This window comes from Pseudomonas sp. PB101 (assembly GCF_009764265.1).
Lineage (GTDB): Bacteria > Pseudomonadota > Gammaproteobacteria > Pseudomonadales > Pseudomonadaceae > Aquipseudomonas.
This window is the reverse complement of record NZ_RWIR01000076.1, coordinates 1-57,671: the sequence shown is the minus strand read 5'-3', so window position 1 is coordinate 57,671 and position 57,671 is coordinate 1. Positions and strand designations below refer to the sequence as shown.

The following is a 57,671-nucleotide window of genomic DNA, read 5'->3' as shown; positions in this document are numbered from 1 at the left end:
CCGGGCTACACCAGCATGGTCCGTCGCGATCCTATCGGAGTAGTCGCGTCGATTGCGCCGTGGAACTACCCGATCATGATGGCCGCGTGGAAAATCGCCCCGGCCCTCGCCGCCGGCAACACCCTGGTGTTCAAGCCCTCGGAGCACACGCCGCTGTCGATCCTGGCCCTGGCCCCGGCACTTGCCGAAATCCTGCCACGGGGTGTGATCAACATCGTTTGCGGTGGCGGCGAAGGCGTCGGCAGCCATTTGGTCAGCCATCCAAAGATCCGCATGGTGTCGCTGACCGGCGACATCGTCACCGGTCAGAAAATCCTCCAGGCCGCAGCGAAAACCCTCAAGCGCACCCACCTCGAGCTCGGCGGCAAGGCCCCGGTGATCGTCTGCAACGATGCCGACATCCAGGCGGTGGTCGAAGGCGTGCGCACTTACGGGTATTACAACGCCGGCCAGGATTGCACCGCCGCCTGCCGCATTTATGCCCAGGCCGGAATTCACGACCGTCTGGTGGCCGAACTCGGCGCCGCCGTCAGCAGCCTGCGCTTTGCCGGCAAACGCGACGCCGACAACGAAATCGGCCCGCTGATCAGCACCCGCCAGCGTGATCGCGTGGCCAGTTTTGTCGAACGCGCCCTTGGCCAGCCGCACATCGAGCGGGTCACCGGCGCGGCGGTGCATTCCGGCGCAGGCTTCTATTACCAGCCGACCCTGCTGGCCGGCTGCAAGCAAAGTGACGAGATCGTCCAGCGCGAAGTGTTCGGGCCGGTGGTCACCGTGACCCGTTTCGACGAACTGGCACAAGCGGTGGACTGGGCCAACGATTCGGAATACGGCCTGGCTTCGTCGGTCTGGACCCAGAACCTGGACAAGGCGATGCAGGTCGCGGCGCGTTTGCAGTACGGCTGCACCTGGATCAACAGCCACTTCATGCTGGTCAGCGAAATGCCCCATGGCGGTCTGAAGCGTTCGGGCTACGGCAAAGACCTGTCCAGCGACTCACTCCAGGACTACAGCGTGGTGCGGCACATCATGGCCCGCCATGGCGAGCATCTCTGACTACGCTAATAACAAGCCATCAACGGCATGCTTCACCACGTTCAAAACACTGCCCCGACCATAATTAAAGAAGAGGGAATTCCCATGTTCGTGCACAAGACCGCACTGATCAGTGCAATCACCACCGCGCTGCTGGCCAGCGCCGCTGTCCAGGCCGCCGAGCCGCTCACAGCTGTCGGGGCGGGCGAAGGCCAACTGGACATTGTGGCCTGGCCCGGCTACATCGAACGTGGCGAAAGCGACAAGGCCTATGACTGGGTGAGCGGTTTCGAGAAGGAAACCGGCTGCAAGGTCAACGTCAAGACGGCGGCCACCTCCGATGAAATGGTCAGCCTGATGGCCAAGGGCGGTTATGACCTGGTGACCGCATCCGGCGACGCCTCGCTGCGCCTGATCGTCGGCAAGCGTGTGCAACCGATCAACACCGCGTTGATCCCGAACTGGAAAAACATCGACCCGCGCCTCAAGGATGCCCCCTGGTACGTGGTCAACAAGCAAACCTACGGCACCCCGTATCAGTGGGGTCCGAACGTGTTGATGTACAACACCAACGTCTTCAAGACCGCGCCGACCACCTGGGGCGTGCTGTTCAATGCGCAAAACCTGCCCGACGGCAAGCCGAACAAAGGCCGCGTGCAGGCCTATGACGGCCCGATCTACATCGCCGACGCGGCGCTGTACCTGAAGTCCACCAAGCCGGAACTGGGCATCCAGAACCCCTACGAACTGACTGAAGCCCAGTACAAGGCCGTGCTCGACCTGCTGCGCGCCCAGCAGCCGTTGATTCATCGCTACTGGCATGACACCACCGTGCAAATGAGCGACTTCAAGAACGAAGGCGTGGTCGCCTCCGGCGCGTGGCCGTATCAGGTCAACGGCCTGATGAACGAGAAACAGCCAATCGCCTCGACCATCCCGAAAGAAGGCGCCACCGGTTGGGCCGACACCACCATGCTGCACACCGAGGCCAAGCACCCGAACTGCGCCTACAAGTGGATGGACTGGTCGCTGCAACCGAAAGTCCAGGGTGACGTAGCGGCGTGGTTCGGCTCGCTGCCAGCGGTTCCGGCGGCGTGCCAGGGCAGTGAACTGCTCGGCGCCGAAGGCTGCAAGACCAACGGTTTCGACCAGTTCGACAAGATCGCCTTCTGGAAAACCCCGCAGGCTGAAGGCGGCAAGTTCGTGCCGTACAGCCGCTGGACCCAGGATTACATCGCGATCATGGGCGGCCGTTAACCCTTGAAGTGAAACAGATCCCTGTGGGAGCGGGCTTGCCCGCGATAGCGGAGTGTCAGGCAACACAGTAGTGACTGTGCTGACGCCATCGCTGGCAAGCCAGCTCCCACAGTGTCACCGCCGCTGCCGCTACCGCGCTCGGCCAGCAGATAAAAGTTTTTGTTTTTTCAGAAGTCCAGGCAGGGCCGCTGCGACGGCCTTCGCCTTTTTGGAGCACCGCACCATGACGCTTGCAGTCCAGTTCACCAACGTTTCCCGTCAATTCGGCGAAGTGAAAGCCGTAGACCGGGTTTCCATCGACATCCAGGACGGCGAGTTCTTCTCCATGCTGGGGCCTTCCGGCTCGGGCAAGACCACCTGTTTGCGCCTGATCGCCGGTTTTGAACAACCGAGTGCAGGTTCCATCCGAATTCATGGCGAAGAGGCCGCCGGCCTGCCGCCGTACCAGCGCGACGTGAACACCGTGTTCCAGGATTACGCGCTGTTCCCGCACATGAACGTTCGTGACAACGTCGCCTACGGCTTGAAGGTCAAAGGCATCGGCAAGGCCGAGCGCCTCAAGCGTGCCGAAGAATCCCTGGAAATGGTTGCCCTCGGCGGCTATGGCGAGCGCAAGCCGGTGCAGCTCTCCGGTGGTCAGCGCCAGCGTGTGGCCCTGGCCCGTGCGCTGGTCAACCGTCCACGGGTGCTGCTGCTCGACGAACCCCTCGGCGCGCTGGACCTGAAGCTGCGCGAGCAAATGCAGAGCGAATTGAAGAAGCTGCAACGCCAGCTCGGCATCACCTTCATCTTCGTCACCCACGACCAGACCGAAGCGCTGTCGATGTCCGACCGCGTGGCGGTGTTCAACAAGGGCCGCATCGAACAGGTCGACAGCCCGCGCAACCTGTACATGAAACCGGCCACCACTTTCGTCGCGGAATTCGTCGGCACCTCCAACGTGATTCGCGGCGACCTGGCAAAACAGCTCAGCGGCAATCCGCAGCCGTTCTCGATTCGCCCGGAACACGTGCGTTTCGCCGAAGGCCCGCTGGCCAGCCACGAGATCGAAGTCAGCGGTTTGCTGCACGACATCCAGTACCAGGGCAGCGCCACCCGCTACGAGCTGAAACTGGAAAACGGCCAGACCCTGAACATCAGCAAGGCCAACAACCAATGGCTGGACACCAGCGCACAACACCAGACCGGCCAGCGCATCAGCGCACGCTGGGCGCGCGAAGCCATGATCCCGTTGCACGACACCGTTGCGGGCGGGGTGTGACATGAACACCTTGGCTATCTCTCAAAACCCGTCGGGCGGCTCGCCGTTGCGCCGGTTCTCCAACCTGCTGTATCGCCGGCCGAACCTGTACCTGTCGATGCTGCTGGTGCCACCGCTGATCTGGTTCGGCGCGATCTACCTCGGTTCGCTGCTGACCCTGCTGTGGCAAGGTTTCTACACCTTCGATGACTTCACCATGGCGGTCACTCCTGACCTGACCCTGGCCAACTTCGCGGCGCTGTTCCAGCCCTCGAACTTCGACATCATCCTGCGCACCCTGGGCATGGCGATCGTCGTGTCGATCGCCAGCGCCATCGTCGCATTCCCGATTGCCTACTACATGGCGCGCTACACCACGGGCAAGACCAAGGCGTTTTTCTACATCGCGGTGATGATGCCGATGTGGGCCAGCTACATCGTCAAGGCCTACGCCTGGACGCTGCTGCTGGCCAAGGGTGGCGTGGCGCAGTGGTTCGTGCAGCACCTGGGGCTGGAGCCGGTCCTGCAGTTCGTGCTGGGCATTCCGGGGGTGGGCGGCAGCACCTTGTCGACCTCGCACCTGGGGCGCTTCATGGTGTTCGTCTACATCTGGCTGCCATTCATGATCCTGCCGATCCAGGCCTCGCTGGAACGCCTGCCGCCGTCGCTGCTGCAAGCCTCCGCCGACCTCGGGGCGAAGCCGCGCCAGACCTTCATGCAAGTGATCCTGCCGCTGTCGATCCCGGGCATTGCCGCAGGTTCGATCTTCACGTTTTCGCTGACCCTGGGCGACTTCATCGTGCCGCAACTGGTGGGCCCGCCCGGCTACTTCGTCGGCAGCATGGTGTATGCCCAGCAGGGCGCGATCGGCAATATGCCGATGGCCGCCGCCTTCACCCTGGTGCCGATCGTGCTGATCGCCATCTACCTGTCCATCGTCAAACGTCTGGGGGCCTTCGATGCACTCTGAAAAAGCTTCCCTGGGCCTGCGCATTGCCGCCTGGGGCGGGTTGGTGTTCCTGCACTTCCCGATCCTGATCATCTTCCTGTACGCCTTCAACACCGAAGACGCAGCGTTCAGCTTTCCGCCCAAGGGCTTCACTTGGAAGTGGATCGGCGTGGCGTTCTCGCGGCCGGACGTGCTCGAAGCCATCAAGCTGTCGTTGCAGATCGCCTCGATTGCCACGTTGATCGCCATGGTCCTCGGCACATTGGCTTCGGCCGCGTTGTATCGCCGGGACTTCTTCGGCAAGCAGGGCATCTCGCTGATGCTGATCCTGCCGATTGCCCTGCCGGGGATCATCACCGGGATCGCGTTGCTGGCTACCTTCAAGACGCTGGGCATCGAACCTGGGATGTTCACCATCATCGTCGGCCACGCGACCTTCTGCGTGGTGATCGTCTACAACAACGTCATCGCCCGCTTGCGTCGCACTTCCCACAGTTTGATCGAAGCGTCGATGGACCTCGGTGCCGACGGTTGGCAGACCTTCCGCTACATCATCCTGCCGAACCTCGGCTCGGCGTTGCTGGCCGGCGGCATGTTGGCGTTCGCGCTGTCGTTCGACGAAATCATCGTCACCACCTTCACCGCCGGCCATGAACGCACCCTGCCGCTGTGGCTGCTCAACCAGCTCAGCCGCCCACGGGACGTGCCGGTGACCAACGTCGTGGCGATGCTGGTGATGATCGTGACCATGCTGCCGATTCTTGGTGCCTATTACCTGACCCGTGGCGGCGAAAGCGTTGCGGGTAGCGGTGGGAAATAACTGACGACCAACATCTCCTGTAGGAGCGAGCCTGCTCGCGAAAAACGTTAACGATGACGAGGGCTGCCTGGATGAACGCGGCGCTCTGACGTTCTTCGCGAGCAGGCTCGCTCCTACAGTGATCCGGTTTCTACAGAACAATAAAAGCGCCAAAGAGGACATGAACATGCAAACCAAATTACTGATCAACGGCCAACTGCAAGACGGCGAAGGCCCCGCCCAACCTGTATTCAACCCGGCGCTCGGCCGTGTGCTGGTGGAAATCAACGAAGCCAGCGAAGCCCAGGTCGATGCCGCCGTGCGCGCTGCCGATGCCGCGTTCGATAGCTGGTCGCAGACCCCGCCGAAAGAACGTTCGCTGCTGCTGCTCAAACTCGCCGACGCCATCGAGGCCCACGGCGAAGAACTGGCCAAGCTGGAATCGGACAACTGCGGCAAACCCTACAGCGCCGCACTGAACGACGAGATCCCGGCGATTGCCGACGTGTTCCGCTTCTTTGCCGGCGCCAGCCGTTGCATGAGCGGTTCGGCCGGTGGCGAGTACCTGCCGGGGCATACCTCGATGATCCGCCGCGACCCGGTGGGCGTGATCGCCTCCATCGCGCCGTGGAACTACCCGTTGATGATGGTCGCCTGGAAAATCGCCCCGGCCCTGGCCGCCGGCAATACCGTGGTGCTCAAGCCGTCGGAACAAACCCCGCTGACCGCCCTGCGCCTGGCCGAACTGGCGTCGGAAATCTTCCCCGCGGGCGTGCTCAACCTGGTGTTCGGCCGTGGTCCTAGTGTCGGCAGCCCGCTGGTCACTCACCCGAAAGTGCGCATGGTGTCGCTGACCGGGTCGATCGCCACCGGCTCGAACATCATTTCCAGCACCGCCGACAGCGTCAAACGCATGCACATGGAACTGGGCGGCAAGGCCCCGGTGATCATCTTCGACGACGCCGACATCGATGCCGCCGTCGAAGGCATCCGCACCTTCGGTTTCTACAACGCAGGGCAAGACTGCACCGCCGCCTGCCGCATCTATGCCCAGGCAGGCATCTACGACAAGTTCGTGGAGAAACTCGGCGCCGCCGTCAGCAGCATCAAGTACGGCCTGCAGGATGACCCGTCGACCGAACTCGGCCCGCTGATCACCGCGCAACACCGCGACCGCGTTGCCGGTTTCGTCGAGCGCGCCATCGCCCAGCCGCACATTCGCTTGATCACTGGCGGCAAGGCGGTCGAAGGCAACGGCTTCTTCTTCGAACCGACCGTGTTGGCCGATGCACAACAGGACGACGAAATCGTCCGTCGCGAGGTGTTCGGGCCGGTGGTGTCGGTGACCCAGTTCAGCGATGAAGCGCAAGTGCTGGGCTGGGCCAACGACTCGGACTACGGCCTGGCGTCCTCGGTGTGGACCGCCGACGTCGGCCGCGCCCATCGCCTGTCGGCGCGCTTGCAGTACGGCTGCACCTGGGTGAATACGCACTTCATGCTGGTCAGCGAAATGCCTCATGGTGGTCAGAAACTGTCCGGGTATGGCAAGGACATGTCCATGTACGGGCTCGAGGACTACACAGTCGTTCGGCATGTGATGTTCAAGCATTAAAAACCTTTCAGGCAAACCCGATCCCTGTGGGAGCGGGCTTGCCCGCGATTGGGTCACCCCGGTTTCAAGGCAGAAACCGGCAATACGCACCACCAGGCTCCACCCCAAAGAAGACAAAACAATAACCACTGATCCGGGCGGCGCTCCCAAGGCCCCGCCACGGTTTCGGACATCCGAAATCTGCCGATTTTCCGGAGCAAACACACATGAGTGCATCACCCGATCTCTCTGCAGTCGTTGCCGACAGCGATGCCGAGCAACTACGCAAACTGGGTTACACCTCCAACTTCAATCGCAGCATGAGCCTGTGGGAAAACTTCGCCCTGGGCTTCACCTACCTGTCCCCGGTCGTCGGCGTTTATACCCTGTTCGGCCTGTGCCTGGCCGCAGGCGGGCCACCGATGTTCTGGGCTTACCTGCTGGTCGGTTGCGGCCAGTTGCTGGTGTGCCTGATCTTCGGCGAAGTGGTTTCGCAGTTCCCGATTTCCGGCGGTGTGTACCCATGGGCCCGTCGCCTGGTGGGCAAGCGCTGGGCGTGGATGGTTGGCTGGATCTACTCCATCGCCCTGTGCGTGACCATCGCGGCGGTTGCCGTGGGTGCCGGTCCGTACCTCGCCGCCATGATGGGCTTTGAGCCGAGCAACAACACCAACATCATCATCGCCCTGTTTCTGACGCTGTTCGCCACCCTGGTCAACCTCAGCGGCACCAAAGTGCTGGCGCGCATTGCCATGTTCGGCTTCCTCTGCGAATTGGTCGGCGCGGTGATCGTTGGCGTGTACCTGCTGATCTTCGAGCGTCATCAACCGCTCAGCGTGTTGTTCAACACCTTCGACATCAGCGTCGACGGCTCGTACCTGCCGGCGTTCCTCACCGCTTCGCTGGCGGGGATGTTCCTGTATTACGGCTTCGAGGCCTGCGGCGATGTGGCCGAAGAAACCCCGAACCCGAGCAAGCAAATCCCGATTGCCATGCGCATGACCATCTACATCGGCGGCGTCGCGGCGATGTTCGCCTGCCTGGCGCTGATCCTCGCGGTGCCGGACATGCAAGCGGTGATCAACGGCACCGACAAGGACCCGGTAACCACCATCCTCAACAACGCATTCGGGCCAGTGGGTTCGAAAGTCGTGATGGGTGTGGTGATGATTTCCTTCATCTCCTGCGTGATCAGCCTGCAAGCAGCGGCCAGTCGTCTGCTGTATTCCTACGCCCGTGACGAAATGGTCATCGGCAGCCGACTGCTGAAGAAGATTTCTCCTACGACTCAGGTTCCGGTTGCCGCGCTGTTCGTCTCTGGCGTCCTGCCGGCGCTCATCATCATCCTCGGCTTCTTCCTGCAGGACGCGGTCGCCACCATCGTCAGCTTCGCGGCGATCGGTATCTACCTCGCGTTCCAGATGATCGTGCTGGCGGCCCTGTATGCGCGCATGAAGGGCTGGAAACCGAGCGGCAAATTCACCCTCGGCGCCTGGGGCTGGGCGGTGAACATCGGCGCGCTGGTCTATGGTGTCGGGGCAATCATCAACATGGCCTGGCCACGTACGCCGGACGCTGCGTGGTACATCAACTACGCGATGGTGCTCAGTACCGCCATCGTCATTGGCCTGGGCCTGCTCTACATGTGGATTGCCAAGCCGTATGACCACGGCAAGGCACCTGCGGGCGATGCCTGGAAAGTCAGCCGGTAACGGCATTCGCCCCGGTGCCGACATGGCGCCGGGGCGATCTAAAAACACCAACAAGGAAGAAATATGGATATCACCCGCCGCGACTTTCTCAACGGCGTCGCTGTCACCATCGCTGCCGGCATGACTCCTATGCAACTTCTCCAGGCCGCCCCCGACGGGCGCTACTACCCACCGGCCCTCACCGGCCTGCGGGGCAGCCACGTCGGCTCGTTCGAAATTGCCCACCAGATGGGCTGGGAGAAAAAGGTCTTCGACACCGACAAGCTGCCGATCACCGAAGAATATGACCTGGTGGTGGTAGGAGGCGGCCTCAGCGGTCTGTCCGCTGCGTGGTTCTACCGTGAGAAACATCCGAAAGCGCGCATCCTGATTCTGGAAAACCACGACGACTTCGGCGGTCACGCCAAGCGCAACGAATTCTCCGCCGGTGGTCGCATGATCATCGGCTACGGCGGCAGTGAAGCCTTCCAGTCGCCGAACCATCTGTACAGCAAGGAAGTGAACGGCCTGCTGAAGAAACTCGGCGTGAACATCAAGCGCTTCGAGACAGCCTTTGATCGCCAGTTCTACCCTGGCCTGGGCCTGTCCCGCGGGGTGTTCTTCGACAAGGAAAACTTCGGCGAAGACAAACTGGTGACCGGCGACCCGACGCCGATGGTGGCCGACGACATCGCCCCCGACCAGTTGCACGCCCGCGCCATCCCGGACTTCATCAACGACTTCCCGTTGCCGGAAGCCGACCGCCAGGCGTTGATCGCCTTGCACATGACACCCAAGGATTACTTGGCCGGCAAAACCACCGAGGAAAAAACCGCCCACCTGGAAGCCACCAGCTATCAGGACTTCCTGCTCAAGGACGTAGGACTGTCGGCACAAGCGGTGAAGTACTTCCAGAGCCGTACCAACGACTTCATGGCCCTGAGCATCGACGCGGTCGCCGCGTCCGACGCCTACTCGGTCGGTTTCCCAGGTTTCAGCGCGATGAATCTGGAGCCGATCAGCGAAGAAGCCCAGGCGGAAATGGAAGAGCCCTACATCTACCACTTCCCCGACGGCAACGCCTCGCTGGCGCGCTTGCTGGTGCGCAGCCTGATTCCGGCCGTGGCGCCAGGCCACACCATGGACGACATCGTCCTGGCCCCGTTCGACTACGCCAGACTCGATCAGGCCAAAGCCCCGGTACGCATTCGCCTGAACAGTACAGCGGTGAGCGTACGCAACGTCGGCAGCGGCGTGAACGTCGGCTACAGCCGTGGCGGCCAGCTCAGCCAGGTGCGCGGCAAACACTGCATCATGGCCTGCTACAACATGATCATCCCGTACCTGCTGCGCGACTTGCCGCCTGAGCAATCCCATGCCCTGAGCCAGAACGTGAAGTTCCCGCTGGTCTACACCAAGGTGGTGATCCGCAACTGGCAGTCGTTCCAGAAGCTCGGCGTGCATGAAATCTATGCGGCGACCCAACCCTACAGCCGCATCAAACTCGACTACCCGGTGAGCATGGGCGGTTACGACCACCCGAAAGACCCGACACAGCCGATCGGCCTGCACATGGTCTACGTGCCCACCAGCCCCAACAGCGGCATGAACGCCCGCGACCAGGCCCGCGCCGGCCGTGGCCGTTTGTACGGCCAGAGCTTCGAACAACTGGAAGCGCAACTGCGCGACCAACTGCAACGCATGCTCGGCCCTGGCGGCTTCAACCACGAAACCGACATCCTCGCCATCACCGTCAACCGCTGGTCACACGGCTACGCGTACTTCTCCAACAGCCTGTACGACGACGCCGACGAGAGCGAGAAACTGATGGAACTGGCACGTCAGCCAGTAGGACGGGTGAGCATCGCCAACTCGGACGCGGCTTGGAGCGCTTATGCCCATGCGGCGATCGATGAGGCGTATCGGGCGGTGGGGGAAGTCGGCTAACCGCATTCCGATGCATTAGCATCCGGCAACACATCCCTCTCTCCCGTTGGTGTTTACCACACTAGAGTTTCGTACAGCCCATGCACGCCTGCGGTTGACGAAAATCCCGACTCGGCCTAGGGTGTTTACGTCGTTTACAGCGTATACACCTTAGGAGAGCCATCATGGCCTCACCCGTTTTGTCTTTTCGCGTCGAAGAACAATTGGCTCAGCAGCTGGATTTATTGGCTGCGGCGACCGACAGAGATCGTCAGTACCATCTCAAGCGTGCACTGGTTCGATATGTGGAAGCCGAGTCCTGGCATCTGCAAGCCATCAGTGACGGCATCGCCGATGCCAACGCGGGGAAACTCACCGATCTGGATGCCGTGAAGGCTAAGTGGGCAAAACGTGCCGAGCGTAGTACTGACTGAAAAAGCCGAAAGCGATCTCGAAGCCATCAACGAGCACTACCGAAAGGTAGTTGGCACAAAAGCCGCTCTCGAAATCATTTCCACGATGTTGCAATCCCTTGAACTGTTGGAACAGTTTCCCGGCTCGGGCAGGCCTTCAGGCATGCCCGATGTCCGAGAGTTGGTACTTGGCCGTTTTCCCTTTATCGCCCCTTACCGATTTTCCCAAGGCCAGGTACAAGTGCTGCGCGTATTGCATCAGCGATCCGAGCGCTCTGAGGATTGGTAGATGAGGGCATCCAGCCAGGACGGGATGCCCCCCTTTCTTCAAAACCTCGAAACACTCCTCATCGCATCCACCAGATACCTCATCGCAATCCTGTCGTTCTCTGACAACTCCCGATAGCGCTCCACCAACTTCATTTCCTCGTTATTGAGCCGACGCCTGCGTCGCCCCATGGCCAGGCACGGAAAGATTCCCAACATTTCGGTAATGCCTTGTACTTTCGACATGGACGATGTCCTTCTCTATACGTCAAAGAAAACTGCAAAAAAACCGCATCGCCCTAACCCTTTTTCAGCAGCGACTCGTGCCAACTGAACCGCACCGGCCCGAAGGGCATAAACCGGTCATGTGCACAGAATAGAAATATTCCGGGCGCTGAAAAGCAGTTTTTAGAGTAATTAGTCGAAAAAAGCAGAAATGCCCTCTAAATCAGAAACCACTGTCGGAATTGTTTCCCGACATGTCTTGTTTCATTGCCGAGCCAGCGCAATGCCATCAATCAATTTTGCTCTGCAATCGAACGGTTTAAGCTATCGGGCATCTGTTAAAAAGTCCGTTGCGTTTGGCCGAAGGCATGTCCGAACCGATATTTCTGATCCAGCACGTGCCAGGAACGGCGCGGGATTGCTCACGACAGGTTGTATTTATGCACCGCAGGAACTTGCTCAAAGCCTCCATGGCTATCGCGGCCTACACCGGCTTGTCCGCCACGGGCCTGTTGGCCACCCAAGCCTGGGCCGCCAGCGGCACCGCTGACGGCGAGGCCAGCGCGTTCGATTTCGAGGCGCTGAAGCTCCAGGCCAAACAGCTCGCCAGCAATCGCTACCAGGACACCAAGCAACAGTTGCCGCCGACCCTGGCGAGCATGACGCCGCAGAACTTCAATGCGATCCGCTACGACGGCGACCATTCGCTATGGAAAGAGAACAAGGGCCAGCTGGACGTGCAGTTCTTCCACGTCGGCATGGGGTTCAAGCAGCCGGTGCGCATGTACAGCGTCGACCCGAAAACCCGGATGGCCCGCGAGGTGCATTTCCGCCCGTCCTTGTTCAACTATGAAAACACCACGGTCGACACCGCACAGCTCAAGGGCGACCTGGGTTTCTCCGGTTTCAAGCTGTTCAAGGCCCCTGAACTGGACAAGCACGATGTGGTGTCCTTCCTCGGCGCCAGCTATTTCCGCGCAGTGGATGCCACTGGCCAATATGGCCTGTCGGCTCGTGGCCTGGCCATCGACACCTACGCCAAAAAGCGTGAAGAATTCCCCGACTTCACCAAGTTCTGGTTCGAGACGCCGGACAAGAACAGCACCCGCTTCGTGGTCTACGCCCTGCTCGACTCGCCGAGCGCCACCGGTGCCTACCGCTTTGATATCGATTGCCAGGCCGAGCGCGTGGTGATGGAGGTCGACGCCCACGTCAACGCACGCACCGCCATCGACCAGCTTGGCATCGCGCCGATGACCAGCATGTTCAGCTGCGGCACCCACGAACGGCGGATGTGCGACACCATTCACCCGCAAATCCACGACTCCGATCGCCTGGCCATGTGGCGCGGCAACGGCGAGTGGATCTGCCGCCCGCTGAACAACCCGGCGACCCTGCAATTCAACGCTTTCGCCGACACGGACCCGAAGGGTTTCGGCCTGGTGCAGACCGACCACGAGTTCGCCAGCTATCAGGACACCGTCGACTGGTACAGCCGCCGCCCGAGCCTGTGGGTCGAACCGACCACGGCCTGGGGCGAAGGCTCGGTGGATTTGCTGGAGATCCCCACCACCGGCGAAACCATGGACAACATCGTCGCCTTCTGGACACCCAAGAAACCGGTGGCTGCAGGCGACTCGCTGAACTACGGCTACAAGCTCTACTGGAGCGCATTGCCACCGGTCGGCACACCGCTGGCGCGAGTCAACGCCACCCGCTCCGGGATGGGCGGCTTCACCGAAGGCTGGGCGCCGGGCGAGCACTACCCGCCCGTCTGGGCCCGTCGCTTCGCCGTGGACTTCACCGGCGGCGGCCTGGACCGCTTGCCCGAGGGCGCGGGCATCGAGCCGGTCGTCACTTGTTCGAACGGCGAAGTCAAGGATTTCAGCATCCTGAAACTCGATGACATCAAAGGTTACCGTGTCCTGTTTGACTGGTACCCCACCAATGACAGCGTGGAGCCCGTCGAACTGCGCCTGTTCATCCGCACCAACGATCGCACACTGAGCGAGACCTGGTTGTACCAGTACTTCCCGCCGGCCCCCGACAAGCGCAAATATCCCTGACATACATCCCTGTAGCCGGCTTGCTGCGGGCGGCGTTCCGGCGATGGCGATCTGGAGACCGCTATCACCGGCAAGCCGGCTCCTACGAACAGCCCCGCCATTCGGTTTTCCGAACGCGACCTGCGGGTCGGTTCGGTTAACCGGACCACAGGGCTTCAATATTCGCGCAAAAAAATATTTTATTTCCTTATAAATCAATATCTTGATGTATCAGCACTGGTCTGGCACGAGTCATGCTCTACACTTCTTCGACGAATGTCCTTTGCGCGTACTCATCATCGCGCTCAGGTGTTTTGCAGCACAAAAGGGCCGATGAACTGGCTCCATAAAAAAAACAAAGTCGAGGAAAATTTGATGCGCATCGTTCCCCATATCCTGGGCGCAGCCATTGCTGCCGCTCTGATCAGCACTCCGGTTTTCGCCGCCGAACTCACCGGCACCCTGAAGAAGATCAAAGAGTCCGGCACCATCACCCTGGGCCATCGCGACGCTTCCATTCCGTTTTCCTACATTGCGGACGCTACCGGCAAACCGGTCGGCTACTCCCACGACATCCAGTTGAAAGTCGTCGAAGCGCTGAAAAAAGACCTCGACTTGCCGAACCTCCAGGTCAAGTACAACCTGGTGACTTCGCAAACCCGTATCCCGCTGGTGCAGAACGGCACCGTGGACCTCGAGTGCGGCTCCACCACCAACAACGTCGAGCGTCAGCAGCAAGTCGACTTCTCCGTCGGCATCTTCGAAATCGGTACCCGCCTGCTGTCCAAGGCAGACTCCAAGTACAAGGATTTCCCTGACCTGGCCGGCAAGAACGTCGTGACCACCGCCGGCACCACGTCCGAGCGTCTGCTCAAGGCAATGAACGCCGACAAGCAGATGGGCATGAACGTCATCTCTGCCAAAGACCACGGCGAGTCCTTCCAGATGCTGGAAACCGGCCGCGCAGTGGCCTTCATGATGGACGACGCCCTGCTGGCCGGTGAAGCGGCCAAGGCCAAGAAGGCCAGCGACTGGGCCGTGACCGGCACTCCACAGTCCTACGAAATCTACGGCTGCATGGTGCGCAAAGGCGACGAGCCGTTCAAAAAGGCTGTGGATGACGCCATCAAGGCCACCTACGCATCGGGCGAGATCAACAAGATCTACGAAAAATGGTTCATGCAGCCAATCCCGCCAAAAGGCCTGAACCTGAACTTCCCGATGAGCGACGAACTCAAGGCCCTGATCGCCAATCCGACCGACAAAGCGGCTGACGACAAGAAGTCCTGATTTCTGACTAACCTTATCTCCTGAAAGGGCCCTCGCCCTTTCAGGAGGTGGTCACTTCCTGCTGGCATTTTTTGGAAACACTCGGACCGGTGGCTGTCGAGCCGATCGCGTGTGCCTGACTCTCCAGTCGGGCGGGAACGGAGCTTCCCCCAAGCGGGCACTTGTACATCGATCGAACTGAGGGGAGACCCTAATGAATTACAACTGGGACTGGGGCGTGTTCTTCAAGTCCACCGGCGTGGGCAGCGAGACCTATCTCGACTGGTACGTGACCGGTCTGGGCTGGACCATCGCCATCGCCATCGCGGCCTGGATCATCGCCCTGACACTGGGCTCGATCCTGGGCGTCATGCGTACCGTGCCGAACCGCATCGTATCGGGCATCGCCACCTGCTACGTCGAACTCTTCCGTAACGTGCCGCTGCTGGTTCAGCTGTTCATCTGGTACTTCCTGGTACCCGACCTGCTGCCGGCGGACCTGCAAGAGTGGTACAAGCAGGACCTGAACCCGACCACCTCGGCGTTCCTCAGCGTCGTCGTGTGCCTGGGCCTGTTCACCACCGCCCGCGTTTGCGAACAGGTACGCACCGGTATCCAGGCCCTGCCAAAAGGCCAGGAATCCGCGGCCCGCGCCATGGGTTTCAAGCTGCCGCAGATCTACTGGAACGTGCTGCTGCCCCAAGCCTACCGGATCATCATTCCGCCGCTTACCTCGGAATTCTTGAACGTGTTCAAGAATACTTCCGTGGCCTCGCTGATCGGCTTGATGGAATTGCTCGCGCAGACCAAACAGACCGCCGAGTTCTCCGCCAACCTGTTCGAAGCCTTTACCCTGGCCACGCTGATCTACTTCACCCTGAACATGAGCCTGATGTTGCTGATGCGCCTGGTCGAGAAGAAAGTCGCCGTACCGGGCCTGATCTCCGTAGGGGGTAAATGATGGAATTCGACTTCTCGGGCATCATCCCGTCCCTGCCAGGCCTGTGGAACGGCATGGTCATGACCCTCAAGCTGATGGCCATGGGCGTGGTCGGCGGGATCATTCTCGGCACCCTCCTGGCGCTGTGCCGTCTGTCGCACAACAAACTGCTGTCGAACCTGGCCGGCGCCTACGTCAACTACTTCCGTTCGATCCCGTTGCTGCTGGTGATCACCTGGTTCTACCTGGCGGTGCCGTTCGTGCTGCGCTGGATCACCGGCGAAGACACCCCGATCGGCGCGTTCGCCTCGTGCATCGTGGCCTTCATGATGTTCGAAGCGGCGTACTTCTGCGAAATCGTCCGCGCCGGTGTGCAGTCGATTCCAAAAGGTCAAATGGGCGCCGCCCAGGCCCTTGGCATGAGCTACGGCCAGATGATGCGCCTGATCATCCTGCCGCAAGCGTTCCGCAAGATGACACCGCTGCTGCTGCAGCAGAGCATCATCCTGTTTCAGGACACCTCGCTGGTCTACGCGGTCGGCCTGGTGGACTTCCTCAATGCTTCGCGCGCCAGTGGCGACATCATTGGCCGCTCCAATGAGTTCCTGATTTTCGCGGGTCTCGTGTACTTCATCATCAGCTTTGCCGCCTCGCAGCTGGTCAAGCGTCTGCAAAAAAGGTTCGCCGTATGATCTCTATCAAAAGCATCAACAAGTGGTATGGGGACTTCCAGGTACTGACTGATTGCAGCACCGAGGTCAAAAAAGGCGAAGTGATCGTGGTGTGCGGGCCATCCGGTTCCGGCAAATCGACCCTGATCAAGTGCGTCAACGCGCTGGAACCGTTCCAGAAAGGCGACATCGTGGTCGACGGCACCTCCATCGCCGACCCGAAGACCAACCTGCCGAAACTGCGTTCGCGCGTGGGCATGGTGTTCCAGCACTTCGAGCTGTTCCCGCACCTGACCATCACCGAAAACCTGACCATCGCGCAGATCAAGGTGTTGGGTCGCAGCAAGGAAGAGGCGACCAAGAAAGGCCTGCAACTGCTCGAGCGTGTAGGCCTGTCGGCTCATGCGCACAAGCACCCGGGCCAACTGTCCGGTGGTCAGCAGCAGCGTGTGGCGATTGCCCGTGCGCTGGCGATGGACCCCATCGTCATGCTGTTCGATGAACCGACCTCGGCGCTCGACCCGGAAATGGTCAACGAAGTGCTCGACGTGATGGTGCAACTGGCCCACGAAGGCATGACCATGATGTGCGTGACCCACGAAATGGGCTTCGCCCGTAAAGTGGCCGACCGCGTGATCTTCATGGACCAGGGCAAGATCATCGAAGACTGCAAGAAAGAAGAGTTCTTCGGCGACATCAGCCACCGTGCCGAGCGTACACAGCACTTCCTCAACAAGATTCTGCAGCACTAAGAGCTCGAAGCCTCACCAATCCCCTGTGGGAGCGAGCTTGCTCGCGATAGCGGACTGACATTCAACATCAATGTTGACTGTGATGAAGTCATCGCGAGCAAGCTCGCTCCCACAGGGGGCGGCGGTGGCTTGCAGATTTGTGTTGTGGTTGACCCAAGGCATCTGTGATGAAATGCGACCCCAATCTTTATCGCGCAACGTCGCCATCACTCGCCGTGAAACCCCGCCTGGTTCGTCATTTGTTCCTGCCGCCGCTGATCATCGCCATGATGATCGGCCTGGGTTATATCGGCTTCTGGATCAGTGAGCACTACGGCATCCGCAGCCTCGGCGAGAACGGCCAGCGCCAGCTGGAACTGCACGCCCGCGCCGTCGAAAGCGAAATCAGCAAATACACCTACCTGCCCAGCCTGCTGGAACTCGAAACCAGTGTTTCGCAGCTGCTGGCCGACCCGACCCCGGAACACCGGCAAGCGGTCAACGATTACCTCGAAGGCCTGAACCGGCGCAGCCGCAGTCGGGCCATCTACGTGATGGACACCACCGGCCGCGTCATGGCCACCAGCAACTGGCGCGATGTCGACAGTTACCTGGGTGAAGACCTGTCCTTTCGCGCCTATTTCCAGAACGCCGTGCGCGGTCAGCCCGGGCGTTTCTATGGCATCGGCAGTACCAACGGCGAACCCGGTTACTACCTGGCCCATGGCCTGGAAGAACACGGCAAGATCATCGGCGTCGCGGTGGTCAAGGTCCGCCTCGAAGCCATGGAAGAACGCTGGCAACGGGCACGCCTGGAAGCCTTCGTCAGCGACGAAAACGGCATCATCATTCTGTCCAGCGATCCGGCCCGGCGTTTGAAATCGGTGCTGCCGCTTAGCGAAGAAACCAAGGAAAAACTCGCCCGCAGCCTGCAGTACTACTGGTTTCCGCTCAACGAACTGCAACCGCTGGCCCGGGAAACCCTGTCCGAAGGCGTGGAAAAACTCACCTTCCCGGCCAACAGCGAGCTGGTGGCCGACGATGAAAACATCAGCTACCTGTCGCAAACCCGGCCCTTGAGCGATACGCCGTGGAACTTCACCCTGCTCACGCCGCTCCAGGACTTGCGCCGCGAAGCGATCAACCAGGGGATTCTGGTGGCGGTGGCCTTTGCCCTCTGCGCCTTTCTGCTGATCGCCTGGAACGAGCGGCGCAAGGTGATCGCCACCCGTCTCGCGGCCCGGGAAGCCTTGCAGGAAGCCAACAATCAGCTGGAGCGTCGGATTACCGAACGCACCACCGACCTGCGCGCCAGCAACGAACGGCTCAAGGGCCAGATCCGCGAACGCCGGCACGCCGAAGAGACCTTGCGCCGTGCCCAGGATGAACTGGTACAGGCCGGAAAACTCGCGGCCATCGGCCAGATGTCCACCAGCATCGCCCACGAACTGAACCAGCCGCTGGCGGCGCTGCGCACCTTGTCCGGCAATACCGTGCGCTTCCTCGAACGCGGCCAGCTCGACGTCGCCAGCACCAACCTCAAGACCATCAACGAACTGATCGACCGCATGGGCCGGATCACCGCCAGCCTGCGCTCGTTCGCCCGGCGCGGTGACGACAAGGGCCAGGCCTGCCTCGGCAAAGGCGTGGACGCGGCGTTGCAGTTGCTCGATGGACGAATGAAAAACACGCAGCTGCACCGCCATTTCGACGCTGTGCAGGTGCAGATCGACCAGACCCGCCTGGAGCAGATCCTGGTCAACCTGATCGGCAACGCCCTCGACGCCATGCAAGCGCAGCCGCTACCCGAACTGTGGCTCGAAGGCGAAGCGTTCGATGGCAAATACCGCCTGCGGGTGCGCGACAATGGCCACGGCATCGACGCCGAAGCCCGCAAGCACCTGTTCGAACCCTTCTTCACCACCAAACCCGGCGAACAGGGCCTGGGCCTTGGCCTGACCCTTTCCGCCAGCCTGGCCGCCGCCACCGGCGGTCACCTGGGTGTCGAGCACCCGGCCAGCGGTGGTACCGCATTCGTCCTCAGTTTACCGTTGGTAAGCCCCACTCCCGCCGAGCCAATATGAACAACGACCTTAGTGTACTGATCGTCGAAGACGACCCTCATGTGCTGCTCGGCTGCCAACAGGCGCTGACCCTGGAAGACATTCCGTGCATTGGCGTGGGCAGCGCCGAAGAAGCCCTGGAGCGGGTCGGCGACGACTTCGCCGGCATCGTCGTCAGCGACATTCGCCTGCCGGGCATCGATGGCCTGGAATTGCTGACCCGCCTCAAGGCCCGCGACCGCAGCCTGCCGGTGGTGCTGATCACCGGGCACGGCGACATCTCCATGGCCGTTGGCGCGATGCAGAAAGGCGCCTACGACTTCATGGAAAAACCTTTCTCCCCGGAGCGTTTGGTGGACGTGGCCCGCCGCGCGCTGGAGCAACGCAGCCTGGCGCGGGAGGTGTCGTCGCTGCGCCGGCAACTGGCCGAGCGCGACTCCCTCGAAGGGCGGATCATCGGCCGCTCGCCAGCCATGCAAAACCTGCGGGAACTGATCGCCAACGTCGCCGACACCTCGGCCAACGTATTGATCGAAGGTGAGACCGGCACCGGCAAGGAACTGGTTGCGCGCTGCCTGCATGATTTCAGTCGGCGGCACACCAAGCAGTTCGTCGCCCTGAACTGCGGCGGTCTGCCGGAAAACCTCTTCGAAAGCGAAATCTTCGGTCACGAGGCCAACGCCTTTACGGGTGCGGGCAAACGCCGGATCGGCAAGATCGAACACGCCGACGGCGGCACGCTGTTCCTCGACGAAGTGGAAAGCATGCCCCTGCCCTTGCAGATCAAACTGCTGCGGGTATTGCAGGAACGCACCCTCGAACGCCTCGGTTCGAACCAGAGCGTGGCGGTGGATTGCCGCGTCATCGCAGCGACCAAATCCGACCTCGTCGAGTCGAGCAAGGCCGGAGAATTCCGCAGCGACCTGTACTACCGCCTCAACGTGGTGACCCTGGAACTGCCACCCCTGCGCGAGCGCCGCGAAGACATCCTGCAACTGTTCGAACACTTCTTGCAGCAGTCATCCCTGCGCTTCGACCGCATCGCGCCGGAGCTGGACAACCAGACCGTATCGAACCTGATGAGCCACGACTGGCCGGGCAACGTGCGTGAACTGCGCAACGTCGCCGAGCGCTTTGCCCTCGGCCTGCCTGCGTTCAAGAAAACCGGTGCCGGCAGCAGCAACCAGGGCCTGGCCTTTGCCGAAGCGGTGGAAGCGTTCGAGCGCAACCTGCTCAGCGATGCCTTGCTACGCAGCGGCGGCAACCTGACCCAGGCCAGCCAGGAACTGGGCATGGCCAAGACCACGTTGTTCGACAAAGTGAAAAAGTACGGCCTGAGCCATTAACAGGTGACCGGGGATCAGAGGAGATTGTGATCGGCCACAGGCTCGATCTGTGCCCAGTGCGAAGTGTCCTCACGGTGCTCGCGCAAGTACGGCAATACCGCCGCCAGCAACGGCGCCTTGAACGCCTCCTGGAAGCGATGGGCCAGGCCCGGAATCAGGATCAACTGACTGCCGCGCAGATGCGCCGCCAGATGCACCCCGTGCATCACCGGCAGCAGCGGGTCGGCCGTGCCATGCACCACCAGCGCCGGCACCCGCAACTGATTGAGCAGCGCCACCCGACTCGGCTCGGCGAGAATGGCCATGATCTGGCGCTTCACGCCTTCGGGATTGAACGCCCGGTCATAGGACTGCGCCGCCTGATGCAGCAGCGCCTGGCGATCGTCGGTGACCATCGGACTGCCCAGCGCCGCCAGCAGGTCGGCCTGTTGTTCCAGGGCCACCTCGCGGTTCGGTGCACCACGCCGCGCCAGTAGTTGCACCAGCGCCGCACTCGGCGCCGGCAAGCCTTCGGCGCCGGAGCTGGTCATGATCAGGGTCAGGCTCTCGACCCGCTGCGGTGCCATGGCCGCCATGTGCTGGGCGATCATCCCGCCCATGCTGGCGCCCAGCACGTGGAATTGATCGATGTGCAAGGCGTCCATCAGGCCCAGGCCATCGTCAGCCATGTCGGTCAGCGAGTATGGCGCCGACACCGGCAAGCCGAGTTTGTAGCGCAGCACTTCGAAGGTCAGGTTGGCTTCGGCCGGAGCTTGCCGCCAGGTCGACAGGCCGACATCGCGATTGTCATAGCGGATCACCCGGAAACCCTGCTGGCACAGAGCGACCACCACCTCGTCCGGCCAGTGAATCAACTGCCCGCCCAGGCCCATCACCAGCAGCAAGGCCGGGTCCGACGCACGACCGATGCTCTGGTACGCCAAGCTTACCTGGGCCAGATCCACCCGTTCGGTCGGAACATTGACATCACAACGCGAAGCCGCCAGGGAAGGCAGGCCGAACAACAGCGCGGCCAGAAATACGATTCGTGAAAAGAATGCAGCACCCATGAAAAAACACCAAAACGCAGAACCCCAGTAGAGCGCGAGTCTGATGAAGTTTGTTCAAGCGCGCTGCCACAGTTCCATGACAGTTTGATGAAGAGTGCCGAGCGGTCATCCCGCCCTCACAATAACTATGTACCACCCGACCTCCAGTCGACCGCGGCCTAATGCCCGTACCGCCGGCCCAGCCCGGCTCTCTGGAGACTCATCGTCATGGTTGACGAAACCACCCCCCTTGCGGCCGATTTCGGCCTCACCTTCCCTTTGCCCGTGAACCCGGATCAAGGCCTGAGCCTGAGCGCCTCGGCGCGCTGGGAAGAATGCCGCGAACAGTGGCTCACCCTGATGGCGCAGAGCCCGCAAGCCTCTCTCGATAGCGATTGGTGGAGCGCACGCGCGCTGGGCACCGATCGTTCGCGCCGGGCACAAGCCATCCGCCTGTACCGCCAGCATTTCGAGACGTCGAGCCAATGGGCCTTCGCCCAGGGAATTCTCGATGCCAGGCAGATCGGAACGTTACTGACCATCATCGACCCGGAACAGGCGCCCCCGGACGAACAACACCCTGTTTATGTCGAACAGCTGATTCTCAAGAATGACAAAGATCTCTCAAACCTGCTGTCAGGGGCGCTGGTCATCACCCAGGATACCGATCAGCCGGTCGCTCAACTGTTGTATCTGCCTTCGCATTCATCCGCCTGGATGACATTCAAATCCCGCAATGAACTGGAACGCTGGTTGATCGATCAGCCCCAGCTGTCTGCGGCCCCGGCCAAGTTCGAGTACACCGTCCTCGACAAGACGGTGCTGCACACCAGCGCAGAAAGCCTGTTATCCCGCTTGTCCGTGGCCCCCGTCGACCGGCCCGGCAATGCTGCTGCACTGGCCGCGCCCCCCGAGCTGCCGCTGGTGGAGGTAAATGACAGCGCAGCCCTGTTCGGCCAGCTAAGCCCCGATATCCCTTTGGGTGTGCGTCACCGTGCACTGGCACAACAACGGGCGGCACTGGAGGCGTTGCTCGGTGATGATTTTACCGGTGCCGCCGACGATCCCCGCCTACAACGCCTGCACCAGCAACTCGACGCCCTCAGCGCTGCTGAGCAGGCCAGCAACACTGCCGCGACGGCGCTGCTGGACATAGCCGATGCACTCAAATGGCTGGAGCTGCGCCACCAGCCAGGCCCGCATTACACCGCCCTGCACCAGGTACGCCAGGACGGCTTGCGCGCCGAAGCCGAATTGCAATTGAGCCTGAATCAGATCAACAGTGAAGAACACCAGTGGCTCATCAGCGTGCTGGATGCCCCCGATCAGCCCCGGGCAGCCGACCTGGTGGTCGCGCGACTGGAACTGTCGGCAACGGACACCGAAGGCGATACACCCCGCACGCAAACCGAAGAACTGGACGGCGTTCTGCTGTTTGCCAAACCTTCGGCGTTGCTGGCGCATTCGACCGACAGCCTGTTGCTCTACTGGCCCGGACGCTTCGGTGGACTGCAACGCTTTGCCTCCAGGCAGCAGCTGGAACAGTCACTGTTCAAACGCCCGGCCAATGACCCTGCCCTGGCACTGCACGTCTTGCCGCTCAATGGCCCGCCGTTTGAATACGCCTTGCAGACCCAGCTTCACAGCTGTGAACAACAGGCGGCCCGGATCATCGCGGCCAATCCTGTGCCGTCGCGTGCCAGCGAACGTGCGGCCGAACTGGAAAAACTGCGCGAACAGACCCTCGCCCGCATGACCGTGCCCCATTCGGCCGCCCGGGATTTGGTGTACGCACACATCGTCAAACAAACCCGCAGCAGTGCGCTGGCCGCTCAATTGCCATCATGGCATCGCGAACTGTCCAGCGTGCAGCGTGAGCGCCTCAAGACGCTGTTCAAGTCCTGTATCGCCGCGATGCGACGCTCTCACCAGTGGTTCGAACGCGAGCTGCCGCCCCGGGAAGCCTTCGCCATCAAGGCTATCGACGCCCGGCTGCGCCAAGACTTCAACCTCAGCCAGCAAGTGGAGGTGCTGCTCGACGTTCCGGATTCAACCATCTGGCGCAAAGTCGTGATGGAAGGCGCCGCACCCGGCACCCCTCAACAAAACATGCTGATCGCCAGCGAACAGCGCAGCAAACTGCCCCTCGGTGAGCTGACGCTGAGCAACATCGATCAGGAAATGTGGTGGCGACTGTCGTTCATGAAGGTTGAGGTCAGCGGTGCCGACGCCGCACAACAGCAGAAACTGAAAAGCACCATAAATGCGTCCTGGCTGCGCAAGCTGGTCACCGAGCTGGATCTGGCCGGGAAGTATGAAACGCTGATCCGCGAGACCTTCCTCGGCCCCTCGACGGCCTCGGCGTTCAGTCATGAATATCGGCACGAATGCCTGAGCGAACCCTGGCGCCTGATGCTTCGCCTGCAAGGCGAATTCGCCGTGCTGGCAAAGGACATCGATGCCAACGGCCAGCGCGTGCTGGAAATCGCCATCGACGCCACCAGCCGTGAAGCCTTTGCCAGCGACGGCAAGCGCATCGAATTGTTGCCGGCACACCTGACGGTGGGCGGCAAGGACACCCACGCCCAGGGACCGAGCACGTTGTCCGGCGTCACCTTTATCGTCGAGCACATCAGCGGCCTGACCCTGCTGTATCTGCCCGACAGCCCCGACGGCGTTTTTCTGCGCCAGTTCGACAGCCTCGAGCAGGCACGGATGCGCCTGTTCAACGACTGCCTGCGCAACCCGATGGTCAACTGCCTGGCCGGCCGTGCCTTGAAGGGGGATTTCGCCCATCACGTCAGCCGGATCAACCAGGCCCGGGTGAAAAATTTCGACGGCTTGATCGGCGTCGGTACGCCCTGGCCAGCCAGCACCTCCCTGGCAGCGCATTTGCTGAATGCGCACATGGGCCGTTTGCTGGAAGCCCATCGGGCAACTTCGCGCTCCAATGATGCGTTGTACCTGGAACAGGTCGCCTTGAAGTCCGGCGCCATGTTCAACTACCTGAAAATGGCCGTGGGCATGTTGCCCTTCATCGGTACGGCCATCGCCCTGTACGACGCCTGGAACAGCGCCAACCTGGCGGTGGCGGCCTTTCTGCGCGGTGATGTCGGCCATGGCCTGGCCGAGGTGGAAGCGGTGCTGTTGTCGCTGATCGACGCCGCCATGGACATTCTCCCCGGCACCACGGCTACCCCTGCTGTCGCCCGCGCCGCCACGCGCAATCGTCAGTGGCGGGCACTGGGCAAAAGCCCGCGGGCCTTGCAGGTATCGACGCCACGCCACGCCCGACTGTCCCTGGAACGCTTCAAGGGTTATGAATATGAAAAGCCGATTTCCCTCGCGGGCCTGCAACCGGGCACCGAAGGCATTTATCGCAACGTCTATCGACACGCCGACGGCAACTTCATGCTCAGCCAGGGCCGTATCTACCGCATCGAACTGGCGGACAATCCACCGCGCTGGCGCTTGAGCGGCACGTCTACGCGGACCTACAAACAACCGATCGCCCTCGATGAGGCCGGCCAGTGGAACACTCACTATCGGGTGTACGGCACCGTGATCGAAGGCGGCGGCGTGGGCGGCGGAGCCGTGCTCGGGCACCTGGCCGAAGGGCTCGACCCGCTCTGGCCCGCCGCCATTCGCCGCTGGCTGCCGCGCTGGTGGACGGATCGGGCCCTGCGCCGGCAATTGACCCTGACCCATACCGCCGACGCCTACACCCGACAACTCGATACGCTCACCCGCAGCAGCAACATCACGCTGGAGCACTACTTTGGCCTCAAACTCGATCAGCGCCCGGCCTTTCGCGCCCGTACCGATGCTGCCTGCGCGGCCGATATCGACATCGCCCAGGCTCACTACCTGAATCTCGATGAGCTGATGCTGTACAGCCATGGCCGCAAACGTGCACAAATCGAAGACATTCAAAGCCGTTGCGCCTGGGTCATCGTCGACCGCTCGGTGCGACGGATCGGTCTGCTCAAGGAACGGCTGCTGGAGCACCTCGACCGTATCGAACAATTGGTCAACCGCTCGGACACTACGCCGGGCACCGATACCGTCGCCCATTTGCAGCTCATGGCACAACGCAAGGAGGCCCGCAAAGACTTTCTCAATGACTTCGATCAAGTCTATGTGACAGTAGAGGAAGCCAATCGCTGGAACCGCCGGATCACTAACCGGGCGCAAAAATCGAAGATGGCACACGACATGGCGATCGTGAATGAGAAATTCAGCGACGCCAATCACTTCTATCTGAAAACCGCGCACACCCTCGAAATCATCACCCACTATGACGCGGTGACCGACCTGTCCTGGACGTACTTCCACTTGCAGTTGAAAACGGCCCGCAACAAGCTCGGGCGCGCGTTGCTGACCCAACACCAGCTACCCCACGTGAGCGCAAGCGTCAGTCAGCGCAACAAAGTTCTCGAAGACTGCCTGACCACTTATGCCGAGTTCCGTCGCCAGTTGGGCGCCTGGACACTCGGCTATCCACAGCACCTGGACCTGGAGCACGTCACGGTGTTCCTGGACAACCTGGACAAGGTTGAAGACTTTGCACGCCAAGCCATCAAGACGCGCCCTTCGGTGGTGCCCAAGGAAGGCCGGCCCGGACAGCAATTGTTCGAGACCGAAGACAACCAGTTGCTGATCGGTATCGCCAGCACCGACGCCGTCACCCGGCAAAAGCGCTTCACCGTCGAAGGGGTCGGTGGCCACACGGAAACCTGGCTGCCACGCTCCAATGGCAAATATCACCTCAGCGAGCCAACGGGTTCCGTGCAGCCGGAACTGCCGACGGATGTCGGGCCATTGCTGGCAGAAGCCAGGAAAAGGCTGGAGGCGGCAAACGCCTACACCCGCAAAGTCGAAGGCTACGCGCGGCAAAACATGCTGCCGGTCGACCTCGAGCACATGATGGGCAGCGAGGCCACCGAGCTGACCATGCGCGCCCGAGCCATCGAACGCTTGTCCCCCACCGATGCCGTAGCGCTACAACTGCGCAATCGCGCGAAGGAGATGCTGCGCACCGGGCGCACCCTGCGCATCGAACAAAGCCTGAACAGCAAGACTCCGACCGAAGGTTATCTGGACTATCTGCGTGAACAGCAGGTGGTGGACATTCGCAAGGAAGGAAGCCTGCGCGATCTGGGCAAACGCGCCGACGGACGACGGGATTTCCTTCAGGAGTACGAGGTGCGCGACCTGCGCAGCGAACCGGCGCAAACCCTGTGGTACGCCCACTTTCACTACACCTCGGTCAAACCGCAATTCAGCGACTTCGTCAAAGGCCATCTGAAATTGCCGTCACAACGCAACCTCGGCCTGCAATGGCAGAAGGACGTGGCCGCCGGTGGCGGTACGGTCGAGGCGATCTGGCGCGGTGACATTGGCAAACCGCTGGGCAACAAACACTTTTCCACGCTGTAAAGCAGCAACGGCGGAGCACGCAACGTGCTCCGCCGTGCTGATGGTCGACAGCGGCAGCAACATTAGACAAACTCAACCTTTTCGACTTGTCGACAAGTTTTCCTCATGGAGCCCCCGGTGCTTGAAATCCGTCACCTCAAGACCCTGCACGCCTTGCGCGAAGCCGACAGCCTGGTGGATGCGGCCGACCGCCTGCACCTGACCCAATCGGCCCTTTCCCATCAGTTCAAGGAGCTGGAGGAGCGCATGGGCATGCCACTGTTCGTGCGCAAGACCAAACCGGTGCGCTTCACCAGCGCCGGTTTGCGCCTGCTGCAACTGGCCGACGCCACCTTGCCGCTGTTGCGCGCCGCCGAGCGCGACATCAGTCGCCTGGCCGGTGGCACCGCCGGGCGTTTGCACATGGCCATCGAATGCCACAGCTGCTTCCAGTGGCTGATGCCGACCATCGACCAGTTCCGCGATGCCTGGCCGGAAGTCGAACTGGACCTGGCCTCGGGCTTCTCCTTCGCCCCTCTGCCGGCCCTGGCCCGTGGTGATCTGGACCTGGTGGTGACCTCCGATCCGTTGGACCTGGCCGGGATCACCTATGTACCGCTGTTCACCTATGAAGCGATGCTCGCGGTGGCCAACCAACACCGCCTGGCCAGCAAGGCCTATATCGTCCCTGAAGACCTGCTCCCGGAAACCCTGATCACCTACCCGGTGGAGCGAGACCGGCTGGACATCTTCACCCGCTTCCTCGAACCCGCCGACATCGAACCGGCCCAGGTCCGCACCTCGGAACTGACGGTGATGATGATGCAACTGGTGGCCAGCGGTCGCGGCGTGTGCGGCATGCCCCACTGGGCCCTGCATGAATACAGTTCGCGGGGTTATGTGAAAGCCAAGCGGCTGGGTGACAAAGGCTTGTTCGCCACGCTGTACGCGGCGGTGCGCACCGACATGCTCGATGCGCCGTATATGCGTGATTTCTTGCTGACGGCCAAGGACACCTCGTTTTCGACGCTGGATGGGGTTAGCGCAGTTCGTTAAATCGATACAGACCTGTAGGAGCCGGCTTGCTGGCGATGAGGGTGTATCAGGCGACACTATTGTTGAACGGTCCGCCGCCATCGCCAGCAAGCCGGCTCCTACAGGGGGATTGCGCTGGTTTCAGAGTTCGCGCCACATATGCAGCTTGTCGAAGTAATCCTCCCCCACCCGCACCGCCATCGGCTCCAGGCCGTACTGGACGAAACCGCAGCGCTGGTAGAGGTTGAACGCGGCAGCGTTGCCGGCGGTGACGGTCAACTGGATCAGGCGCACACCCGCATGGTCCTGCGCTTCGGCCAATGCGGCCTGAACCAGTTTATAGCCGAGCCCGCGCTGACGGACCCTGGCGGTCACGTACATGCCAAACAGCGTCACCTTGTGCCGGGCTTTTTCCCTGGGCTCGAACGCGAGGCCGACAATGCCGGCCAACCGGCCTTCCTCGAATGCTCCGAGCACCACGTCCAGCTTGCCGGTCAGGCGCGACTCCCACCAGCCCAGCGGCATCGCCGCCCGCTCGCGCACACTCGAAGTGAAGGCCTGTGGGTGCAGGTCGTAGGCCTCAAGCATCAGTGCCCGATAGTCCAGGGCATGGCTGGCATCCAGTCGCTCGATCCACATGTTCAGGCCATCCGTTTTTGCTCAAGCATCAGCCGCACCGCCAGGGCCGACAACACGAAGCCCATGAAATAGCGCTGCATCGCCAGCCAGGTCGGATTGTTGACGAACCACGAGGCGATGCCCGCGGCAAACATGGCGATCATCAGGTTGACGCAAAAACTGACGCTGATCTGGGTCAGGCCGAGGATGATGCTCTGGCTGAACACCGAGCCGTGCTCCGGCGTGATGAACTGCGGAAACACCGACAGATAGAACACCGCGATTTTCGGGTTCAGGGCACTGGTCAGAAAGCCCATGGTGATCAGCTTGCGTGACGAATCCGGGGGCAACTGCTGCGCCTCGAACGGCGAGCGCGCGCCAGGTTTGACCGCCTGCCAGGCCAGCCACAACAGGTACAGCGCACCGGCCCACTTCAGCACCTCATAGGCCACCGGCACCGCGAGGAACACCGCAGTCAGACCGGCGGCGGCAGCGAACAGGTGCACGAGAAAACCGGCGACCACCCCAAGCAACGAAATCACCCCGGCCTTGCGCCCCTGGCAGATCGAACGGGAGATCAGGTAGATCATGTTCGGCCCCGGCGTCAGCACCATCAGCAATGCGGCAGCCGCAAAAATCAGCAGGTCTTGAAGCGGGATCATGGGCGAAGTCCTTTGCGGGATGATCAGGCGATAGCAGTCAACGATGCTCGATAAAACGGCAGGATCAGGTCCCGTGTCAATGGCGCCAACGGGACACTGCCGTCGGTGAGCGGGTCAATCCAGATCACTTCTTCGATCTCCGCCGCTGGCATCACGTCGACATCGATGTGCAGCAAAAAAATCTCGGCGTGGACGACAAAACCCGGCTCGTTGGCGGCCGGCGCCGAGAAGTGACCGAGGTAGACGGCCTGCTCCGGGTCGATGTCCAGCCCCAGCTCTTCTTCCAGCTCCCGGGCCAGGGCATGAACCGGCAGCTCATGGGGCTCGATCTTGCCACCCGGCTGCATGAACGCCGTGGTCCCGCGCTTGCGCACCAGCAACGTGCGACCGTCGGGGCCGATCAACAGGGCGGCGGCGATGCGGATGAGCCCGGAATGATTGGGCGAAATATCAGTAGAAGGAGACATCGGTGACCACAGGTCCATGTTGAGGGGCGCACAGAATCCCACGCCTTCAAACCTGGGCCAAGGGCGATCCGGAACTATCTGCCAACCACCCCGGAAATTTCCTACTCGCGACCTTGATAGCGTGTCCTGCCGATTTTCATCGATTGATCCCCCCCATCCTGCCGCCACTGGAGCACTCTACATGTCCGACATTTCAACGCTGAAAGATAAAATCAACACCCGAACGTTTCCTCTCTTTCTACTGGGAATATTAACTGGCGGGCTCTACCTGAATGTCTGGATGTACAAAACCTTCACGGCACTTGAAGAGGTCACTCACATCAAGACGATAAGCCCGGCTTTATTTGTCTTCTACCTGATCAGCATCAGTTCTATCGGATATCTCGGCTTGGTACCTCACTACTATGCACTCGACCTTATAGGTGTTCTGCTCATACTATGTTTTCTGTTGTCCATTCTCTGGTGTTTCCGTGTACGAAGGGTGTTAAGGGCATATGCCTTGGCTGAACACAACTTCGAACTGCGCATGAACCTAGTCTATATCGTGCTTTTCACCTTCTATTACGTCAACTACTGCATCAATGCCCTTCCCCGTGACAAGCAAAAACACGAAGAAAAAAAGCGGCTAACAGGACAAGCCACTTACGTTTGAGACAGGTACACCACACCAATCTGTAAGCCGTGTCGTTGTCACGGCCTGCCAATTGGGCAAGTTCGACCTTCATGGGTATTCCTTGTCATAGACCGTGCGGCAGAAAGATTGCCCGACCGGTGTCTGTGCGCCAGTATGCGCAGCAGGCAACCGGGCGGGCATCACGCTGCGGGGAAACACGAAAGGGATAGAGGCATGGCACTCTCGTTGGACGACATCGCCTGGCATCGTTCGGTGGGGCAACTGATCGACGCCTTGGACAAGCCCAATTTCTGGACCCAGCTTGTACGACTGCTGGATCAGTACGTGCCCTTCGACAGCTGGGTGGCCCTGCTTTTCAGTGCCGATCAGCGCCCGCAGGTGTTCGCCGAATGCCCCGGCGAGGACGGCAGCCCCGACCCGTTGTTCCAGGATTACCTGCGCGGGCTGTACCTGCTCGACCCCTTCTACATCGCCTGCCGCGAACAATCGCGCAGCGGCCTGTTTCGCCTGTCGGAAGTGGCGCCGGAGCACTTTGAGCTGACGGAGTACTACCAGCGTTACTTTCGTCTGAATGTGGTGGCCGACGAAATCCAGTTCAATTGCCAGCTCGACGGCGACCGTACGCTGTGCCTGTCACTGGGCAGCACCCAGCGCTTCAGCGGCCAGCAGATTGCTTTGCTGTCGTTGATCCAGCCGTGGGTGCTCGGCCTGATGCGCCAGCGTCTACCCTATGAAATCAACGAAGTCGTGGCCCTGGTCCCCGCTCCACCGCAAGTCGATTGGCGGGTACGACTGGAGGCTTCGGTGCGCCAGCTCAAAGGCGCTCAGTTGACATCCCGGGAACTGGATGTCGGGCGTTTGATGCTCAGCGGTTGCTCCAGCAAGGAAATCGCCCGTAAGCTGGAAATCTCTGTCGAAACCGTGAAAGTCCATAAGAAACACATGTACAGCAAGCTGGGGATCAAATCCCAGTCCGAGCTGTTTTCGATTTTTCTGCAGGCACAAAATGCCTGATTGGCCTGTGGAACACTTTGCTTTTATGTGGGAGCGAGCTTGCTCGCGATTGCGATATTTCATTCAACATTGATGTCGACTGAACCGCCGCCATCGCGAGCAAGCTCGCTCCCACAGTGTTTTGTGTTTAGCCAAATTTATTGAGTCCGAACCCAAGGAACCCGTATGAGCCTGTCACTCCTGAGCCGCTACGCCTTCTTTGCCGTCTGCGTGATCTTTACCCTCGCCAGCCTGCCGTTTCTTCAATATGACTGGCTCTGGCCAATCACTGCCGTCACCGCTGTCCTCAGCCTGATCGGCCTGTTCGACTTGCTGCAAAGCCCGCACGCCGTGCGGCGCAACTACCCGATCCTGGGCAACATCCGTTATCTGGTCGAAGGCATCCGCCCGGAAATCCGCCAGTACCTGCTCGAATCCGACAGCGACGCCCTGCCCTTCTCCCGGGCCCAGCGCTCGCTGGTCTACTCCCGAGCCAAGAATGAAAGCGCCGACAAACCCTTCGGCACGCTGATCGACGTGTACCAGTCGGGTTTCGAATTCATCGGCCACTCCATGCGCCCGGCACCCTTGAGCGACCCGAGCGGTTTCCGCGTCACCGTCGGCGGCCCGCAGTGCACGCAGCCGTATTCGGCGTCGGTGTTCAACATCTCGGCCATGAGTTTCGGCTCCCTCAGCGCCAACGCCATCCGCGCGCTGAACCAGGGCGCCAAGCTGGGCAATTTCGCCCATGACACCGGCGAAGGCAGCATCAGCCCCTATCACCGGGAAAACGGCGGCGACCTGACCTGGGAACTCGGCAGCGGCTACTTCGGCTGCCGCACCAGCGACGGCCGCTTCGACCCGGAACGCTTTGCCGCGCAAGCCCGCACGCCACAGGTGCGGATGATCGAAATCAAGATGAGCCAGGGCGCCAAGCCCGGCCACGGCGGCATCCTGCCCAAGCACAAGGTCACCAAGGAAATCGCCGAGACCCGCGGCATCCTGATGGGCGAAGACTGCGTGTCACCGTCGCGCCACAGCGCGTTTTCCACGCCGATCGAAATGATGCATTTCATCGCGCAACTGCGTGAGCTGTCTGGCGGCAAGCCGGTGGGCTTCAAGTTCTGCCTCGGCCATCCGTGGGAGTTCATGGGCATCGCCAAGGCCATGCTGGAGACGGGCATCCTCCCGGACTTCATCGTCGTCGACGGCAAGGAAGGCGGCACTGGCGCGGCGCCCGTGGAGTTCACCGACCACATCGGCGTGCCGATGCGCGAGGGCCTGCTGTTCGTGCACAACACCCTGGTCGGCCTGAACCTGCGGGACAAGATCAAGCTCGGCGCCAGCGGCAAGATCGTCAGCGCCTTCGACATCGCCAGCGTGCTCGCCATCGGCGCCGACTGGGCCAACTCGGCGCGTGGCTTCATGTTCGCCATCGGTTGCATCCAGTCGCAGAGCTGCCACACCAACAAATGCCCGACCGGCGTCGCCACCCAGGACACCCTGCGCCAGCGCGCGCTGGTGGTGCCGGACAAGGCCCAGCGTGTATTCAACTTCCACCGCAACACCCTCAAGGCCCTGGCGGAAATGCTCGCCGCCGCCGGCCTCGAACATCCGTCGCAGTTGTCCGCCAAGCATCTGGTGCGACGCATGTCGGCGACCGAGATCAAGCTGTTCTCGCAGCTGCACGTTTTCCTCAAACCGGGGGAGTTGCTGACCGGCGAAGTGAACGGCGAGTTCTACTCGCGGATGTGGCAGATGGCCCGGGCGGATAGCTTCGAGCCCAATGAGATGGAGGCGGCATAGAAATCAACGTTTCGGCACTGAAGGTCTGAAATGACTTCAGGGCCGACCCTCCAGAATAAACAGCCGTGCCTGGACTTCATCCCCTTGGACAGTGAGCGTTTGCTTCCAGTCCTTGGGGAAGGTCACCACATCCTCCGGCCTGGGATTGCCGGTCACCCACCAGACTCTTTTTGCGGCGGGTTTCAATGCCGAGACGTCGCTGAAAAAAATCCAGTCCAGACGTTGCGGGACAAGACTCCAGCCACCGTAGTCATACGGTCCATTCGGCTCCCCGCCTGGCAGTCGGGAAATGTAGAGCCTGGGCTGGATGCCTGTGGTGTTGTAGTAACTGAATGGCAGATACCAGAACAAACCGTCGATGACAATCTCATCGCCCACCTGCGCCTGACGATTGATGCCCTGCGCCACCCTGTCCAGCCTGGCCAGCTTGCGAACGTCGGTGCCATTCAATCCGTCGTCCTGCGCGTACACCTTCAGCACGCCGTGCACTTGTGCCACGACAAACAGACTCAAACACAGGTAAGCAACAAGCGGCCGCCGCGCCGCCAACCGATCCAGCGCCACCGCAGCCATCAGGGGCAAACCGACGGCGGCGAAGACCAGATACCGGGTGACGAAGACCGGCACGATCCAGGAAACCAAAAACACAGTGATGGCCGGCACAAAAAAATAGCTGATCAGCAAGAGCGTTGAGCGGCGGTCCTGTCGATCATTCAACAGCGCGATCACACAACACGCGATCATCGAAGCAGAGATCGCCATCGCCCACCACAACCCGCTACCGTCCGCAGAAATCATCGCGATGCAACGTGAAACAACGCCCGGCAGCATCTCCCACGTGGTGGGCGCAACCCACTCGAGCCCATTCATGCGCCTTAGCTGATCAAAGAGATGAGGCAACCACGGCACATACAGCACGACAATCGCGACATTGGCCATGAACCACTTTCCAACGGGCAGCGCCACGGGTTTGCCAGCGCCCAAACCCGACCAGTACAGCCAATGCACCAGCACACAGAACGCGGCGAAGTAGTGGGTGTAGAACGCGGCTGACATCAGCAACACGTAGAGGACCGCGTAGCGCCTCGCTTGCGGTTTCCGGTTCCAGCAAACCAGGGCAATCGTGGCCGCCATCAGCCAAAAGCCGAGCAAGCTGTACATACGCACTTCCTGGCTGTAGCGAACCGAGATCGGCAACAACACCAGCATCAGTCCGGCAAAACAGGTCGCTCTGCGCGTAGCGACAAGGCTCATCAGCTTGAGACAAAGCACCAGCGTGCCGACATCCGCCAGCGCGCTCAGACCGCGCAAGGAAATCACACTGTTCCCAAACAGCAACATCCAATAATGAACAATGACGTAATAGAGCGGAGGGTGAACATCCCGCGCCGTTGTGGACCAGATCAGTCCTGGCGCTCGCTCACTCAGCAGCACGCTAAAGGCCTCGTCATACCAGATGACCGGTATTGAAATGGCGTGGAATCGAACGATCACCGCCAGCATGACCAGCACGATCAGCCCCGCGCGGTAAAGAGACTGCCTGCCCTGACTCACTCGAACATCCGCCACGCCCTCCATTGCGTTCAGGCGCTCTTCGTCATTGAGGGGTTTTCTGTCGACTGGTGAGTCGTTTTGATGATGTCTTTGATGACATACCGGGGCCGATGCTTGGCCTCGATGTAAATCCGGCCGACGTATTCACCGAGGATGCCGATGCCGATCAACTGCACGCCACCGAGGAACAGGATCGCGGTCATCAACGATGGATAACCGGGCACGCTGTTGCCGAAGAAAACCTTGTCCAGCACCATGTACACCGCGTACAGCACGGCAAAGATCGACACGGCGCCCCCCACATAAGTCCATAACCTCAAGGGCACGGTACTGAATGAGGTCACGCCTTCCAGCGCCAGGTTCCACAGTTTCCAGCCGTTGAATTTGCTGTTGCCCGCCACGCGAGGGGCGCGCTCGTATTCGACAAGCACGGTATTGAACCCGGCCCAGGACAGTACGCCTTTCATGAACAACTGATGCTCGGGCAGTGCGCGAATCACATCGACCACCTTGCGATCCATGAGGCGGAAGTCGCCGACGTTTTCTTCGATGCGGGTGTAGGAAATACGATTCAACAGGTGATAGAACAACGCCGCACTGTGGCGCTTCAAATAGCTGTCGGAATGACGGTCCCGGCGTTTCGCCAGTACCACATCCGCGCCTTTCTGCCATTGTTCGATCAACAACGGGATCACACTGATCGGGTCCTGCAGGTCAACATCCATCGGTATCACTGCGTCGCCGGTGGCATGTTCCAGGCCGGCAAACAGCGCCGGTTCCTTGCCGAAGTTGCGGGAAAAATTGATCAGCATGACCTGATTGTCCGCTCGTGCCAGAACGGCGGCCTTTTCGGCCGTGCGGTCGGTGCTGCCGTCGTTGACAAACACGATCTCCACCTCGGCGTCGAGCTTCAACTCACGCCGCACAGCCTGGTAGAAAAGCTCGATCGCCTGCTCTTCGTTGAACACTGGAACGATCAGCGAGATTTTCATGCGTCACGCTCGCGAAACACCACGTACTTGGAAAACAGGAAGCCAAACACCAGGCTCAACGCCGAAAACAGCGCCACAGTGAGCAAGCCATGCAAGCGGTACAGATCACCGACATGACCGACGCCATAGCTCAGCGCGCCCATCGCCGACATGAACAGCAGATAGCCACCCACCGATGCCTTGCTGTCAAAAGTGTAGAGCGCGTTCATGTAGAAGGAAAACGAGGCGGCAACGCAAAACGCTGCCAGGTTACTGACAGCCTGGCTGAATCCGGCCGCCACACTCAGCAGGAAGAAAATTTGCCAATGAATAAGCGTATTGGCGACCCCGATCACCGTGTAGCTGGACAACCCTTTCCACAAGCGCCTCATGCCGTCAGCCCTTTATTGGAACCTGATAGCCCCATACGTATTGGAGCTTGTCTGCTGTCAGAAATCGCAGGTCCAGGCACTTTTCAGACCAGTGGCCATGACCTCAGGCATAGCCAGGAGACATTCCGAAATACCCCGACTTTGCAATTGAGGACGAATCAGTCCACCCTGCGCGCCGCCGCTTGGGCGCGCGACCTTCTGCTTGCGCGGCCAACCCCATTTTCACTCGCAGTTACGGGCCTGCTGTCATGACGTTAACGCGCGATCACCGGATCGACTTTTTTCGTGGTCTGGCACTGATCTTCATTTTCTGGGATCACGTGCCTCACAATCCTTTGGGGCAAATCACCCTGCGCAACTTCGGCTTCAGCGATGCGGCCGAGGTTTTCGTGTTTCTGGCCGGTTTCGCGGCCGTGCTGGCGTACGGCAAAGTCCTGGCGCGCGAAGGCTTTCTGATCGCCTGCGTGAAAATCCTGCGCCGGGCGTGGGTGCTCTACGTGGTGCATATCTTCTTGCTGGCGATGCTGATGGGCATTGTGTTTTTCGCCAACAGCCATGTGGAAACACGGGATCTGGTGGAGGAAATGGGCATGCATCATTTCATCAGCAACCCGCAGCAGGCCCTGATCGATGAACTGCTGTTGCGCTTCAAGCCGAACCTGATGGACCCGTTGCCACTGTATATCGTGCTGTTGGCGGGCTTGCCGCTGGTGCTGCCGTTGCTGATGCGCAAGGCCTGGGTGGTGGTCGCGATGTCATTGGCGCTGTATCTGATGGTGCCACTGGCGGGCTGGAACCTGGCGGCCATCAAGGACGGCGTGTGGTACTTCAACCCTGTCGCCTGGCAGTTGCTGTTCGTGCTGGGCGGTGCGGCGGCGATTCACAGTCAGCGCCCGCGCTTGCCCGAAACCCGCCCCTTGCTGCGCCAGCCATTGTTTGTCATTGCAGCGCTGTATGCCGTGGTCGCGGCTGTGTTGACCGTCCTGTGGCGTTGGCCGGAGCTGCACGATGCCGTGGTGCCGGCGAGCCTGCAGAACGCCTTGTACCCCATCAGCAAGACCAACCTGTCTCCCGCGCGCCTGTTGCACTTCCTCGCACTGGCCTACGTCACGGCGAAACTGATTCCCGACGGCCCGTGGACGCAGAACTGGCTGGCGCAGCAAAGTTGCCGCATGGGCCGATTCTCGCTGGAGATTTTCTGCCTGGGCGTACTGCTGGCGCCGTTGGCGGACATGGTCAATGCCTTGACCGACGATGCGTTTGCCATGCAGATCTTCACGGCGCTGGTGGGGGCCGGGTTGATGGCGTTGCTGGGAGCGTGGCTGGAGTTCAACAAGCGTTTGAACCGCTCAACGCAAATCGCCCCCGCCTGAAATTGCAAAAAACCCCGGCCAATCGACCGGGGTTTTTGTCGTTCAGGCATTACAACTTACGAAGCCGAACGCGCCGAACCTTGCGAAACATTCGTCGGTTGCAGCTTGAACACGTAGAACAACACCGTCAGCAGCACCAGGAACGCAGGTCCCACATACAGCGCCACGCGGGTGTCCGGGAAGTAAGCCATCAGGCCGACCACCAGCACCAGGAACGCCAGCGCCAGGTACGAACTGACCGGATACAGCCACATGCGGTATTTCAGGCCGGCCGCTTCGCTGGTGCTCAGGCCTTTGCGGAACTTGAGCTGGGCCAGCAGGATCATCACCCAGGTCCAGATCGCGCCGAAGGTGGCAATCGCCGTCACCCAGACAAACACCTTTTCCGGCACCAGATAGTTGAGCAACACGCCCAGCAGCAAGGCGCCAATCGACAGCAGCAAGGCGCGACGCGGCACGCCGTTGCTCGACGTTTTGGCGAATCCCGCCGGCGCCTGGCCGTTCTGCGCCAGGCTGTAGAGCATGCGCCCGGTACTGAAAATACCGCCGTTGCAGGACGACAACGCGGCGGTGATCACCACGAAGTTGATGATGCCAGCAGCGGTCTTGATGCCCAGACGCTCGAAGGTCATCACGAACGGACTGCCCTGGGTACCGATTTCGTTCCACGGGTAGATCGACAGGATCACGAACAACGCACCGACGTAAAACAGCAGAATCCGCCAGAACACCGAGCCGATGGCGTCGGGAATGGTCTTTTGCGGGTTCTTCGCCTCACCGGCGGTCAGGCCGATCATCTCCACGCCGAGGTAGGCGAACATCACCATTTGCAGCGACATCAACACGCCTTGCACGCCGTTGGGCATGAAGCCGCCGTGCGTCCACAGGTTGGAAATCCCCAACGCCACGCCGTCGTTGCCGAAACCGAAGGCGATGATACCGATGCCGCCGAACACCATCGCCACGATGGTGACGATCTTGATCAGGGCGAACCAGAACTCGAACTCACCGAAGGCCTTGACCGCGATCAGGTTGATCGAACCCATGCTGATCAACGCAGCGAGCGCCCAGATCCAGCGCGGCACATCGGGGAACCAGATGCCCATGTAGACCGCCACGGCAGTGATTTCCGCGACGCAGGTCACCAGCCACAGGAACCAGTAGTTCCAGCCGGTCAGGAAGCCCGCCAGCGGGCCCAGGTAGTCTTGGGCGTAACGGCTGAACGAGCCGGCGACCGGGTTGTGCACGGCCATCTCGCCGAGGGCGCGCATGATCACCAGGATCGCCAGACCGCCGATGATGTAAGACAGCATGATGGCCGGGCCGGCCATTTCGATAGCCTTGGCCGAGCCCAGGAACAGGCCGACGCCGATACAGGCACCGAGTGCCATCAGGCGAATATGTCGCTCGCCGAGTTCACGTTTAAGCGGACCGCCCTGAGCGGTCTCGCCCTGGGGCAGGTGATTGCCTACGGGCATGGGGGACAACCTCGTCTTGTTATTGGATATGACCACCAAGTGGCGAAGCGCTGACCGATAAGCCCCCGCTTCCCGAACCGGCCCTGCCTCGTGGGCAGCGTCGTCTTGTAGGAAAAACCCGCAAGATCAGTGGGAAAAACGGCGCCGAGTATTGCACAACAATGGTGCATCGTCATGCCCCTGCCAAAGTCGTACTTACCCAATAAAAGGCTCTAGTTCGGCCATTACAGACCGCCACCACGCTTCAGCCGCAGCAGCACCTGTGGCGAGGGGGCTTGCCCCCCTTCGGCTGCGTAGCAGACGCAAAACCGGTAACTGCGGTGTGTCAGACGCGACAGGAGGGGCCTGCTTCGCAGTCCAACGGGGGCAAGCCCCCTCACCACAAGTGCTTCAATTCACTGATTATCGCTGCGTCCGTGCATCATTCTGCCCTGCACATTTTTTTCACCCGCGCCAACCACCGTCTAAGCTTCAGTCAAGTCCGATCAATCTGCGTGAATGGATCAGTCGACTATGGGCGCTTTATGGCAAACCGATTCGAGTAAAACCGTGGTCCCGACTGATAGTGTGGATGAAGCGCCTATACCTGAAAAACCCCGTCGTTCCAGGCACGGATGGGGAGCGTTCTGGCTATTGCTGTTGATTATCGCGATCGTCGTGGGGCTGGCGGCTGCGAGGGAGATGCGCACCTCGAAGTTCCAGGCCCGGGAAGTCAGCAAATACGCCGCGTCACTGAATTACGAGCTCAAGCCCGGCCCCAGCGATGCGATTCGCTATCCGGGCGACGGTCCGTTCGATCGACGCCTGGGCTACAGCTCGCTGGATGAATTCCTGCCGCGCCTGATCAAGCGCGATTTCGTCGTCGAGGCGCAAACGCGCTTTTCTCCAGAGCTGTTGAAGTACACCGACAAGGGCCTGTTCGTGCCTTATGCGGAGAAAATCCAGGCCGGCCTGTCGATCACCGATTGCCGTGCAGCGCCGCTGTACCGGTACAACTACCCGCAACAGCTTTACTCAACCTTCGCCTCGATCCCGCCGGTGGTGGTCAGCAGCCTGCTGTTCATCGAGAACCGCTTCCTGCTCGACCCCAGGCAACCGCTGGCCAACCCGGCGGTGGACTGGCCGCGGTTCGGCATGGCGGCGTGGTCCCAGGTGGCCAAGATTTTGCACGTCCCCGGCCAGTCCGCCGGTGGCAGTACCCTGGCCACTCAGCTGGAGAAGTACCGGCATTCCCCCGATGGCTTGACGGTCAATGGCGCGGAAAAGATTCGCCAGATGATTTCCGCCACCGTACGCGCCTATCAGGCCGGGCCACAGACCCTCGAAGCCCGGCAAAACGTGGTTCGCGACTACCTCAACAGCGTGCCGCTGTCGGCCGTACCGGGCCATGGCGAAGTGCATGGCATGGCCGAGGGCTTGCGCGTGTGGTACGGCTCCGACTTCAACCAGGCCAACGCAGCGCTGTCCAGCACCGCGACGGATCCAAAGACCATGGCGGAAAAGGGCCTGGCCCTGCGTGAGATGCTGTCGTTGATGATCGCCCAGCGCCGTCCGTCGCATTACCTGACCAAGGGCCATGATGAACTGGCCGACCTCACCGACAGCCATATTCGCCTGCTGGCGCAAAACCATGTGATCGACGCCGAATTCGCCGCTGCCGCCCTGGCCAGCAAAGTCACCTACCGCGACTGGGCCACCCAACCGACCATTCAACCGATCGAAACCAACAAGGGCATCAGTGTCGCGCGCAGCCGTCTGGCCGGCATGCTCAATCGCCCGCTGTATGACCTCGACCGCCTCGACCTCTCCGCCACCAGCACCCTGCAAGGCGAGTTGCAGAGCCAGGCCACCGACTACCTGAAAAAACTCGCCGACCCCGCCTTTGCCACGCAGATCGGCCTGATCGGCGAGCGCCTTCTGACCACGACCAGCACCACCCAGGTGCGCTACAGCTTCACCTTGTTCGAACTGACCCCGGACGGCTCGCGGGTTCGGGTGCAGACCGACAGCACCGACCAGCCATTCGACATCAACGAAGGCAGCAAACTGGAACTGGGCTCCACCGCAAAAATGCGCGTGCTGACCACCTACCTGCAAATCATCGCCGAGCTGCACGACAAATACGCCGGCATGGCCGTCCCGGACCTGAAGAAAGTCGAGGTGCCGGACCAGGACCGCCTGAGCCGCTGGGCAGTCGACTACCTGATCGAAAACAAGGACCGCGACCTGCAAAAAATGCTCGGCGCAGCCCTGGACCGCAAATACTCCGCCAGCCCCGGCGAGGCGTTTTTCACCGGGGGCGGCCTGCATGTGTTCCACAACTTCCGCAAGGAAGACAACGGCCGGATACCTCCCCTGCGCGACGCCCTGCGCGAGTCGATCAACCTGCCGTTCATTCGTCTGATGCGTGACCTGGTGCGCTACACCATCTACTCCGGCCCCAACAGCAGTGCCGAACTGCTCAAGGACGACCGCGACCCTCGGCGCCAGGAATACCTGGCCGAATTCGCCGACCGCGAGGGCACTTCGTTCCTGCTCAAGTTCTGGAAGAAGTACAAGAACAAGGACACCCAGGAACGCCTCGAAACCTTCCTCGACAGCATGCGCCCTACGCCGATCCGCATGGCCGCGGTACATCGCTACCTGCTGCCACATGCCAGCCAGGAAAGCTTCAACGCCTTCGTGCGCTCGCACCTGACCGGGGCCAAGCTCACGGAAAAACTCACTGACGAGCGTCTCGTGCGGCTTTACGAAGCCTACGGTCCCGGTGCCTATGATTTGCCGGACCAGGGCTTCATCGCCAAGGTTCACCCGCTGGACCTGTGGATGATGGGCTACCTGCTCAACCACCCCGACGCCAAGTGGGGCGACGTCGTCAACGCCAGCAAATTCGAGCGCCAGGAAGTCTACAGCTGGCTGTTCAAAAGCCGGCACAAGGGCGCCCGCGACAGTCGCATCCGCACCATGCTGGAGATCGAGGCGTTCCTCGACATTCACCAGCGCTGGCAGAAAGTCGGCTACCCGTTCGACCACCTGGTGCCTTCGCTGGCCACCGCCATCGGCAGTTCCGGCGACCGCCCCGCTGCCCTGGCCGAATTGATCGGCACCATCCTCAACGATGGCGTGCGCATGCCGACCCTGCGCATCGACAGCCTGCATTTCGCCGCGAACACCCCTTATGAAACCCAACTGATCAATGACCCCGACGTCGGCAAACGGGTGATGCCGTCCGAGGTAGCGAGGGCCATGCGCGAAGCCCTTTCGCAAGTGGTGGATGCCGGTACGGCCAAACGTGTTGCCGGCAGCTTCAAACTGCCCGACGGCACTCCGTTGGCCATGGGTGGCAAGACCGGTACTGGCGACAACCGTATCGAAGCCATAGGCTCGGGCGGACGAATCCTCAGTTCGAAATCCCTCAACCGCACGGCCACGTTTGTGTTCTATATCGGCGACACCCACTTCGGCACACTGACCGCTTTCGTGCCGGGCCGTTCGGCGGAGAGCTTTACCTTCACCTCGGCATTGCCGGTGCAGGTGCTCAAGGGCATGGCCCCGATCCTGACGCCGTACCTGCAACCGGGCACCCACACCATGTGCCAGCCAACCTCGACAACCGAGGCAACCGTTCGCCGCTAGGCGCGGATCGACACAGGCGTCCGCGTGGCGGTAACCCTGTATTTTTCACTCCTGTTTTTTGCAGGGTTCGGGGCGCGATTGACGTCGTTCCGACCCTGTTTTTGCGCTTTTTTTGTGCAGGGTGCCTGCCTAGTCTGATCGCTCCATCCATGATCAACGGACGATCAAGCCATGCTCCACACGCAACAGACTTCCAACCCGCCCGGCAACGACCCGGCGAATCAAAGCGTCCATTTCGAACTGGTCAGGCAGGCCATCCCTTCCTGGTTATCAGAAGCATCACTGTCTCGTATCACTGCAATGAAGGCTAACCGCGTGATCCTTCCCGCCTGGCAGTTGGACGCTGCACAGGCGCTACGGGAACGCTTGAACAGGGACATCAAACTCGGCTGGACCGCGCAAAACGATGTCGACCAGGCCCTGAGCGAATTGCAGGATGTCTACGCCTTCGCCAAACCCTTGTTGCAACAGGCGCTGAAGGACCGCTTCGGTGTCGAAGATGACGTCGAAGAGACCTGGTTGCGGCTGTATGCACCGGCGAAAACGTCTTGGTGGGTGCATGACTTTTCCGCAGGCACCACCAGCCGTACCGTCTCGCTGCTGGACGCCGCCCTGCACAATTTTTCCCGTGACGAGGCGTTCACCCAGGACTCGGAGTTCATCACCCGCCCCAACGCCCGTGGGCACTTCGGCGTAGTAAAGCTCAAGCACAAGCTGAGCATCGAGCAGTTCAAATCGTTGTGCCGCGAACTGGATATCGGCGCACGCTACCAACAACACCTGAACGAGTTCCTGCTGTCGGACAACCCCGTGGCCGACACCGTCCTGCGCCACAAGGTCACCCTCAGCCACAAGACCGCCCTCAACATCGCGGCGCACATGGCGCTGATGAAAAAGGACATCGACCAGGAGGCCCATGACGTCGTGCAAGGCATGCTCGACGATCGCTCAAAATTGCAATGGAGCGGGCAGCCCGTCAGCTATTACAACCTGTCGATGATGGACACGCGCCTGGTCGGAATTGTGCTGATTGCCCCCGATCTGGACACAGCCACCCGTGCCGTACCGGTCATCGCCTATGTTCCCCATGACCCGGAACATCCCCTCAAGCGATACCCGTCGATACTCGATTTCATGGCGGAGCTCACACGCCAGCTGCGCGACGGCACCTCCAGCAAAAGTTATCAACAGTACTTCAGCCAATTCGTGCCCCATCAGCAGCGCGGACATTTTTTTGCCGGACTGAATGACCGCCTGAGCAAAATCAAATGGCAGCCGGTCCCACCTGGCTCCAGCCTGCCCACTTGGCGTGAAACACCCGTGGCCAACCCCGACTTGAAATTCAGCCTGTCGAACGTCAAGACCGACAAGGAAACCACTTTCAAGAAGGATCTTTGGGGCTACTACTACCAACAGAAGCTCAACAAGATTCTCAACGATGCGCGGGAAATCGCGATTTCCACCGACTACGCCGACCGCATGGCCCGCTGGGCCTGGTGGGATAACCTGGAAAAAATGCTGGCGGACATTCTCAACGTCGCGCTGCTGGTGGCGACGCCGTTTGTGCCAGGCCTGGGCGAACTGATGCTGGCCTACACCGCCTATCAACTGACGGACGAAGTGGTCGAGGGTATCGTCGATCTGGCCGAGGGCCATTTTGCCGAGTTTGCAGAACAAGTCATCAGCGTGCTGGAAAGCGTCGTCCAACTGGGCGCATTTGCGGCGGGTGGCGCAATCGGTAATGTCGCGCGAGCGAAACTCTCACCGTTCTTCGAGGGGCTGAAACCGGTGCAATTGGCAAACGGTGAGACGCGTTTGTGGAACCCTGACCTGACCCCGTACCAGCGACCCGATGTAGTTCTTGCGGCTGACGCCCAGCCGGATGGACAAGGTATTTACCAGCATCAAGGCCGGCGAATTTTGCGCCTGGACGATCAACACTTCGAAGTGCTGGACGACCCGGTCACAGGGCAACAGCGCATCCGCCATCCGCAGCGGTTCGATGCCTATGCACCGACACTGCGTCACAATGATCAGGGCGCCTGGGTCTGTGAAACGGAAAACCCGCGCGAGTGGGAAGGTTCGACATTGATGAGGCGCATTGGTCATACAACCGATGCCTTCAGCGACACGCAACTGGAGCAGATCCGTCAGATCAGCGGTACCGAAGAAGCCGAGCTGCGCCGGATGCACATCGAGCACGCCCCGCCACCACCCCTGCTGACCGACACCCTGCAACGCCTGGGGGCACCGGTGAATCCGCCTCCTGCGCTGCCCCCGGAAATGGCCGCACTTTTCAGCGGCTATCCCGAATTGCCTGAAACCGTCGCGCAAAAGATCTTCGCCGGTGCCACCCCGTCGGAGCGCCAGCAAATGACCCGGTACAAGCGCCTGCCCTTGCGCCTGAAAAGCCAGGCCCGGGAGCTTCAGTTCGAGACGCAGGCGGTCCGCGCCGCCCACGGCCTGTACGACGACGCGTTGGTCAGCGGCGATACCGAGCGCCTGGTGCTGGGCACCTTGCGCATGCAAACCGATATCTTCGGCAAGTTGCGCATCGAAATCCGCCAGGGCACGTTCGACGGCGAACTGCGCTGCAGCGCCGGGCCCGAAGATGCGGCACAAGTACGGATCATGGTTCGCGACGAGTCCGGAAAATATGCAGTGCGCGACGCCGAGGACCGTCAGATCCATACGGCCGATGAGCTTCTTCCCTCTCTGCTCCAGGCCATAGGCAAGGATGAACTCAGAGCGTTGGGCTATCGACCGGGCGATACCGAGCTCTTCAAGCAGTGGATCATCGCCAGGATCGAGACACCAGCCGAGCGCCGGACAGTTCTGGCCACACCACCGATTCGTACCGTGGCCGAGCATGAGACCGTGCTGTTGGTGCGCGGTGCCGGGACCAGCCGTTCAGGCGCGACACTGCACGAGCGGATTCATGACCTGCATCCACATTTCAGTGACAACGAGGTAGACGTGTTTGCCCAGGCCCTGATCGAAAAGGGCGAACCGATGAAACTTCTCGATGAACAGGAAAAAGACCTCGACGAACTACGCCGGACGGTCGAACTCTGGGAGCATCAATTCGCCGGGCTGGATGCCGATAATCCGATGCCGCTACGCGGCACGCGCCTGCACATTGCAGAGCGCCTGCTTGAGTGTTTCGAGCGAAAGAACAGTGGACTCGGCAACCGTGCCAATCCGGATGGCTATGCGCTGGATCTGTCACGGGAGCTTTCATCCGTGGATCTGGAAGCTTCATGGCCGAAACGACCGGAGCTGAAAAAATTCCTCGATAAAGTGACGGCACTGAAGCTCGACAACACGCGTTTCAAGGCAACGCCGGATGGCTTGCTGCAAGACTTCCCCAACCTGCGCCAACTCAGCGCCAGACGTTGCGAACTCAAGACGCTGCCCGACAGGATCGGGGCTATGCACCGGCTGGAACGCCTGCAGTTGAGCGACAATGCCATTGTGCTTGATGCCGATGCAGTACTGCGTCTCAAGTCACTGACTTACCTGGAAATACTCAGGCTCGACAACAACCCCTTGGCGATGGCGCCGGACATTGGGCGCATGCCCAGGCTCAAGCTTGTGGCCTTGAAAAACACCGGCCTGACCACCTGGCCCGACGGCACCCTGGGCAAAACCCGACCAAGGGGTTTTCTCCTGGACCTGCGGGACAATCCTCTCGGCGTTATTCCCGAGGTAGTGCCAGGCAGACCGGAGGCCTGGGTCATTGCCCGAACCCGACTCAACGTCGGTAATTTGTCAGAGACGAACCAACTGCAATACCAGGATATTCGTCACTCAGTGGGATTGCCTCCCGAGCCTCTGGTGATTTCTATCCCGGCGAATTACGGGGCAACTGCAAACGATTGGGCCAATGTACCGGGGTTGGGAGTAGAACGGATCAGCACTTTCCAGGAACTGTCCGACGACCCCCGGTCCCATGCGTTTATCGAAGTCCTGATCAACCAGGAACACTCGTCTGACTCTGTCGCTGGTGGCCCTGCTCGCCAGCAATTGGTACAGCGCATGGCACGCATGCTCGATGCCGTGCATATCGACACTCATCTGCGCGAGCAGCTCTACACCATGGCCATCGCCCCCGTCGATTGCGCCGATGCCGGTGCGCAATTGTTCAACAGCATGGGCATTCGCGTGCTCGCCTCCGAGGCCTATTCGTTCACCACTGACCGTGCAGCGCTTCAGCGCAAACTGGTGACCCTGGCCAAAGGTGCCGCACGACTGGATCAGGTCAACGAAGTTGCCCGGGCCGATGTCGCCAGTCGTGGAGGTAACCCTGATGACGTTGAAGTCTACCTGGCGTACCAGACCGGTCTCGCCACGCGGTTGAACTTGCCATGGCAATCGCAAGGCATGCTGTACCGACCGGTTGCCGGCGTAACGGACGCCATGATTGATCAGGCGTACGACACGGTTCTGGCCTTGGGTGAAGGCGACGGCCTGATCGACACGATGCTTGAACAGGATTTCTGGGAGCACTACTTGCGCGAAACCTGGCCGATTGAAATAGAGGCGAACAAACGACTGTACCAGAGCAAATACGAGAAACTGGAGACCCTGCGTACAACCCAGCTTCAGTGGCTCGAGGCGACGTCGGACGTTCGCAAAGCCGACCTGCGCAACCAGCTCAAGTTGCTCATGAACGATCTGCCGGTGCCCGAGACCGTAGTCTTTGCCGATGAGCCGATCAGCGAAGCAAGCTTCGACCGAATGCTCGTCGACCTCGGTAACAACGAAAAAGAACTGGCCAGACGCTTGACCCGAGAGGCCCTGCGCAAAGCTGGCCAATAATGGCCAACGGCAGCCTGCCCCATCAGGCTGCCGCACATCAAGGCGCTGCGGCGATGAATATCACTCGCACATTGCCGTAATAAACACCCGGTTTGTATCCGCCGGCGGGCACTTTCGGCTGGATCTCCAGCGGGAAGCGTCCACCGGCCCTGGCCTGGGCTGCCGATACCACTTCGCGCGGTTGCGGATCATGGCTCAACTCCTGGCCATTGAAACTGACGCGCAAAGAGATGTTCTGCTCGTCGCGCCCGTTAGACAAATAAGGCTCGGCTTCCAGCCGTGCTTCAATCGCGCTGGTGTCATGCTTGACGTCGAAGTTCTTGCGCATCCCCTCCAGGGTTTTGCTGTGAATGTTCCATGGCAATATCTGTTCGCGATGTATCCAGTCCGTTTCGGCCGGGATCACGTAAAAGCCCAGTGTCGGAATGTCCACCGAGACATAGAACCTGTGTTCTTCCCGCGCCGCGAACACCAGGGTACTCACCAGCGCCATCACGCCAGCGCACATGCCGATGGCTGATTGCTTGATCATGTCTGCTACCTGCTACGTCAAAAACAAAATCGCGAGCAAGCACATGCCACTCGCCCCTGCGCTGTTACTGGCTGGCAATGCGCAACGCTTTTTTCGACGCGCCCTCGACCAGATTGAAACGGTACTCACGACCGGGTTTCTTTTCGAATTCGAAGGTTTTTCCCGCCAGAACGTGATGCTTGGTGACCGGCTCACACTCGGTTTCGTTTTTCAGCGAGCAGTTGCGAAACTCATCGATCAGCACCACGGTGTTGCCGTTGTTACGCAAGCGGTAAACACCGGCGCTGTCATCGATGACGCTGTCGAAGCGGCTGTTTTTCGGGCGTACGAAAAACACCGTACCGAAACCGGTCATGACGTTGACCCCCGCCGACAAGTTCTCTTTGTAGGCTTCGCGCTCTTCACTCGACACGGCGAACTCGTCTTCTTTCTCCGGCACCACAGGAATGAAACGCACGCGAAAATAACGCTCGGTGTCACGCTCGCCCATGTGTAACAGGCGCGTGCCCTGCATGCCCTTGGCCGGCACGATCAGTCGCGCGGGACTGGCCATCAAGCCATTCCGGCCACTGCCATCCGCTTGCGTCCCGACCGGTATTTCCTGGTGCCCCCCGTCGGCGTCGTAGACGATTTCGAGGATATTGACCTTGACGAACGCCGTGCTGTCACCGCTGTTGAACACGCGTTTGAGGTAGGTGCTCTTCTCGCCGTCCAGATAGTCATACACCGTGCCGACGTTAATCTGCGGCCCGGCCGAAATGGCCAGGGAAAAACCGCTCAAACCCATCAACAGCAACAAACGCTTCATAGCCATAAACCTCTTCACATTGAACAAAACACAACCTCCCTGTATCGATACGCGGCCCATCAGACTTCCGAGTCCCAGATCACCGTGACCCGACCTGCATAGTTGCCACCTCTACCGGGCTGCAACATGAACTCCATGACGTATGGCGGTACTTCGAAATGCAGGATGCCGGGAGCCCTGTCCACGTAAAAGCCGGGCTGGAACTGTTGCGCGTTGGCTTGTCCGGTACGCAAGCGACGCCGCTTGACCGGTTGCCCGGACATATCGGTCAAGCCATCGGGCAGGCTGACGCTGACTTGCAGTTCCACCGCGTACTTGGTGACGGGGTCTCGAATCTGGCAATCGGTGACAATCCCTGGCGTCTCGCATTCCAGCTGCATCTTGAAACGCGACGAGGCGGAGATGTTGAACGTCTGGTCTCGAAGCAGGCTCACCGGCCGACGCCCGGCCTGCAACCAGCTTTGCCAGCCGCCCACCGGAACCAGTTGGACGTTTTCACCACCGGGAGGAATCTCTACCTGGAGGGTGTGCTCAACATCGAGATTGAAGTTGATGGTCAGGCTGTCATCGCTGGGCAACATGATGTCGCCCATGTCGAAATCACGTCCGGGACCGACCCCGTAGGTGTGGCTGCCGACATAGCGTCCCGGGGACATCTTCAGCGGATTGGGGGTGCGAAGCTCGTAGCCGATCTGAAACATGTCATAGCGCAGGCTTTCAATCCGGTAAGCGGCCGTCGGGACACAGCTACTGCCTGGTCGCGTCAACCAAAAAAACGAACGCCACGTCGGTTCGACAAACATGCCTCCGGTGTAGCCACAGGGTGCGGGCGGATAAGTCCAGTTGTACCCACTCCACAGCATCGCGTGCGCGTCCGGATTACTGTCGGGCGCGCCCTCACCGATGATGTTTTGAACCCGGTCCGGCAGGTAGTATCGGCCGCCAATCGATGCTATGCGCACCTGCAATATCGACGGATCTCCGGTCTCTTGATGAATAACCTGTAGTGACGCCCACTCGGTCGGGGGCTTGAACATCGCACCTTTGCGCATATCGCTGTGCCGGGCTTCGATCGGGCCATTGGAATTGAATTCGATCGGCACCTGGATGCTGAAGATGGATAGCCCTTCGCAAAATGTCGGGTAAATGGAGCAGTGTCCGGTGAATGGCGTTGTATTGATAAATTCGTTACGCATCGGGTTGCCCGGATCAGGTTTGAATGAAGCCGTGACCTCAATGGAAGCGGCCTGCGCCGACACCGAAACCACCAGACTGAAAAGCGCTACGAAAAAACTTAACAATCGCCGCTGAATCCCATTGCCAGCCTTCACACTGAAACTCCCTGTAGAATTGACTCGTACGGCGCAAATCGGCGACGGACAGTGGCCTGCTTACTCGCAGTTCGCACCATCAGATTTCCGAATCCCAATACACCACGACAACGCCGGAATACCTGCCGCCTCTACCGGGTCGCAGCATGCTTGCCATCGAATGGGGCGGGACTTCGAAATGCAGGGTTCCCGGTTCCCGATCCACATAGAAACCGGGTTTGAAATACAGCTCATTCCCCGCACCGTGCTTCAGTCGCAAACGCCTCACAGGTTGGCCGGAAAGGTCGGTTATGCCATTGGGCAGGCTGACACTGACGAACAGCTCGACTCGTTGGTTCACCTCGGAATCCTCCAGTGCGCATTCGCTACCAATTCCAGGCCCGCAATCTATTAGCATCTTGAAACGCGACGAGGCGGAGATGTTGAACGTCTGATCGCGGAACAGGCTCACCGGACGCCGCCCTGCCTGCAGCCAGCTTTGCCAGCCACCGGCGGGCACCAGCTGGATTTTTTCGCCGCCGGGTGGAATCTCGACTTTGAGGGTGTGCTGAACATCCAGCACAAAGTTCAAGGTCAGATCACCGTCAGTGGGCAGCATCACGTTGCCCATGTCGAAGTCACCAGCAGGACCGATGCGATAGCTCAGATCGCCGGTGTACAGCCCTGACGACATGCCGAGCGGGTTAGGCGTTCGCAGTTCATAAGCAAAATCCAGATGCTCATACGACATGGCTGGAATCAGAAAACTGGCGGTTTTCACGCAGGTGCCCTGGACCGGGGTTTTCCAGAAAAACTGGTAATAGCTTTCGTTGTACCAACCGACGCCACTGTACTGACAAGGAGATGGCGGGTTTACCCAGCCGCCACCCGGGCCACCCCACAAGGCCCGATGCCCTTCAAGCGCATTCACGGCACCAGTGAGGTTGGCCGCCGTATCGCTGAGCACGTACCGAGAACCAAACCCGGCAATGCGTACCTCAACCCGTTCCGTTTCCCCGGTCTGCGCATTCGTCACTGTCAACGCACGCCATTGCGCCGGGACAGTAAACATCGAGCTGTTGCGCGGCGAGTCATTGGGCTGCATGGCCCTGGCCGAATCGAAGCGTATCGGCAGGCGGATGCTGAACATTTGGTTGTCTTCGCACTGGTCGGGATAATCCGCGCAGTAACCACTGACCGGGGTCTTGTTGATGAACGTGTTGCGCTGCGGATTCGCCGAATCGGGGCGGAACAACGCCCTGATTTCCTGATTCACCGCCTCGGACGAGGGCGCTACAAACAGCGCCAGCAGGCACAACCATTGCGGCAGTAAGGTCTTGGGATTCACCATTCAACTGGCCTCCTGTCGAGTGAATGAGGCATCCGCCAGCGTGTCCGGCGAGCAACGCAAATCGCCGATCATCAATACGTTGTTTTCACTGCGGTGCTTGTCGGTATCGAGTCGGAACTGGCACAGCAACTGATCGGCGTAACGCACTTGCAGGGTTGGCGAGCCGGCATGCATTTCCATCGAGAAGAAGCCGTCGACTTCACTCACGCCACGGCTGGCGTGGTTGATCACGTGGTGGCCCTTGAGCGGCCGGCCTTGCGGGTCGATCAGACGCCCCAGCACGGTCAGGGTTTTCATTACCCGGACCTTGCGGTACTCCACGCCGCCCTTGTTCAAGTGATAACGCGAGCGCGCCGGCTCGATGCTGGCCGCCGGCACGTGATTGCCCTCGAAGTCGAAGCTCACCGAACTGTTTTTGTAGGCGGTGAGCGGAATGAAATTGCGCCCCGGGCGCAATGCCGCGCTGCCACCGCTTAGGTCGTCGGCACGCAAGGCAATGCCGTCGATGTCGGACTCGACGTCGACGATCATCCCCGCTCCGCGCCCCTGATGCTGGCTGGTCAAGGCCATGCGCCGCGCTCCAACGACAAGCGTGCTGTCGAGGTTCAGGCCACCGGTGAAGTTGTCGTTGAACGATGAGCGCTGAATGAACCCGTCACCGTTGATGGATTCGGTGCGAAAGTTCGCCAGACTCGACAGACCGACGCCATAGGTGTCGGTGAGCGCGGTGACCGAGACGCTTTGCAGTACGTGGTCCTGCAGGTCCTGGCGGAAACCGACGGAGCCGTTGTTGTCACGGCTGCCATCACGGGCGGTGCGACTGCCGATGCTGCCGGAGATCTGCTGGCCCGGGCGACCCAACGCCATATTGATACTCAGGTCGACTCCACGATTGCGCGCATCGCCGCTGCTGTAACTGCCCGGGCGATCGAACAGCGACAACCGCCAGTTGGCATCGCTGCCAAACAACACGGTGCGCTGGGTCCAGCCCAGGTCCACGCCGACACCTTCGACGTTGCCTTCGCTGTGCGAGACCCGCGCATTGAGTGAACTCTTGCGGCTGATCCGGTGGTTCAACGCCAGCGATGAATTGCTGGTCTCGCCAGTGAACACATTGCGTTGGCGCACACGAGTGCCGTCGGGCAGCGTGTCATAGGTGTTGGTGGTGTCCAGCCAGCTGCGGTTGTGGCTCACCACCAGACTGCCGGAGCCATAGTTGTACAGCGCCTGCAAATCGACGCCGGTGCCGTGGTCTTCGGTCTGATAAACGTTGGCATACAGGCTGACGCTGTTGGCCAGGCTCCAATCGATGGAACTGCCATACTGCAGCGTGTTGCGAACCTGCCGCGCGGACAGCCCGAGAATCACCCGTGGGTGCAGCAGATAGTTGATCGCAGCGCCTGCCGTCGCGTCGCCACTGTCCTGCTGGTCCCAGTTGCTGAGCAGTTTGCTTTCCTGCCCGACGAACAGGTTGTAGCGCCAGCGCTCATCAAAGTTGCGCCAGTTATTCGGCTTATAGATCAACTCCTGGGTGGTGGACGTCACCTGACCGTCTTCGATCAGCCGCACTTCCACCTCATAAATACCGCCGGGCAAGGGTCGCGTATCGAGCGTTTGCAAACCCGCCGGCACCGACTGGGTGTTGATCAGCAAACCATCGCGATAGATCTCCACGGAGCCCTGACGGTTGGCCGTGACGTACACCGGATACACGCTGGGCTTGGGGCTGTCGATCGCCAGGCTGTCGGAACTGCCATACATCACCCCTACGGCGGTATCAGGGCTGGTGCCGAATGAACGGGGCTGGCGCGTCAGGCCTTCGGAGTTGGGGGTGAAGTAACCCAGACGAAAAAAACTCCCTTCCAGTTCACGCTGGCTGTAGAGCTCATTCACGGCGTGATAAAGCTTGTCGTCCGGGCCGCCAAGGCGAGACAGTTGCATGTTGAAAGCCTGTGTCCAGTTGCCCAGGCTGGCGCTGGCCTCCAGGCCAAAACGACCGCCCAGGTCCTGGTCCTGGCCGCCGTTGAGATTGAGTTGGTTACGCACAATCAGGCCGCTGCTGCCGCCTTGCGGTTGCTCGTAATAACGTTTGGCTTCGCTGTCGCGCTCGGCATTTTCGGTGACGATCGACAGCAATGAATTTTCAAGGTTGTAGTGCGCCGCCAGCATTTGCTCCGGGCATTGCCCGCTGCAGGAGCCAAGCGCCACGCCGGGTTTGAGAATATCGGCCCAGGCTTCGCGCTCACCTGCACTGAAGCGGCTTTCGCTGGTATCGGTGAAATCGAGCAACGTCACCCGGTCATCGCGGGACAACACAATCATCGCCTCGCCGAGGGGTTGCTGGTCGAGCTCGACCCGAACCGCCAGCGGTACATCGAAGAAATGTTCTTCGAATTCGGCCGGCAGGCCCTTGGCCTGTGCCAGCAAACTTCGTGGCGTGTTATCAATGGAAGTGGGCGCCGCAAATGCACTGCTACATAACAGCAGCGCAAGCGCCGCCGCGATGGGCGTCATCGGGAACATGAACGAATACTCTGATTACGAAGAAGTCAAAACACGGTCGACAAACCGGAAAGTTTGCCGACCGAGTACGTTACCTGGAACAAGTAAGCGTATTAGTGTCGAAAGTCTTGTTTAGACAGAAGGCTCAACGACCAACATGACAACACCGGTGTATTCGCCTGCATCAGGTTTGCCGCTGGTGATTGCACTGATTTTGAAAGGTGCGCGGTAGCGTGTATTGGAATCAGTATCTCCGACAACTTCCTGCGAAGTGGTATTCAATGTCTTGCCATTGAGCTCGACTTTCAAATCAATGGTTTTACTACCGGCGATCAACTTTGGAACGCCTTCGAGTCGTGCGTTGACCTTACCGGCGGTGTGAAGGACGTCAAAGTGCCCGTCGACGGTTTTCATGGCGTCGATGCCTGGGTTGTAGCTCATGTCCTGATCCTTGTTGACCAGGTCGAAATCAACCGGCACCGCGTAGAAGTCATCGGAGTTGACAGTTGCCTTCAAACTGATGGAGTGCCGGGCTTCGGTGGCGGCAAACGCCATCGATGAACTCAGGGCCAGAACAGCCAGGGGAGCAGCAAACGCGATTTTCTTGAACATCTTTCAGTACCTGTCTTTAAAAAGGATGGTGTGCTGAAAGTTCATGTTGAGTAAAAACTGTCACGAGCAGCCATTTGCCCAGCTGAACTTTCAACGCCGAAAGATGATCGACCAATTGTTCTTGAAAGTAAGCAGGAAGGTTCCTGCGAATGCGTAGCCAAAGTGCTATTAGCGCAGACAGAAAAAAGCAGAAAATCATATAAACTGAATGTTTGGCTGTAAGAGAAATACTACAAATAGCGTTTTAACAGCATGACCTGCGAGATATTAACCAAGTAGCGTCTGTAAGACCAATACCACACTACCCGTAAACAGTGGACAAGGACAATAGATTAGAGAGTTAACACTAATTTTGACCTTTTGACCCGCTCCGCTGATCACTATTTTTTGGGGTTTGACGCTGATTTCCATTTTGCAGTCAGGAGTGGCCGCTGGTCGGGAGGGCTTGCCATCCACTTAAGATATATCTTAAGTTACATCTAAAGACGACGAGAGAACGCAAAAATGAGAGACCATCATTCCCCCCACCGTGAACACGGCGACGGCCGTGACGGCTTCGAGAAACGTCCCGCCCGCGAACGCGGTGGCCGCGGCCCCCGGGTGTTTGCCCCCGGCGATCTGAAATTGCTGCTGCCGGCGTTGATCGCCGAACAGCCGTGCCACGGCTACGACCTGATCCGCCAGATCGAAGGCATGTTCGAGGGCGCTTACTGCCCCAGCCCCGGCGTGATCTACCCGACCCTGACGTTCCTGGAAGAAAGCGAACTGATTCTGGGCGACGCCGAAGGCGGGAAAAAACGCTACACAATTACCGATGCCGGACGTCTGTTCCTGCAAGAGCAAGCCGTTGCACTGGATGGCGTGCGGATGCGCATCGACGTCAGCAAGCGTTCGCTGCGCGGGCATGATCGTCCGGCGGAAATCCACGAAGCGGTGCATAACCTGCGCCACGCCCTGCAAATGCACCACGGGCGCTGGAGCCCCGAGGAAATCCTGCGGGTTCGTGATCTGCTCAACGACACCGCCAAAGCCATCGTCGACGGCCCCGCCGTTCAACCCGTTCAGGAGAAAGCCGAATGACTGAAGTGATCAGCACCATTCACCGTGTCATGCACGAAATCAAACGCCGTCGCCTGGAGGTATTGCGCGTGGTCGACCTGACCCCGCGCATGCGCCGGATTACCCTGGGTGGCCCGCAATTGGCAGGCTTCGTCAGCCTGGGCACGGACGATCACGTCAAACTGTTGTTCCCGCAGAACGCCGAGCAGGCTGCCGCTCTGGAAACCCTGGTGCTGGGTGCCGGCAAGGACAACGGCCCGCTGCCTGAGATGCGCGACTACACCCCGCGCCGCTACGACCTCGATAGCCTGGAACTGGACATCGACTTCGTGCTGCACGGTGACGGCCCTGCCTCGACCTGGGCGGCGCAAGCCCAACCGGGGCAGTTCCTGCACATCGGCGGACCGCGCGGTTCGATGATCGTGCCGGATATCTTCGACAGCTACTTGCTGATCGGCGACGAAACCGCCCTGCCCGCCATCGCCCGGCGCCTGGAAGGCCTGGCGGCCAACCGCCGTGCGCTGGTGATCGTCGAAGTGGAGAACGGCAAGGAGCAGCAAGTGCTGCACAGCCCGGCCGAGGTCAATGTGATCTGGGTGCTGCGCGAAGGCGGCAAGGATCATTTGTTGAGCACCGTGCGCCAGATCCAGGTGCCAACCGGCAGCCTGTACGCGTGGGTGGCGACCGAGAGCAAGGTTTCGCGGCAGATTCGGCGGGTGTTGCTCGATGATCATGGGCTGGACGAGCAGTTCGTCAAGGCGGTGGGGTACTGGAAACTGGGGGACAGCGACGAAGAGTGATCTGCTCTCGGGCCTCTTCGCGAGCAGGCTCGCTCCCACAAGGGCGAGTGTATGCAGTTCCAATGTGGGAGCGAGCTTGCTCGCGATGGCGGCGCATCAGACACTACAAACACTGACTCTTGGCACGAGACCCAAGCCACCGATCCAGCCCGATCACCAGCAACGCAATCGTCACAAACCCTGCCAACACCCACGCGGCATTGATGAACACCTGTGGATAACCCAACAAGTTCACATTCAGAAACCAATAGGGGTAACTGCTCAGAAAGTGCCCGCGCAGCAACGCGTAAGCAAAATAGACACACGGATAGATCAGCCACAGCAGCACATGCATGAGACGTAACGTGCCTTTGGGTACGCAGAACCACCAGAACAGCAGAAACAGTAGCGGCATCACATCGTGCAGCAGTTCATCGACAACAAACTGCCAGCCTTCGGGATGAAACAGTCGACGCAGCAAAAAACTGTACGCCAGGCTGACCATGGCAATGCTCACGGCCACGCCGCTGCTCACCCACGGTTGCAGGAACCAGCGTCGGGCAGCCGACTCGCGACGGGTCGCCGCGCAGGTCAGCACCACCGCCATCAACATGTTGGTCAGTACGGTGAAGTAACTGAAAAAACTCATCAGCGCGCCCATCAGGCTGCCGCCGCTACTCCAGCGGTAATAACAAACCAGGTACATCTGGATGCTCAGTGCGGCCCAGCCGAGGGATGCTGCCAGCCAGAACAATCGTCGCCGCACGTCAACGTCAACCGTCATCAGAGCGGTCGCTTGGTGCGCATCAACTTCACATACAGGCGTTCGACCTTCTCCCGCGCCCACGGGGTTTTGCGCAGGAACGTCAGGCTCGACTTGATGCTCGGCTCGCTCTTGAAGCAGCGGATATCGATGCGTTCGGCCAGCCCCGACCACTCGTAATGTTCAACCAGCGCATTGAGGATCTGTTCCAGCGTCACGCCGTGCAGCGGGTCAGTGTTGTGTTCGGTCATGCCGGGCCTTCATGCGGAGAGGGAATTGGAAGCCGCGCACCTTAGCCGAGGGTTTCGTCGGGTGGAAGCGATCTATCAAATGTAGGTGATCTTGGGATACTGGAATCCTGGAATCCTGTAGGAGCAAGCTTGCTCGCGAAAAACGCAACGACGCCGCTGGGTATCTGGTTTGACGCGTTATCGTTCACGACCATCGTCGGAACGCCGCCCGGAGCAAGCTCGCTCCTACAAAGTGGACTGCACCCCAAAAGCTGGACACCAATCCTGACTTTTGGCGGTGTTTCCATGGGCAAGTTTTCGCTTCAGTTCAAAATTACGGCCATTGAGGCTTATATCAACGGCAATGTAGGTTTTCGCAAG

General features: G+C 60.3%; 45 protein-coding genes (1 of these 45 running past the window's edge). 28 read left to right on the top strand and 17 right to left on the bottom strand.

Annotation, left to right across the window (positions count from 1 at the left end; genetic code table 11):
• From EI969_RS23465 to EI969_RS23420, 10 genes are all read left to right on the top strand, one after another.
• Positions 1–1,056, top strand: the 3' portion of a protein-coding gene (locus EI969_RS23465) for a gamma-aminobutyraldehyde dehydrogenase (protein WP_160389880.1). The gene continues 432 nt to the left of window position 1, outside the view; the window shows 1,056 of its 1,488 coding nt (coding positions 433–1,488); its start codon lies beyond the left edge, outside the window; its stop codon occupies positions 1,054–1,056.
• A gap of 84 nt (positions 1,057–1,140) precedes the next feature.
• A complete protein-coding gene (gene ydcS, locus EI969_RS23460) occupies positions 1,141–2,292 on the top strand; it encodes a putative ABC transporter substrate-binding protein YdcS (RefSeq protein WP_160389878.1) in 1,152 nt (383 codons plus the stop codon).
• 223 nt (positions 2,293–2,515) lie between these two features.
• Positions 2,516–3,553 carry an ABC transporter ATP-binding protein gene (locus EI969_RS23455; RefSeq protein ID WP_160389876.1) on the top strand — a complete coding sequence of 346 codons (1,038 nt, stop codon included), beginning with the start codon at positions 2,516–2,518 and terminating at the stop codon, positions 3,551–3,553.
• A 1-nt stretch (position 3,554) separates the two neighbouring features.
• Complete coding sequence (locus tag EI969_RS23450) at positions 3,555–4,502, top strand: ABC transporter permease (protein ID WP_160389874.1); 948 nt, start codon at positions 3,555–3,557, stop codon at positions 4,500–4,502.
• Positions 4,492–5,301 carry an ABC transporter permease gene (locus EI969_RS23445; protein WP_015093712.1) on the top strand — a complete coding sequence of 270 codons (810 nt, stop codon included), beginning with the start codon at positions 4,492–4,494 and terminating at the stop codon, positions 5,299–5,301. Before EI969_RS23450 ends, EI969_RS23445 begins: the two co-directional genes overlap by 11 nt.
• Positions 5,302–5,467: 166 nt before the next feature.
• Positions 5,468–6,892 (top strand): gamma-aminobutyraldehyde dehydrogenase, encoded by a 1,425-nt coding sequence (locus tag EI969_RS23440; protein WP_160389872.1) that lies wholly within the window; start codon positions 5,468–5,470, stop codon positions 6,890–6,892.
• 206 nt (positions 6,893–7,098) lie between these two features.
• Positions 7,099–8,583: an APC family permease gene (locus EI969_RS23435; RefSeq protein ID WP_160389870.1), complete on the top strand. Its 1,485-nt coding sequence runs from the start codon at positions 7,099–7,101 to the stop codon at positions 8,581–8,583.
• Positions 8,584–8,646: 63 nt separating this feature from the next.
• The gene (locus EI969_RS23430) at positions 8,647–10,509 is read left to right on the top strand and encodes an NAD(P)-binding protein (RefSeq protein WP_160389869.1); all 1,863 of its coding nucleotides are present in this window, start codon (positions 8,647–8,649) and stop codon (positions 10,507–10,509) included.
• A 164-nt stretch (positions 10,510–10,673) separates the two neighbouring features.
• Positions 10,674–10,922 carry a CopG family ribbon-helix-helix protein gene (locus tag EI969_RS23425; protein ID WP_160389868.1) on the top strand — a complete coding sequence of 83 codons (249 nt, stop codon included), beginning with the start codon at positions 10,674–10,676 and terminating at the stop codon, positions 10,920–10,922.
• Positions 10,900–11,190: a type II toxin-antitoxin system RelE/ParE family toxin gene (locus EI969_RS23420; protein WP_160389866.1), complete on the top strand. Its 291-nt coding sequence runs from the start codon at positions 10,900–10,902 to the stop codon at positions 11,188–11,190. The genes EI969_RS23425 and EI969_RS23420 overlap by 23 nt, the downstream gene beginning before the upstream one ends.
• 38 nt (positions 11,191–11,228) lie before the next feature.
• Here the strand turns inward: EI969_RS23420 and EI969_RS23415 are convergent, their stop codons facing one another.
• A complete protein-coding gene (locus EI969_RS23415; RefSeq protein WP_150717864.1) occupies positions 11,229–11,414 on the bottom strand; it encodes a hypothetical protein in 186 nt (61 codons plus the stop codon).
• A 419-nt stretch (positions 11,415–11,833) separates the two neighbouring features.
• Here EI969_RS23415 and EI969_RS23410 point away from each other — a divergent pair, with 419 nt between their 5' ends.
• From EI969_RS23410 to EI969_RS23380, 7 genes are all read left to right on the top strand, one after another.
• Entirely contained in the window at positions 11,834–13,459 is a 1,626-nt protein-coding gene (locus EI969_RS23410; protein ID WP_160389864.1) for a glucan biosynthesis protein D, read from the top strand.
• 354 nt (positions 13,460–13,813) lie between these two features.
• Positions 13,814–14,728, top strand: a complete 915-nt coding sequence (locus EI969_RS23405) for a glutamate/aspartate ABC transporter substrate-binding protein (RefSeq protein WP_160389862.1) — start codon at positions 13,814–13,816, stop codon at positions 14,726–14,728.
• Between the two features lie 193 nt (positions 14,729–14,921).
• Positions 14,922–15,668, top strand: coding sequence for an amino acid ABC transporter permease (locus tag EI969_RS23400; protein ID WP_160389860.1), 747 nt, complete (start codon positions 14,922–14,924; stop codon positions 15,666–15,668).
• A complete protein-coding gene (locus EI969_RS23395) occupies positions 15,668–16,339 on the top strand; it encodes an amino acid ABC transporter permease (protein WP_160389910.1) in 672 nt (223 codons plus the stop codon). The genes EI969_RS23400 and EI969_RS23395 overlap by 1 nt, the downstream gene beginning before the upstream one ends.
• The gene (locus tag EI969_RS23390; protein WP_015093699.1) at positions 16,336–17,070 is read left to right on the top strand and encodes an amino acid ABC transporter ATP-binding protein; all 735 of its coding nucleotides are present in this window, start codon (positions 16,336–16,338) and stop codon (positions 17,068–17,070) included. Before EI969_RS23395 ends, EI969_RS23390 begins: the two co-directional genes overlap by 4 nt.
• Before the next feature lie 167 nt (positions 17,071–17,237).
• Complete coding sequence (locus EI969_RS23385; RefSeq protein ID WP_160389858.1) at positions 17,238–19,133, top strand: sensor histidine kinase; 1,896 nt, start codon at positions 17,238–17,240, stop codon at positions 19,131–19,133.
• On the top strand, positions 19,130–20,458 hold the full coding sequence (locus EI969_RS23380) for a sigma-54 dependent transcriptional regulator (protein WP_160389857.1): 1,329 nt from the start codon (positions 19,130–19,132) through the stop codon (positions 20,456–20,458). Before EI969_RS23385 ends, EI969_RS23380 begins: the two co-directional genes overlap by 4 nt.
• A gap of 14 nt (positions 20,459–20,472) precedes the next feature.
• On the opposite strand, the gene EI969_RS23375 is transcribed toward EI969_RS23380, so the two are convergent.
• The gene (locus EI969_RS23375) at positions 20,473–21,507 is read right to left on the bottom strand and encodes an alpha/beta fold hydrolase (protein ID WP_160389856.1); all 1,035 of its coding nucleotides are present in this window, start codon (positions 21,505–21,507) and stop codon (positions 20,473–20,475) included.
• 207 nt (positions 21,508–21,714) lie between these two features.
• On the opposite strand from EI969_RS23375, the gene EI969_RS23370 reads away from it, so the two are divergent.
• Positions 21,715–26,925, top strand: coding sequence for a dermonecrotic toxin domain-containing protein (locus EI969_RS23370; protein WP_160389855.1), 5,211 nt, complete (start codon positions 21,715–21,717; stop codon positions 26,923–26,925).
• Between the two features lie 117 nt (positions 26,926–27,042).
• The gene (gene metR, locus EI969_RS23365; RefSeq protein WP_160389854.1) at positions 27,043–27,960 is read left to right on the top strand and encodes a transcriptional regulator MetR; all 918 of its coding nucleotides are present in this window, start codon (positions 27,043–27,045) and stop codon (positions 27,958–27,960) included.
• A 120-nt stretch (positions 27,961–28,080) separates the two neighbouring features.
• Here the strand turns inward: metR and EI969_RS23360 are convergent, their stop codons facing one another.
• The 3 genes from EI969_RS23360 to EI969_RS23350 are packed head-to-tail and all read right to left on the bottom strand — an operon-like array spanning position 28,081 to position 29,686.
• Complete coding sequence (locus EI969_RS23360; RefSeq protein ID WP_160389852.1) at positions 28,081–28,578, bottom strand: GNAT family N-acetyltransferase; 498 nt, start codon at positions 28,576–28,578, stop codon at positions 28,081–28,083.
• A gap of 2 nt (positions 28,579–28,580) precedes the next feature.
• On the bottom strand, positions 28,581–29,219 hold the full coding sequence (locus EI969_RS23355) for a LysE family translocator (RefSeq protein ID WP_160389851.1): 639 nt from the start codon (positions 29,217–29,219) through the stop codon (positions 28,581–28,583).
• 23 nt (positions 29,220–29,242) lie between these two features.
• Positions 29,243–29,686: an NUDIX domain-containing protein gene (locus EI969_RS23350; RefSeq protein ID WP_160389850.1), complete on the bottom strand. Its 444-nt coding sequence runs from the start codon at positions 29,684–29,686 to the stop codon at positions 29,243–29,245.
• A 181-nt stretch (positions 29,687–29,867) separates the two neighbouring features.
• Here EI969_RS23350 and EI969_RS23345 point away from each other — a divergent pair, with 181 nt between their 5' ends.
• From EI969_RS23345 to EI969_RS23335, 3 genes are all read left to right on the top strand, one after another.
• Positions 29,868–30,338, top strand: a complete 471-nt coding sequence (locus EI969_RS23345; protein ID WP_160389848.1) for a hypothetical protein — start codon at positions 29,868–29,870, stop codon at positions 30,336–30,338.
• A gap of 195 nt (positions 30,339–30,533) precedes the next feature.
• Complete coding sequence (locus EI969_RS23340) at positions 30,534–31,334, top strand: LuxR C-terminal-related transcriptional regulator (RefSeq protein WP_160389847.1); 801 nt, start codon at positions 30,534–30,536, stop codon at positions 31,332–31,334.
• A 165-nt stretch (positions 31,335–31,499) separates the two neighbouring features.
• Entirely contained in the window at positions 31,500–33,119 is a 1,620-nt protein-coding gene (locus tag EI969_RS23335; protein WP_160389846.1) for an FMN-binding glutamate synthase family protein, read from the top strand.
• A 36-nt stretch (positions 33,120–33,155) separates the two neighbouring features.
• Here the strand turns inward: EI969_RS23335 and EI969_RS23330 are convergent, their stop codons facing one another.
• Genes EI969_RS23330 through EI969_RS23320 form a run of 3 tightly spaced genes read right to left on the bottom strand, consistent with a single transcriptional unit; the run spans position 33,156 to position 36,036 of the window.
• The gene (locus tag EI969_RS23330; RefSeq protein ID WP_371926021.1) at positions 33,156–34,673 is read right to left on the bottom strand and encodes a hypothetical protein; all 1,518 of its coding nucleotides are present in this window, start codon (positions 34,671–34,673) and stop codon (positions 33,156–33,158) included.
• Positions 34,674–34,702: 29 nt separating this feature from the next.
• Positions 34,703–35,665, bottom strand: a complete 963-nt coding sequence (locus tag EI969_RS23325; RefSeq protein ID WP_160389844.1) for a glycosyltransferase family 2 protein — start codon at positions 35,663–35,665, stop codon at positions 34,703–34,705.
• Complete coding sequence (locus tag EI969_RS23320) at positions 35,662–36,036, bottom strand: GtrA family protein (RefSeq protein ID WP_160389843.1); 375 nt, start codon at positions 36,034–36,036, stop codon at positions 35,662–35,664. Before EI969_RS23320 ends, EI969_RS23325 begins: the two co-directional genes overlap by 4 nt.
• Before the next feature lie 248 nt (positions 36,037–36,284).
• On the opposite strand from EI969_RS23320, the gene EI969_RS23315 reads away from it, so the two are divergent.
• Positions 36,285–37,409, top strand: a complete 1,125-nt coding sequence (locus EI969_RS23315) for an OpgC family protein (protein WP_160389842.1) — start codon at positions 36,285–36,287, stop codon at positions 37,407–37,409.
• 56 nt (positions 37,410–37,465) lie between these two features.
• On the opposite strand, the gene EI969_RS23310 is transcribed toward EI969_RS23315, so the two are convergent.
• Positions 37,466–38,887 carry an amino acid permease gene (locus EI969_RS23310; protein ID WP_160389841.1) on the bottom strand — a complete coding sequence of 474 codons (1,422 nt, stop codon included), beginning with the start codon at positions 38,885–38,887 and terminating at the stop codon, positions 37,466–37,468.
• Between the two features lie 513 nt (positions 38,888–39,400).
• Here EI969_RS23310 and EI969_RS23305 point away from each other — a divergent pair.
• The gene (locus EI969_RS23305; protein ID WP_160389840.1) at positions 39,401–42,523 is read left to right on the top strand and encodes a transglycosylase domain-containing protein; all 3,123 of its coding nucleotides are present in this window, start codon (positions 39,401–39,403) and stop codon (positions 42,521–42,523) included.
• A gap of 171 nt (positions 42,524–42,694) precedes the next feature.
• Entirely contained in the window at positions 42,695–47,344 is a 4,650-nt protein-coding gene (locus tag EI969_RS23300; protein ID WP_160389839.1) for a dermonecrotic toxin domain-containing protein, read from the top strand.
• A gap of 37 nt (positions 47,345–47,381) precedes the next feature.
• Here the strand turns inward: EI969_RS23300 and EI969_RS23295 are convergent, their stop codons facing one another.
• The 6 genes from EI969_RS23295 to EI969_RS23270 all read right to left on the bottom strand — a co-directional run bounded on the left by EI969_RS23295 (position 47,382) and on the right by EI969_RS23270 (position 54,459).
• Entirely contained in the window at positions 47,382–47,876 is a 495-nt protein-coding gene (locus tag EI969_RS23295) for a CS1 type fimbrial major subunit (RefSeq protein ID WP_160389838.1), read from the bottom strand.
• A 64-nt stretch (positions 47,877–47,940) separates the two neighbouring features.
• Positions 47,941–48,684, bottom strand: coding sequence for a molecular chaperone (locus tag EI969_RS23290; RefSeq protein ID WP_160389837.1), 744 nt, complete (start codon positions 48,682–48,684; stop codon positions 47,941–47,943).
• A 59-nt stretch (positions 48,685–48,743) separates the two neighbouring features.
• A complete protein-coding gene (locus EI969_RS23285; protein ID WP_371926020.1) occupies positions 48,744–50,015 on the bottom strand; it encodes a hypothetical protein in 1,272 nt (423 codons plus the stop codon).
• 79 nt (positions 50,016–50,094) lie between these two features.
• The gene (locus tag EI969_RS23280; RefSeq protein WP_160389836.1) at positions 50,095–51,345 is read right to left on the bottom strand and encodes a hypothetical protein; all 1,251 of its coding nucleotides are present in this window, start codon (positions 51,343–51,345) and stop codon (positions 50,095–50,097) included.
• Complete coding sequence (locus EI969_RS23275) at positions 51,346–53,868, bottom strand: TcfC E-set like domain-containing protein (protein ID WP_160389835.1); 2,523 nt, start codon at positions 53,866–53,868, stop codon at positions 51,346–51,348.
• A 111-nt stretch (positions 53,869–53,979) separates the two neighbouring features.
• A complete protein-coding gene (locus tag EI969_RS23270; RefSeq protein WP_110660073.1) occupies positions 53,980–54,459 on the bottom strand; it encodes a CS1 type fimbrial major subunit in 480 nt (159 codons plus the stop codon).
• A 504-nt stretch (positions 54,460–54,963) separates the two neighbouring features.
• Here EI969_RS23270 and EI969_RS23265 point away from each other — a divergent pair.
• The gene (locus EI969_RS23265; RefSeq protein ID WP_160389834.1) at positions 54,964–55,539 is read left to right on the top strand and encodes a PadR family transcriptional regulator; all 576 of its coding nucleotides are present in this window, start codon (positions 54,964–54,966) and stop codon (positions 55,537–55,539) included.
• A complete protein-coding gene (locus EI969_RS23260; RefSeq protein WP_160389833.1) occupies positions 55,536–56,318 on the top strand; it encodes a siderophore-interacting protein in 783 nt (260 codons plus the stop codon). The genes EI969_RS23265 and EI969_RS23260 overlap by 4 nt, the downstream gene beginning before the upstream one ends.
• A 103-nt stretch (positions 56,319–56,421) precedes the next feature.
• Here EI969_RS23260 and EI969_RS23255 read toward each other — a convergent pair whose 3' ends face one another.
• Positions 56,422–57,081 (bottom strand): Pr6Pr family membrane protein, encoded by a 660-nt coding sequence (locus EI969_RS23255; protein ID WP_160389832.1) that lies wholly within the window; start codon positions 57,079–57,081, stop codon positions 56,422–56,424.
• Positions 57,081–57,311, bottom strand: coding sequence for a VF530 family DNA-binding protein (locus tag EI969_RS23250; RefSeq protein WP_046041003.1), 231 nt, complete (start codon positions 57,309–57,311; stop codon positions 57,081–57,083). The genes EI969_RS23255 and EI969_RS23250 overlap by 1 nt, the downstream gene beginning before the upstream one ends.
• Before the next feature lie 129 nt (positions 57,312–57,440).
• Here EI969_RS23250 and EI969_RS23245 point away from each other — a divergent pair.
• On the top strand, positions 57,441–57,671 hold a 231-nt coding region (locus EI969_RS23245; RefSeq protein ID WP_160389831.1), incomplete at its 3' end, for a hypothetical protein.

Excerpts from the sequence above, each read along its gene's own strand:
- ydcS (WP_160389878.1), top strand. The coding sequence starts at position 1,141 with ATGTTCGTGCACAAGACCGCACTGATCAGTGCAATCACCACCGCGCTG.
- EI969_RS23455 (WP_160389876.1), top strand. The coding sequence starts at position 2,516 with ATGACGCTTGCAGTCCAGTTCACCAACGTTTCCCGTCAATTCGGCGAA.
- EI969_RS23450 (WP_160389874.1), top strand. The coding sequence starts at position 3,555 with ATGAACACCTTGGCTATCTCTCAAAACCCGTCGGGCGGCTCGCCGTTG.
- EI969_RS23445 (WP_015093712.1), top strand. The coding sequence starts at position 4,492 with ATGCACTCTGAAAAAGCTTCCCTGGGCCTGCGCATTGCCGCCTGGGGC.
- EI969_RS23440 (WP_160389872.1), top strand. The coding sequence starts at position 5,468 with ATGCAAACCAAATTACTGATCAACGGCCAACTGCAAGACGGCGAAGGC.
- EI969_RS23435 (WP_160389870.1), top strand. The coding sequence starts at position 7,099 with ATGAGTGCATCACCCGATCTCTCTGCAGTCGTTGCCGACAGCGATGCC.
- EI969_RS23430 (WP_160389869.1), top strand. The coding sequence starts at position 8,647 with ATGGATATCACCCGCCGCGACTTTCTCAACGGCGTCGCTGTCACCATC.
- EI969_RS23425 (WP_160389868.1), top strand. The coding sequence starts at position 10,674 with ATGGCCTCACCCGTTTTGTCTTTTCGCGTCGAAGAACAATTGGCTCAG.
- EI969_RS23415 (WP_150717864.1), bottom strand. The coding sequence starts at position 11,414 with ATGTCGAAAGTACAAGGCATTACCGAAATGTTGGGAATCTTTCCGTGC.
- EI969_RS23410 (WP_160389864.1), top strand. The coding sequence starts at position 11,834 with ATGCACCGCAGGAACTTGCTCAAAGCCTCCATGGCTATCGCGGCCTAC.
- EI969_RS23405 (WP_160389862.1), top strand. The coding sequence starts at position 13,814 with ATGCGCATCGTTCCCCATATCCTGGGCGCAGCCATTGCTGCCGCTCTG.
- EI969_RS23400 (WP_160389860.1), top strand. The coding sequence starts at position 14,922 with ATGAATTACAACTGGGACTGGGGCGTGTTCTTCAAGTCCACCGGCGTG.
- EI969_RS23395 (WP_160389910.1), top strand. The coding sequence starts at position 15,668 with ATGGAATTCGACTTCTCGGGCATCATCCCGTCCCTGCCAGGCCTGTGG.
- EI969_RS23390 (WP_015093699.1), top strand. The coding sequence starts at position 16,336 with ATGATCTCTATCAAAAGCATCAACAAGTGGTATGGGGACTTCCAGGTA.
- EI969_RS23385 (WP_160389858.1), top strand. The coding sequence starts at position 17,238 with ATGAAATGCGACCCCAATCTTTATCGCGCAACGTCGCCATCACTCGCC.
- EI969_RS23380 (WP_160389857.1), top strand. The coding sequence starts at position 19,130 with ATGAACAACGACCTTAGTGTACTGATCGTCGAAGACGACCCTCATGTG.
- EI969_RS23375 (WP_160389856.1), bottom strand. The coding sequence starts at position 21,507 with ATGGGTGCTGCATTCTTTTCACGAATCGTATTTCTGGCCGCGCTGTTG.
- EI969_RS23370 (WP_160389855.1), top strand. The coding sequence starts at position 21,715 with ATGGTTGACGAAACCACCCCCCTTGCGGCCGATTTCGGCCTCACCTTC.
- EI969_RS23360 (WP_160389852.1), bottom strand. The coding sequence starts at position 28,578 with ATGTGGATCGAGCGACTGGATGCCAGCCATGCCCTGGACTATCGGGCA.
- EI969_RS23355 (WP_160389851.1), bottom strand. The coding sequence starts at position 29,219 with ATGATCCCGCTTCAAGACCTGCTGATTTTTGCGGCTGCCGCATTGCTG.
- EI969_RS23350 (WP_160389850.1), bottom strand. The coding sequence starts at position 29,686 with ATGTCTCCTTCTACTGATATTTCGCCCAATCATTCCGGGCTCATCCGC.
- EI969_RS23345 (WP_160389848.1), top strand. The coding sequence starts at position 29,868 with ATGTCCGACATTTCAACGCTGAAAGATAAAATCAACACCCGAACGTTT.
- EI969_RS23340 (WP_160389847.1), top strand. The coding sequence starts at position 30,534 with ATGGCACTCTCGTTGGACGACATCGCCTGGCATCGTTCGGTGGGGCAA.
- EI969_RS23335 (WP_160389846.1), top strand. The coding sequence starts at position 31,500 with ATGAGCCTGTCACTCCTGAGCCGCTACGCCTTCTTTGCCGTCTGCGTG.
- EI969_RS23325 (WP_160389844.1), bottom strand. The coding sequence starts at position 35,665 with ATGAAAATCTCGCTGATCGTTCCAGTGTTCAACGAAGAGCAGGCGATC.
- EI969_RS23320 (WP_160389843.1), bottom strand. The coding sequence starts at position 36,036 with ATGAGGCGCTTGTGGAAAGGGTTGTCCAGCTACACGGTGATCGGGGTC.
- EI969_RS23315 (WP_160389842.1), top strand. The coding sequence starts at position 36,285 with ATGACGTTAACGCGCGATCACCGGATCGACTTTTTTCGTGGTCTGGCA.
- EI969_RS23310 (WP_160389841.1), bottom strand. The coding sequence starts at position 38,887 with ATGCCCGTAGGCAATCACCTGCCCCAGGGCGAGACCGCTCAGGGCGGT.
- EI969_RS23305 (WP_160389840.1), top strand. The coding sequence starts at position 39,401 with ATGGGCGCTTTATGGCAAACCGATTCGAGTAAAACCGTGGTCCCGACT.
- EI969_RS23300 (WP_160389839.1), top strand. The coding sequence starts at position 42,695 with ATGCTCCACACGCAACAGACTTCCAACCCGCCCGGCAACGACCCGGCG.
- EI969_RS23295 (WP_160389838.1), bottom strand. The coding sequence starts at position 47,876 with ATGATCAAGCAATCAGCCATCGGCATGTGCGCTGGCGTGATGGCGCTG.
- EI969_RS23290 (WP_160389837.1), bottom strand. The coding sequence starts at position 48,684 with ATGAAGCGTTTGTTGCTGTTGATGGGTTTGAGCGGTTTTTCCCTGGCC.
- EI969_RS23280 (WP_160389836.1), bottom strand. The coding sequence starts at position 51,345 with ATGGTGAATCCCAAGACCTTACTGCCGCAATGGTTGTGCCTGCTGGCG.
- EI969_RS23275 (WP_160389835.1), bottom strand. The coding sequence starts at position 53,868 with ATGTTCCCGATGACGCCCATCGCGGCGGCGCTTGCGCTGCTGTTATGT.
- EI969_RS23270 (WP_110660073.1), bottom strand. The coding sequence starts at position 54,459 with ATGTTCAAGAAAATCGCGTTTGCTGCTCCCCTGGCTGTTCTGGCCCTG.
- EI969_RS23265 (WP_160389834.1), top strand. The coding sequence starts at position 54,964 with ATGAGAGACCATCATTCCCCCCACCGTGAACACGGCGACGGCCGTGAC.
- EI969_RS23260 (WP_160389833.1), top strand. The coding sequence starts at position 55,536 with ATGACTGAAGTGATCAGCACCATTCACCGTGTCATGCACGAAATCAAA.
- EI969_RS23255 (WP_160389832.1), bottom strand. The coding sequence starts at position 57,081 with ATGACGGTTGACGTTGACGTGCGGCGACGATTGTTCTGGCTGGCAGCA.
- EI969_RS23250 (WP_046041003.1), bottom strand. The coding sequence starts at position 57,311 with ATGACCGAACACAACACTGACCCGCTGCACGGCGTGACGCTGGAACAG.